Below are 57,443 nucleotides of genomic sequence, written 5' to 3'. Positions count from 1 at the left end.
CCCGAGTATCTCTGCGAACTCTGCCTGTGACCAATGCCGCGCCTCAAGCTCCTCCGCGAGGACTTCTCCGGGTGGAACCTGGCCGGCAAGGTGCTTGTCCATAGTGCTCCTCCTCAGTGCTGTTCGACGGCTTCGATGACGGCCGTGGGGGTACCGCCGGCATCCGGGTAGGAAACGCGCAGCTGATGCTCGTCGTCGATCCGCAGTGTCGCGCCGCGCACCCCTCGCGTTGTCGAAGGCCGCACCCGCAGGCTCATCAGTGCCTCCAGATCGCCCGGCCCGGTCGCGGCGCCGATCATCTGAAGGACTCGCCGGTAGCGGCGCAGGAGCGATGCGGACCAACCGCCCGCGGTGGACGCGGTCTCATACGCGAGGCGTTCCAACTCCCCGTCCCCGAACTGCAGTTGCAACGCGCATTCCGCTCTTCACCCCTGAACTGATACCGCAACGATAACCGACGTTCGTGTGGGTGGTGAAAACTCACCCCCGTGTCTCCATGTTACACTAGCTACATCACCCCAAGGGTGATTAGGTGATGACAAGATATGAATCTACAAACGAAGGAGTGTCGCATGACGACGCAGCCGAACCTCGCGGATGCGAGCAACAAGAAGGACCCGGTGATGACGATCACGATCGACTCGAAGCAGTACCAGGTGCAGGACGACGACTGGGAGGCGCGCGCCCTGCTCCTGCTGGCAGGCCTTGATCCGGCCGAGTATGACCTGGCTCAGATCAAGCGCAACGGCACGCTGAAGCGGTTCAAGGACCGGCAGATCGTCAAGGTCGAGGATGGCGACGAGTTCGAGTCCGTCAAGCAAGACGGACCCGTTGCCTGATGAGCACCGCGGGGCAGGGCGTGCAGGGGTTCATCGATGACCTCGCCGAGTGGGGCGCGCCGGCAAGAGTCGTGGAGTCCTGGGTTGTGTTCCCGGTGCGTGCGCCGAGTGGTGGACTGGAGGGCGAGGTGCTCGAGAGTGCAGTCGCCGCGAATGAGCTCGCATCCTGGCCGCTGATCCCTCCCCACTGGGTCCACTTCCCTTCGTCGGTGACGCTCCCGCAGGTGCACGCCGATCAGTCAGACACGCAGCCGGGGTGGACGCGACACTCGCGACAAATCGAGCGATGGGAGCAGGTGACCGAACCGGGCCGCGCCTGGCTCGGTCACGCCCGCGCCACCCTGGCCGGGGCATCATGACGGGCGAGCGGCGATACTCGGTCGCGATGCCGGCCGCGGTCGCCGAGATCCTCACGGCGCATCTGGACCGAGAGGACGGGCAGGAGGATGTGGTCCTCGCCACCTACGCTCCTTCGACGGGACGGGAACGAACCTCGGCGCTCCTGCGCCGCGTGTTTCTCCCGCACCCCGGCGAGCGGCACGTACACGGGAACGCATCCTTCACTGCCGACTACGTGATGCGCGTCACAGAGGAAGCTGCGGCTGCAGGGGAGGGCCTGGTTCTGCTGCACTCCCACCCTCGGGGGACGACGTGGCAGTCGATGAGCACGACGGACCGAGCGACTGAGTCGGGGTACGCCGGACTCGGAAGTGCGGCGACCCGGCTCCCAGTGATTGGGATGACCTGGGGAGGTGCTGGGCAGGTGTGGTCGGCACGGTTCTGGTTCTCGCGGACGAGCGTGGTTGACGCGGAATCGGTGCGAGTGGTTGGGGCGACGTTCGCTCCCTCGTTCAATCCGGTTCTTGTCCCAGCGCCGGAAGCAACGTCGGCGCAGATCCGGACGGTGAGCGCCTGGGGCTCGGCTGTACAGGAGGATCTCGCCCGGATCCGAGTGTTGGTGGTCGGGGCAGGCAGTGTTGGCCTGGACGTCGCACAGCGACTTGTGGCGTCCGGGATCCGCACCGTCGGCGTGATGGATTTCGATGCCGTGGAACACCGAAACCTCGACCGGATGATCGGGGCGCGCCGCCAGGACGCCCGAGATCAGGTCGCGAAGGTTGACATCGCGGCCCGGCTCCTCCGGGCACAGGCCACCGCAGCCCATCCGGACATCCGCCGGCACGAGATGTCGATCTGTGGCCCGGACGGACTGCGCGTCGCGCTGGACTACGACATCGTCTTCTCCTGCGTGGACAGACCGTGGCCGCGAGCGGTGCTCAACCAGATCGCCTACGCGGACCTCATCCCGGTCATCGACGGCGGTATCAACATCGAGGTCGCCGACGACGACACATTCAACCGGGCAACTGCTCGCGCGCACACGCTGGTTCCCGGCCAGCCATGCATGGCCTGCACGCGTCAGCTGAAACCAGCCAGAGTGGCGCTGGATCGTGAGGGGCTGCTCGACGACCCTGAGTACGTTCGCCGCTCTGAAATCGACCTGGAGCGCGCTGGCCAGAACGTCGCGACGCTCTCCGCGATGGTCAGCGCACTGCTTCTCGCTCAGTTCGTGAGTCTGACCGTCGCGCCTGGCGGGCGTGGCGTACCAGGTCCGGTGTGCTACCACTACCGCCCGCACGTCCTCGAAAAGCTCGAAGACGCTTCGGCACCATCCTGTCCGTGGGAGACGGCACTCGCCGTTGGCGACTCACGGATTCCGATTGCGACGGGGCACGCCCACGCCGAGGAGATCGTCCTGTCGCGGCACCGCGCCGCGCGGACACTCCGCGGGCGATTCCGCCGGCTGCGAGGGTGGCTCGCCGACAGCTACGGAAGCTGAGGCGTCCCGATCGCTGAAACTCGCTACCGGGCCGATGTCGACCGGGCATCGGACACTAGCCAGCTAGCCCATTCCACCAATCTGACCAACCACATCAACAAGGAGACACCGCTATGGCGATCCCCGTAGTCCTTCCATCATTCCGCTGGCCTTCCAAGAAGGCGGCATTCGACGACTTCAGACTCCTGCACACCGGCGGCCCCTACGCCCCCTACGACCGCATCACCAATCCGTCACACGACCTGATGCTTCGCGAAGTGCTGGATCTTCACCCCGACGCCTCCGAGAAGATCGGCGAAGGAGTCGACTACTTCTACGTCGGCCTGACTAGCGACGGCGACAAGTTCAACGTGCGGTCTGACGCAACGGGCATCTGGATCAAACGCGTGGACGGGTCGCAGGTGGACTTCAGCTACCGCACCTGCATCAGCAACCACACAGAAGAATCTGACGCGAAAGAGGGGCTGCGGCTCGCAGTAGAAGACCGCCGACTGTCCTACCGCGACGACCGCATCAAGGAGGGGACGTTCGCGAGCGATATCTCCGGGATCGTCTTCTCAGACCGCAACGAGGCACATGTCATCTACGACGAGCCCTCATGGGGACAGCTGACCTACCGGTTCGCCGAGGCGGAGGGCGGATGGGACCGAATCCTCGTCCACTCGGGGTACGGCGGCGTGCTCATTGGCAGCCACCTCATGGACACGGACGTACACACGAGATGGCTCGAGTTCTACGACCGACACGCAAACCGCCGGCTGGCGACCGCAAGCGAGGCCGCTGCCCGTCCGCGACCTCGACAAGACGCGTGGACACCCTGACAACTCCGCCAGGCCTCCCGGCCACGCAACGACGCCACCCGCTGGAGGGCAGTCGGGTGGGTGATCCCAGTGTCGGTGGCCCTGGGCATCATTACGAGCAGACACGTCAAGTACCGCCTGGGGGAGGTATGAGTGAGCAGTATCGTCGCGGAACACAGTCGCGTGATCGCGGCCTTCGGTGAGCCGACTCTGTCTCTGCTGCGGGGGAATCTCGCACCGGCGAACGTCGCGATTCTTCGCTCCGGATTCCCGCAGGATTCGAAGACCCAGCCGACTGCCCGTCTGCACCAGATGGTGGACGCAGCCCTCAGCGAACTTCGCGAGCGTGGGATCTCCCACGTCCCAGACGGGGATGGCAGAGAGGTGTGCATGGGGTGGGTGCGACGGCGGTGGCTGACCCGTGACGTCGACGGACAGAGCTACACGCTCACGTCCTACGCGATGCAAGCGCTCGGTCTGGTGCAATCCCTGACGCGCGACCGGGTGAATCTGTCCGAGCACCGCATCAAGAACATCGTGGAAACCGCGAACCGGCTGAACGCGGCTTCCAACCCTGACCGTGATGCCCGCATCGCCCGGCTCCGCGCGCAGATCGCCCAGCAGCAGGCGGAGTTGGAACGGCTCGAGGCAGGCGAGCCGATCGCCCCCGTCACCGCCGACTTCATCCTCGAGGGGCTTGTTGAGCTGCAGGATCTCGTTTCCGGTCTGCCCATTGAGTTCGCCCGTGTCGGTGAGGTCGTAGAGGCACTGCAGGACAGGTTGCGGGAGGACTTCCGGGCAGACGAGCGACCGCCCGGGGACATCGTCGCCGACTTCCTGATCCGCGCAGACGACCTGACGACCGCGACACCGGAAGGGCGCGCGTTCGAGGGGGCGTTCAACCTGCTGGATGACGATGCTCTCACCGATCAGCTGCGCTCAGACATCACCGCGCTGGTCGAGCATCCCGACATCTCTCCGGTTCTCACCACCGCGGAGAAGCAGACGATGATCGGGATCGTCCGCGTGGTGCGGGACGGAGCACGAGACACGATGGCGAAGATCGTCGACACCATCGAGACCCTCAACACCTACATCCGATCCCGGAACATCTCCGAGGATCGTGAACTGGACCGGGTGCTGATGCAGCTGGAAGCCGGCCTGAGCGCGTGGATGCAGACAGCGGGGCCACGAGAAACAGTTCCGGTTGAGATGCTGCCCGACGGGTTGGACATCCTGCACCTGAAGGAGAAGCTGTACGACCCCGCCTCGGATGTCCCTCTCGACCCGCTCGAGGACGGCGCCGAAGAGGATCGTCCGGAAGCCATGTCACTCGATGAGCTTCGCCGCTACGGGGGACCGCACCTGGACGCGCTCCGCGGTGCGCTCGACGAAGCTGCAGCATCGGACGGCGAGTGGACGATCGGTGCAGACGTCTTCCCCCGGCTCGCAGCTGACGAGCGGCGACCGGTGGACGCGTTGGGCCTCCTGCACCTCATCGCGGACCGTGACGACCTGGTGCGCACGGGCACGCACGAGGCATACGTCACCCGCCGGCCCGACGGTACCGAACAGGTCCTGCTGCTACCGCAGATCACCCCGACGCGGAGGCTCGACGATGACCAGTGACTTCCAGGAGCTCGACGACACGGTTGCCGAGCTGTCGGTCGATGATCTGACTGACCGCACGCCAGAGGACCTCTACGACGAGCCGGAGCAGGAAGTCGACGACGACTTGTCATCGGTGGAGTTCGACGGAGACACCGGGACGCTCACCGCCGAGGTCCGATCTGCGCTCGTCGCTATCCTCAACGAGCGCTTCATCACCAGCGACACCCACAAGAAGGAGTGGCAGACGCTCACCGTCGCCCACGCGCAGGTGAAGTCGAGACTCAACGACATGTATCTCGACCTCGAGTACGACGCCAAGTACGAGGTCGCGTTCAAGGTGCAGGTACGCAACGCCGACAGCACACGGGGTTTCCCTGCGCTGCTGCGGGCGATGACCTGGAATCGGGACCAGACTGCCGTGCTCGTCCACCTATGCCTCACCCACCGGGATCAGACTTCAAGCGGGGCAAGTCGCGCAGTCGTCTCGAGGAGCGACATTCACGCGTTCATCGGCGGCAACCGTCCGAAGACAGCGACCGATCAGTACATGGATGGCCGTCGAGTCAACAATGCGATCGACGCGGTCGCCGCCGCCGGACTTCTCGACAAGACAGCAGAGGACGGCGTGTACACGATCTCGCCGGCACTGCCCCGACTGCTGCCCCTCACGAGGCTGCGCGAACTGGTCACCTACTTCACGGAGGCAAGCAACGATGAGTGAAATCTCCGCAGGCATCCCGCTCCTGCCGAGCTCGCAGTGGCGGATCGAGCAGATTCAGCTCGTCAACTGGGGCGGTTTCCACCAGCGCACCGCAACGTTCGCGTTCCACCCCGAGACGACCATCGTCACCGGCGCATCCGGTGTGGGGAAGTCCACGGTCCTTGACGCCTACCTCGCGCTCATGATGCCCTCCGACGTCCCTTTCAACGGTGCTTCGAACGCAGCGACCGTGGGGCGTGCGAGGGGGGCAGAGCAGCGGAGTGTGCTGACCTACCTGCGCGGGAAGACCGATGACACCGTGGAGGACGGTGTCACCGTCGACAAGGTGCTCCGCGGCCAGGGCAAACCCACCTGGGGGGCGATCGCGGCGACCTTCATCGCCGAGACGGGGGACCGGTTCACAGCCATGCGCGCGTACTTCGTCCCGGTGGGCGCGGCCCGAGACGGCGACGTAGTCAAACGGATGATGACGATCCCCGGGTCGTTCGAGATCCGCCAGCTTGGCGATTTCGCCCGCGTGGGTTCCGAGTCGTACCCGGCGAAGGCGATGAAGCAGAAATGGTCGGAGCTGCGCCTCTATGGCTCGTACGGAGAGTTCTCGCAGGCGCTGTTCTCGAGGCTCGGGATCGGGCAGGGCGGCGACGGGGCGAACGCGCTAGCACTGCTCGCACGCATCCAAGCTGGAACGATGTCACCGACCGTCGACGACCTCTACAAACGGCTCGTCATCGAGATGCCGGAGACGTTCCGCGTCGCCGACGAAGCCATCACGACATTCGATGAACTCGACGAGATGTATCGGAAGATGGAGACCTCCCAACACCAGGCAGATCTCCTGGCACCGGTGCCCGGCCTCTACGAGGAGATGCTCGCCGCGCAGCGCGACATCGCGCAGGCGCGAGCACTCGGAGCTGTCGACGCCGACGACACCCCGGCGGGCCTCTGGCGTCTTCGCACCCACTCCGCCATCCTCGAGCGCGAAGACGGCCTGCTCCGCGAGCAGGCCGCCGCACTCCAGGAACAGCTCCGTACCGCGACAACTGCCACCCACGAGGCGGAGCGGTTACTCGACGTCGCGAAAGCCGACTACGACGCCGGCGGCGGGGACCGCGACAAGCAGCTCACGGATGAGATCACTCGGTACGAACAGGCGGCCGAAGGCCGCCGCGGGATGCGCGCGCGACTCAGTGACGCTCTGGCAGGTCTCGATCGCGTCGTGGACGGGGAGGGCGACCTTCTTACCATCCACTCCGAAGCCCGCGCATTCCCTGAGCGCGCCGCGGGGGTGAAGGCGGAGCTCGAGAGCAAGCGCGAGCAGATGATCCGCGACGAGCACCCGCTCGGCGAGGAGCTCAAGAGCGTCCGGGCGGAGCTTCGCTCGCTGGAAGGTCGCTCTGGTCGCGTGGACGCATCGATGGACGCTCGGCGCCGCGAGGCCGCCGACGCTGCCGGACTCGACGTGGCCGATCTCCCGTTCGTCGCCGAACTCATCGACGTTGCTGATGGCGAGGACCGGTGGCGGGGCGCAATCGAGACGGTCCTGTACGCGAGCGCGCGGATCCTGCTCGTGCCCGGTGAGCACCTTGAACGCTTTTCCCGGGCCATCGACCCGATCCGGTCGTCGCTGCGGCTGAACTTCGAAGGCGTTGACCGCAGTGTCGTCGCGCACACCGCGCCTATGGACCCGCAGCGGATTGCCGGCAAGTTGGACTACCAGGACTCTCCGTACCAGGCATGGGTCATCGAGCATCTCAGCTCACCGGCCAGGAACGCCCTGTGCGTGTCGAGCACGGATGGACTCGCTGGTGAGGGTCTCCGCGTGACGCCCTCGGGTCAGACACGACAACGACGGCGAGGGGCGCACGGAGGGAACACAGCGCGTCCGATCATCGGATTCGACAACGCTGGCCTGAAGGCGTCGCTCGAGGCGCAGCAGAAGGACCTTCGTGCGCAGCTAGCAGAGTCCGAGCGGGCGAGGGCGCGAGTCGCGGCGGAAATCCAGGCAGTCGACAAGCGGCACGCCGCCTACCTCCGCACCCTCGACTTCTCGTGGGTCGACGTTGATGTGGACACGCCGATTCGTCACATCGCCGAATTGCGTGCGCTGCAGGAGAAGCTGCTCGCCGACGACGGCGTCCTCGCCGTGCTGAAGAAGCAGGTCGAAACCCTGTCCGCGGTAGCCGACAGCGCCCGACGCCTACAGCACTCGCTCGAAGGCAAGCTCTCAGAAGTCGCAGAAAAACGAAGCGCCTTGGCGGACATGATTGACACCGTCAACGACGTCCTGTGGCCGCTCGAGGAGAACGGATCTTTGACGCTCGACGAGGCTCTGTCGAGGGCCCTCGACCAAGCATGGGAGCGCGCACTTGCGAGCGAGGTGCCGACGAGCGGGACCTGGAAGACAGATCTGCGACGGCTCGAACGAGCCCTCGCGGATGGGGTCTCACGTGCAGCCGAGAAGGAGGCGTCGAGCCGCAAGCAGATCGAGCGCGCCTTCGAACAGTTCCAAGAGCGATGGAACGATCCGACGCGTGGTCAGACGATCGACTCCTACCACGAATACATCGCGATCCTCGACGAGATCCAGCGCGTCGGGATCCACGAACAGCGGGAGCAATGGCGCAAGACTGCGCTGCAGTGGAGCGGAAGGAGTCTTCGACTGCTGGGCAGCGCGATGAGCTCCGCCGTCGACGACATCGAGGCCCGCCTCGACGCCGTCAATGCGATCCTCGAGCGCCTGCCCTTCGGGCCCACGGATGGACGCTTGAAGATCGACATGCGACGCCTCGCGCCGCAGACGGTCACCACGTTCCGTCGCGAGCTGGATGGGTTCAAGAAGCTCGCTACGCAGGGCGCGTCTGAGGAGCAGCTCGTTCAGCGGTTCACGCAGATGAGAGTGTTCGTCGCCAAGATCCGCAAGCGCGACGACCCCGCGCTCACTGCTGAGCTTCGAGCTCAAGTTGTCCGCGAGGAGATCCTCGACGTGCGACGACATGTAGAGATCACAGCGAAGCAGTACGCCGATGCGCTCGACACAGATCCAGTCGCCGAGTATTCCTCGCTCGCAGGCAAGAGTGGTGGAGAGATGCAGGAGCTCGTCGCGTTCATCGTCGGAGCTGCGCTTCGGTTCCAGCTCGGCGACGAGCTCGGGCACCTTCCGCGTTTCGCCCCGGTGTTCCTCGACGAAGGGTTCATCAAGGCGGACTCCGAGTACGCGGGCCGGGCCGTTGAGGCATGGAAGGGGCTCGGGTTTCAACTCGTTATTGGGGCGCCGTTCGACAAGTACACCGGGCTTGAACGCCACGTCGCCCAGACGATCCTTGTCTCGAAAAACCGCCAGTCCGGGCACTCGTTCGTCGACCACGCCTACCACCAGCGACAGGAGGGCGTCGCGTGAAGACGGTCTCGGAGGTCGAACGACGTATCCGACTGCACGTGGCTGAGCGTTGGGCCGACGAGGTCGCCTCGCAGAGCACGGGAGAGCCGAAATGGTGGCCGCGCGGATACTCACTTGGCCGCCCGGACGCCAACATGCTCGAGGCCGGGTTCGGCGAGCTCATCGAACTCGTGGACGTGTGGCGAACGCAGGCATCCGCGTGGGGTGCGGACATCAGAGAGAAGAACATCCGCGCTGATGGCACCGCCTATCCGATGCCGTCCCACATCATCATTCCCAGCATCGATGTGGCGTCCGCCATCGCCGGGCCCGAGTGGACGGCACGGTTGGCCCGCGGGCGTGAGTACGGCAGCATCATCGACGCCCACTTCCCTAATCGCCGAGACGTCCTGGCCCGCACGATTCTCGCGACGGCGGATTGGGCGCGCGTGGACGTCGAGCTCCTCGCCCAAGCGGCCTCATGGTTCGAGCGGCACCCCAACTCGGGCCTCAGCCCCAGAGAGGTTCCGCTCGAAGGGCTTCACACCAAGTGGCTCGAGTCCCGCACGCAGACCGTCGCGCGCCTCGCTGGCCTTCGCGACCTCGGGCTGCACCCGCCCCACCCCTCCCGCATCCACTTCACCTACCTCGACCCGGCGCATCTGTCGGCCGGCAACCGACGCCACGACTCGGCAACAGTCGGAGACGCATTCAGGCCGGCGTACCCGCCACAGATCGTCATCATCTGCGAGAACAAAGACACCGCGATCCATTTCCCAGAAGTCCGTGGAGCGATCGCCGTTGAAGGCGCCGGGTCGGGAGCTGGGGCATTTGCGGATACCGACTGGCTGCGCGAGGCGCCCTTGGTCATCTACTGGGGCGACATGGACGCCGACGGACTCCGCATTCTCGCCCAGTTCCGCGACGCCGGCATCCCCGCGCGATCGCTGTTCATGGACGTCCCCTCATATGAGCGGTGGGAGGTGTACGGGACGAACAGCGACAAGCGTGGGAATCTGATCGCCGCCGATAGCCGCCCCGCGCCCGCGAATCTCGAGGATGACGAGCGGGCGTTGTACGGGCTCCTCAACGACCCGACATCGGCGAGGTACCGACGGGTAGAGCAAGAGCGAATCCCGCTCGACGTTGCGTCCGGCACGGTGCGGCGGCTTCAGGCCCAGATCGATACCGAGGCGAGTGTCGCGAGGCAGCTATCTGACGCTCGGTGAACGCGTCCATTCCTCGCCCAGTGAGCAGGACCCTATGACACTGAGCGTCCCCCTCGCGCGGAGTTCGTTCTCAATGCGTGGCCGCCGCGGCGGATCGGGTCCGGTGTGTTGGAGCTTCCGCGCTGATCTTGAGTCGTGCTGGGATCACATTCGGCGAATGGTCGCGACGGCTTCGTCGAGTGTGTGGAGCGCGCGGAGGACTTGGATCGATCGGCTGAAGATCAGGCTGCTGAACATGGCGTCGTCTGTCTTGGGCATGACTGAGCGGGAGACAACCCAGGCGGCCGCTGACTCGATGCCGACGTCGTCGCTGAACATGTGTGCGGCGACCTCGTTGCGGATCTTGACGAGCGTTTCCTTGAAGGGGCGATCGTCCGCGATGTCCCGGACGCTTGTCTTGTAGTCGTTCTGGGCCGTGGTGAGCCCGTCGATGTCAATGAAGTTGGCGAATCGACCGGTCTGCGTGCGTGCGGTGCGTTGGAGTTCTCCCAGGACTCGGTAGACGCCTTCGATGCTCTCTCGGAGCACGAGGGCAAGCAGCTTCTCGGTCGTCACCCGCGCGGCGGGGTCTGCGGCCATGGCGCGGAGTAGAACGCGCATGTCGACGTCGGTCTGGACGATGAAGAATCGTGCGGCCGCATACGCCTTGACCACCGCAGCCTCGTCGCCGGCGCCGGCGACGCTCTCGACGTCTCGGGCTCGGCGTTCGAGCGCTTCGACTGCGAGCGGGATGGTGCGGTCGAATCCTGCGACACTGTCGGCGTTGGTTGGCCGCTGGCTCGGGGTGCTCATCGTCTCAGCGTGGCATCGATTCGGCGCCTGTGGACGTCGGGCGGCTCCCGTCTTAAAGTTAAGGCGTGAGTGGGCCGTTGGTGCATGGGCCGCGGATGATCGGTGCGCGGCGGCAGTTGTCGATCCCGCGACGGGTGCTGGTGTCGGTGGGTATCGATGTGCCGGGGCGGGTCCGGTTCGAGGTGGCCGAGGGGGTGGTGTGCGTGCGTCGCGCGGAGGAGGGTGAGGAGGGGGCTCAGATGGTGTCGAAGGTCGGCCAGCTTGTGACGCCGCCGTGGGTGATGCAGACTCTCGGGGTTGGTGTGGGCGGCGCGATTTACGCTCGGCCGCGGAATGACGCAGTTGTGGAAGTCCTAGCCGGGTCTCGTCTGCAACGTGAGCTGGAGGGGGCGGCATGAGCAACTCGAACGTGCTGCAGGCCCCTCGCCCGAACGCCGCCGATCGCGCGTGGGGTGAGCCAGGGATGCGGGATGCCGCGGCTGCTCACACGACGACGACACTGTTGCCGGGCGCGGCGGTGCTGCCGGTGACGACGTTCCTGGACGCGAAGGTGTATCCGGTGGTGGTCTGGGACCGGCGCGCGCTGTCAGCGCGGCTGAGCAGAATGGATGGCCCGGCGGTGGCGACGGATGCCGTGCGCGACCTGCTGGATGCGGGATGCCCGACCGTGCTGCGGGTCGCGGCGATGATCGGGGTGGGTGCGCCGACCCCGACGAGAAGGGCGTTGCGGCCGCTGCGGTCGCTGGCGAGGACGATGGGGATGTTCCCTGCGTTCCCGCGCCGCTCCCCGCTGGTCGCGGAGGAGTTCGACGCGCAGGGGACGGCGCTGGTGGTCTGCGACGGGACGAGCATCGAGGTGCAGGTCGGCGGCGATGCGGGCGTGCGTGCGGGCTCGGCGTTGAGCCCGTTGTGGCGTCGGGTGTATGAGGAGCGGTTGTTCGAGTGGGCGATCCGGTCGGATGCGCTGCCGTGCGCGTTACCGGCCGTCGAGGGCCTTCACCCAGGAGTCGAGTGAGCGGGCCGGTGCCCAGCGGACGTCTTCCATCTCGACCTGGATCTCGGAGTGCAGGGTCTGGGCGTTCATCGCCTTCTCTCGGAACGACCTGAGGTTCTCCTCGCGGGTTCCGGAGAGCAGGTTCGACGCGAATGTGGCGATTGAGCCGATGCTGTGCTCGGGTGCAGTGTGCTCGGTGACGTGGTCGAAGACCGCGCCGCCTTCGCAGATGTTGCAGTCGCACCAGAAGTAATCGGCGGGGACCTGCGCGGCGACCAGCGGGAGCCGCTCGAGCAGGTGGTAGGACATGAGCCGCGGGACCAGTACGGAGGTTCCGGGGCTACGGCCGCCGCCCTTGGAGGGCCAGATGTGGCGGAGGGTGCTACTGGTGCCGACCGCGCCGAACAGGGCGCCGGCGGCGACCGCGGCGACGGCGGAGAGGTCGGTGCGCAGGAGCGCGATGCTGACCCGTGAGCCGAGCACGTGCAGCAGGCCGCGGACGGTGTCGACGCCGCCGAACGGGTCGGTGCTGTGGCCGAGGGCGAGGGCGACGGGGACCCCGGCGCGGTCGATCGAGGTGCGCAGCTGGTCTGCGGAGTTCTTCAGGATGAGGGACTCGATGGGCAGCATCGTCATCACGGTCCCGGAGGCCTGGCTCGCGATGTCGGCGCCGCGGCCGAGCGCGACGTCGATCTGGGCGATGTTCTCGAGGCTGATGTACCCGGTGTCGGTGAGCGCGACCGGCGCGCCGTGGTCGAGCTGCCAGGTGACCCATTCGAGGCTGAGCGGTGCGTCACCGGTGGCGCGGTTCTTGCCGGAGTAGCGGTTCGCGTCGAACAGGATCCGCGATTCGGGACCGGCGATGGAGCGGTGAGTGGTGAGCAGCCTGTCGGCGGCGGCGGTCTTGTTGCCGCCGGCGACGGTGTAGAGGGCGGTGATGCCGGCGTTGCGGCTGAACGCGGCGACGCGGTCGACTTTGGACTGGGGGGCGTGGATGAGGATGGCGCTGTCGATGCCCGTCCCGGCGGGAGCCAGGGCGCGATGGTGACCGGAGGGCGGGACGAGATCGGTCATGTTGCGGCTCCCAACGTGATCGGAACGAGGTTCTCGGGTTCCGGGTTCTCCCCGAGGTAGTGACGGCGGAAGCCTTCTTCGGTCATGCCTGCCAGTCGTGCGATGTCGGCGACGCTTTGGTGGCGGATGTTCTTGTGGGCGTTGATGATCTGGGTGAGGGTGGACGGGGTCTCGAAGGCGACGTCGCCGGGTTCGCTGTTGCGCCAGCCCATCTGGCCGAGGCGCATGTTGAACTCGCGGTATTGCCGGTCGGTGATGATCTCCAGGTCGTAGGCGCGTCGGATCAGCGCGCCGATCGACATGCCCCACTTCTCCTTGAGGGTCAGCAGCCGTCGGAACTCTCCGGTGCGAAGCCCTGCCAGGTCAGGGCGGATGCTGTCGGCGGGCGCGAGCAGCTCGCCGGCAAACTTGTTGGACTGGTCCTCCTGCTCCGGGCCGGGGATGTCGTGCATCAGCAGATGTCCGAGCTCGTGCGCGACGGTGAAACGGAGCCGGTCGGGGGCGAGGCCCTTGGTGACCAGCATCATCGGGAACCGGGACCGGTCGCCGGGCCAGGTGGAGACGGCGTCTTGCCCCGGAGTAGAGAGCGGTCGTTCGATCACGATGATGCCCGCGGACTCGACCACGCCGACGAGGTTGCGGATCGGCCCGTCGCCGAGATCCCAACGCTCCCGGAGGCGGCGAGCGACCTCACGGGGATCGCCGTCCAGGTCGATCGGGTCACGGACCAAGGTGCGCTGCGGCTGCGGCGCGATCCCCGTGAGCAGGCCCTCCATCGTGAGCCGGGTCAGGTGGGTGAGCGCTTCGATGCGCCGCATGGTGCGGACCGTCATCGTGCTCGCGCGGCGACGGTGGTGCAGGCAGCTAATCGCCAGGCCCGGGACGGTGGGCTGCTCCTCGAGGATCTCTGGCGGGCAGTCCAGCGCCTTCACGAGCGCATCCCGGCGATCCGGGGTGAGTTCCAGCGCCCCGGTTTCCAGCCGGGAGACGACAGCCTGCGACACCCCTGCCTCACGTGCCAGCTCGGTCTGGTTCCAGCCCTTCGCCTCACGCAGCAGCGTGATCATCGAGATCGCCGCATCCGCCATAGCTCACCTCCGTCCACCAGGCTAGCATAAGAAGTGCATTGTTTGCCGGGCACTACTGCCGCTTGGTTTGACAGGGTCCTCTCAGGTGCAGGTTCTGGTGCGGTGGGGTTCCACGATGTTCGAGACGAGTTGTTGGCGATGCCCATGCTGAGGCGTTCCTCCGACATCATCGCGAGATCTGACTGCGCGATGGAGGCAGGTGCCTCCGGCTCATCCCGGAGGTGCTCAAGCAGGTCGCGGGGCTCTTGATGTCCGCCTAGTAGCTGTCCTTCTCCCAGAAGATGTACTCCTGGTCGTCATCGGTGAGGCCCCATTCGATGCCGATCGACCGCAGCCAGGCGTTCATCAGTCGACAGAGATCGGCCAGCACGGCGCCGAGCTCGTCGGTGGTCATGGGTTCGTCGACCGGCCGGAGCCGGTGGAAGGTCAGGCTCCAGGCGTCCCAGCTGTCTTCGACGTAATCGGTCCAGCCCGCAGGCAGCGGGTCGGGACGGCGGGGCTTGCCGCTCTCGTCGAGGCCGAGTTCGGGGGCGAGGTAAGCCAGGACGCGGACCAGGCCGTTCGCGGCGTTGAGGGTCCGGTAGGCGGCCTCGCCGATATCGGCGCGCCAGGTGCGTTTGGCCTCGTTGAGCTCTGAGCGCAGGTGCGCGATCGCGTCGGTGAGGTGGTCGACGTGGTGCAGCGGCGACGGCGCGTGGACGGCGGTGTATTGCTCGATGCGGTTGTCGTCGACGTGCGCGGCGAGCGGCTTGCGGCAGGCCGCGTCGCTCTTGCTCAGGCCCCCGACGTCCCCGTAGGCGTCCGCGTCCTCGCCACGCAGCCGCAGCGCGGCATGCCCAGCCTCGTGCCGGCTCAGGTGCGCGGCCGCGGCGATCACGTGGGCGATGAGCGCCTCGACGGACTCGACGTCTTCCCGGGTGGCGAACAGGACGTTCGCGGAGACCACGATGTCGAATGTGCCGTCCTCGTGCGGGAGCGTGATCGCCCCGGCATGCCCGGCGCCACGGTCCGTGGTGTAAGGGTTGTCGTCGGCGCGGTCGGTGACCCGATTCACCGTCGCAATCATGTCGCCGGTGAGTGTCAACCGCCAGAGCGACGTGTCCGGGAGCAGCTCGACGATCCCGGTCACCAGGGTCTGCAGCAGACCCTGCTGCTCGATCATGAACGACAGCGCGCCGGCCAGCTCTGGGTCTTCGTAGTCCTCGGAGAATCCGTCGAGCGAGATGCTGATTGGTGAAACGGGCGTGTCGGTCATCACCGTCACCATAGACGCCGCGGCTGACATCACTTCCTCGTCGTGAGGGGCGTGCCAGGAACAAGGAACCCAATTGGTCGGGGTGTCGCCCTCGCCAGCTTGGTCGCGGGACCGTCCGCCCGCATCGATAGTGTTTCCGCGTGGGCCACAAAGAACCAATGACGATCGCTACCGCGCTGAAGCTGATCCAGAAGAACGAGTTGATCCTCCCCGCGATCCAGCGTGAGTACGTGTGGAAGCCGTCGCAGGTCATCAAGATCTTCGACTCGGTTCTGCGCGGATACCCGGTCGGCAGCTTCCTGTCCTGGAAGGTCGCGCCGGAAACGGTAGGCGCATTCAAGTTCTACGGGTTCTTGAAGGACTACAGCGGCTACGACAAGAAGCACAACCCGGTGGTCGACATCCCGACCGACCGCGAGGTGATCGCTGTTCTCGACGGTCAGCAGAGGCTCACGTCGCTGAACATCGGACTGCGGGGCACCTACGCCTACCGCAATCCGCGCGCATGGGCGAACAAGGCGTGGTCATACCCCGAGCGACGGCTTTACCTGAACCTGCTCGGCGAGGCGCCCGAGAACGAGGCTGGCCTCAAGTACCACCTTGCGTTCCTCACGAAGGAGCAGATCACGCAAGCCGCTGAGGACGACACGAAGAAGTGGTTCCCCGTGAGCGACATCTTCGACGCCAGCGAGGCTTACCAGATGGCACAGATCCCCGTGAAGTACGGCGTCGGCAACGAGGCCAAGGCTGTGGAGATGATCAGCCTCCTCTGGCAGGAGGTCCACCACAACCAGAGCCTGCATTTCTACGAGGAGACCGACCAGGACATCGAGCGCGTTCTCGACATCTTCGTCCGTGTGAACTCGGGAGGCACCGTTCTCTCCTACAGCGATCTGCTCATGTCGATCGCAACTGCCCAATGGAAGGAGAAGGATGCTCGCGCGGCCGTCCACGACCTGGTGGATGCGCTGAACACCACCGGCCAGGGGTTCGACTTCTCACAGGACACGGTGCTGAAGTCTGGGCTCGTGCTGGCCGATGTCGGAGATGTCGGCTTCAAGGTGAAGAACTTCACGACCGCGAACATGGCTCGCCTTGAGTCGAGATGGGACGACATCAGCACCTCGCTGCGCATCGCGGCCGAGCTGCTCGCGGACTTCGGCTTGTCGGGCGGCACGTTGACGGCCGATAGCGTGCTCATCCCGGTCGCGTACTACGTGCATCGCCGAGGGCTCACGCCGTCATACCGCGTCTCCGACAAGAAGGATGACCGCGAGGATCGCGCCGCGTTGCGCTCGTGGGTGCTGCGTTCGCTGATTGTCCGCGGCGTGTGGGGATCAGGCCTTGACACGCTCTTGCGCGATCTCCGCGAAGTGCTGCGGAGCGACGGCGCGGAGGCATTCCCACTGGCCACAATCGAGCAAGTGATGGCGCGACGGGGAAAGTCGCTCGAAGTGACCGACGCCCTCATCGAAGACATTCTCGGGCTCGCCTACGGCGGTGGACGCACCTGGGCAGTGTTGGCAACTCTCTTCGATCACGTCGACACGCGAATGCAGTATCACGTCGATCACGTGTTCCCGCAGGCGCAACTTGATGCCCGTGCGCTGAAGACGGCGAAGTCTTCCGAAGGCGTTCGCCGCTACAGCGATGAGTTCGTGGAGGAGCTTGTCGGCAGACGAGACCTGCTGCCGAACTTGGAACTGCTGCCGGGCCCAGAGAACATCGGCAAGTCCGACACGGCGCCGGACTCCTGGGTGGTCGAGCACTACCCCGGAGCCGATGAGCACGCAGCATTCGTGAAGGCCAATGCTCTGCCGAGCGTTCTGCCGCACGACGCCGACAGCTTCCTAGACTTCTACGACGCGCGACGCGATCTGCTCATTGCGCGAATCAAGGACAAGCTGCAGACGCAGGTTCGCGCGGCGCCGACGTTCGAGTCGCGGCGCTCGACTGACATCGACGCAGAGCTTGGAGAGGGTGACCTCGACGATTGAGGGGCTGCGTTCAGTACGCGATCCCGTGCGACCGGAAGATGGCCTCAACGCTCTCGCCGGCATCGAGGGCAGCGCGGACGGTGCTGCGCGTCGCGGCGTCATGAACGGATAGCAGGAGCGTCTTCCCCTCGATCTGCGTGATAGGCCAAATCGCGCGGTACTCGGCAGCGTGGTCATCGGCATAGTCGAGATAACCCCGCAGCTTGTCGGCCGAGTCCCCGAAGTGAATGCCGTGCGGATCGATGATCGTCGGTTGGATGCCGCCACCGACCTCGTGGAACGTCACGAAATCGGGGAAGAGTCGGGCCCAGGACCCCGTTCCGCTGTCACGGTAGGGGATGCAGAGCGCACGGTCGCCGCCAGTCGGGTTGCGATACCAAGCCACGAGGGTGGGTTCCTCGAGTTCGGCTGTGAGCACCTTCCGCTCGAGCCCATCGGTCGCAGAGGGCTTCTTCCAGTAGCGCCCGTCGCCGTCCTGATAGAGGTGCTTCGGCCAACGGTTCACCTCATCGTCACGGATGTTGGCGCGGAGTTGCGTGTCTGACGAGTCGGGCTCCATCCGGATCGAGATCGCATCCTCGATCGTTCCATCGATGATGATGCCGGGGCGCCGTGCCGGCTCCTTCGCTTCCGCCTGGATCCGTGCATAACGTGACCGATCAGCCTCAGGCAGAAGGGAGATCGCCTTCGCATGCTGCTTGAACCAATCAGCAACGAGCGATGCCGCCGCGGTCTCGACATTGTCCACGACGTGTTCGGTGAGCGCGAGAGCTGCGACCGTGATCTTCGCTTCGATCGGGTCCTCGTCGGGATCCTTATCGACGAGGTAGGCCCAATACGCCTCGGCCGTGCCGTCCTTGAGCGCGCGGCTCGCGCGCTTGAAGACATCGTCGATGTTCTTGGCGTCGAGGCGGGTGCCGGTCACGAGTCGCTCGCCGTCGATGACCGACCCATCGATCGACGTCAGCAGCTCGAACACCGACGCGCTTGACACCGCCTCTCGCTTTGACTCCAGTTCGTCGGATGCGTCGAGCTTCCCTCGTTCATCGTCGAGCTTGCCATTGAGGAATGCTCGAGCGTGGGCGGCAGCATTCGGCCGGACCCCATCGTTCTCGAGAAGTGTCGCCAGCGCATGGAGGCGCCGCACATCCGGTGCGGATGACTGAGAGGGAACCACATAGGTCGGCAGCTCGGCGAGCACCTTCAACGCCGCCTCCATCCCGCTGGGCGCGTGATAGTCGAGGGTCAGGCGCACGACCTCTGCGGTCGCGCCCGCCTCCCCTCCGGCGAACTGGCCAACGACCTGCATGACCGTCTTTCGGTCGAACCGCGGGAGGTACGCTTGGACACGGTTCAGCGACTCATCTGACGCGATCCGCCTGGCGAGCGGCTGACGAACGATCCGGCCGATCAACTGGGCGATAGGCGTGTAGTCGACCGACGCGCGAAGCGAGACGAGCACCTCCGCGCGAGGACAGTCCCAACCGGTCGTGATCGCATTCTTCGCCAGCACGACGCGCACGTGAGTTGCATCCTGGATGTCCTGCGGCGGCATGTAGCGCACCGCCCGATGCGGTCCGAGGTCGATTGGGGCACGTTCGGCGAAGGTGTGCACGATGTTCGACGCGACGAGCCCGGGCCACTCCTGGGTGATGGCATCGATCACTGCTCGCACGAGTTCGAGGAACTCGCCATCGTCGGAACGCTGATCGGGGAGCTGGACGACGAGCGCCGGCTTCACCGCGGCTTCCCCCTGCTGCTCTGCGTAGGACGCCCAACGTTGCTCGAACTCGAGTGTTTTCTGCACCGCCAGACGAACGAATGTCGTGTCCGCGGTGACCTCTCCCTGCACGGCTGCCGGCGCGAGCACGATTCGGTCCTTGACGAGCCCGGAGTCGCGCACTTTCTCGATCGGGACGATGTAGTTCTTCCGGAACCGGTTTTGCTGCTCAAGTGCCTTGTTCAGCCTCTGTGCAGTGGCCGAGATCCCGACGAACACGGGGATCGGGACCTCGCCGTTGATGATCTTGTTCACGACGGTCGGAGAGCCGCCCGGCTTCTCCGTCACTCCGTAATGCGCCTCATCGACGACCACCAGGAAGCGGCTCCCGCGCAATCGCACGGTGTTGGCGATGGTCTCCCAGATCGTGTGTCGCTGATTGTCGGACCGTTTCGTGATGCGCGCAGACGCCGAGGCGGCCTGTGTGTTGAGGAAGTAGATGGCGCCTGCCTCGAAGTACTCCTCGTCAAACGAGGCGCCCTGCCCGATAAGGCGAATGTCGCTGATCTTCTCGCTGGCCTCCTGCATTTTGCGCGCCGTCTGGGCGTTGAGGCTCGGATCGTTCGTCACCCACAGGATGGTGGTTCCCTCGATGGGATCCGTGAAGTCAGACCCGAAGATCAGCTGCTCAATGACCGACGTGGCGATCACAGTCTTCCCGGCTCCCGTTGCCGCCTCCAACACGACCGCGCCGAGCAACTCCGAGTCGTTGTCGTAGCGCGCTTGCGCCTTCTTGATCTCCGTGATGAGCGCCTCTGATGCGGTGCGCTGAAAGTCGAGGAGGTGGAACTTCACGCCTCAGCCCTTCCCATTGATCTCGAAGGAGCGCAAGTAGTCGGCATACAGCCTCGTCGTCTCGAGCCGCAGGTCGGGCGGCAGGTAGGCCACGGCTTCCTGAAACTCACTCTCCGAGTCCGTAACCACGAACACGTGCCGCAGGTCGCGATCATGCACCGCAATCAGTTCAGCGAACGCCCGCGCGTGGGCAGGTGCGAACAACACTCCGTAGACCGCACCGCTCGGGAGCGCCCAGAGCGCGTCTCCCCTTCGCCGCACAACCGGTCCGAACCCGCCAGCCTTCAGCCACAACAGCGGTGCTACCGCGTCGAACCGGCGCCCGAGCGCAACGAGGTTCTCGTCCTCGTACGTGAGCTTGAAGAACGCGACGTTCTCGTCGTGTCCGTCTGAGAAGACTGAGCCGTCGGCTCGGACGCCCGATACAACAGTCTCGATGCGAGGTCGGGTGACCTTGGCCGAGACGCCCTGCGCCTCCCACTCGGGGTCACCGGGGTGGTGGCCGCCTGCTCGCAGACCAGCGGTTGCCTTCGAGGAGAGTTCATTGTTCGTGACGACAATTGCCTGCCGCCGGCCGCCATCCTGCGCATTCAGACGCATGACGGCTTCTACGGTCGAACCCGTGCCGGCGAAGAAGTCGAGCACCACAGCCTCGGTCGATCGCTGGGTGGTGATGGAGATCCACCGCGCGAGAACGTCTACATCCTTCGGAAAGGGGAACTCCTTCGAGCCGAGCACGGAGCTCAAGTGCTGACTTGCTGAGCGCCGATCTTTGTAGAAGCTCGGCATCACGCTCCGCATCGACATATCGCGGAGCGGTGTTTTCAGTCGAGGGCGCACTCCGAACAAGACGCGGTTTGTGGCGATCATCTCGTCCATCAACTCGCGCTTGAAGCGCCACCCGTTCTCTGGGGGCTCGTAGACGACGCCCGTCGCAGGATCCGTGATCGAGTAGCGAAGGTTGGGCCTTGGCAAGCTGTTGCTCAAGTCACCAACCTTGATGGCGGTTCCGTCGCTGTCGACCTTGACGTTGTCGCCCAGCCCGGGATCGTACTTTGACTTGTTCCTGTTCCACCACGACGACAGCAGGCGCGACGCAGCTTCGGAGTCGTGCTCGGACTTCTCCCACGCTTCAGCAGCGGCGTCGAGAACGTCCTGTAGGCCGTCCTTTTCCACTTTCCAGCGCACGCCGGAATCGGTGAGAGCCGACATGTCGCGCGCGTATACGAGCATGTAGTCGATTCCGCCCGCGTGGAACCGTGAAAGTGACGACCCTCCTCCTTGCCACACGATGTTCCCGACGAAGTTCTGCTCGCCAAATACCTGATCGAGGAGCATCCGCAGCCGATGGTGCTCGTCGTCTCCGATCGCGACGATGATCACCCCGGTGTCCGTCAATAGACGCTTTGCGTGAATGAGTCGCCGCTCCATGAACGACAGCCATTTCGAGTGCCTGTACGCGTCAGTGCTCGCAACGAACCGGTCGTTGTAGATCCAGTCATCCGCGCCGGTGTTGTAGGGCGGGTCAATGTAGATCAGATCGACCTTGCTCTCGTGGGTGTAGAGCAGCGTCTCCAGCGCATAGTAGTTCTCGCCCTCGATCACGACGTGTGTCGGCTTGTCGCCGCCCCGACTGATCTCGCCGAGCGCTTCCAGGCCGGGGTAGATCGGCACGCTGAAGTCCTTGACAACGACGAGTTCGTCGTGTGGGTGCGTTGCGGGTTCGCTTCCTTCGATCGTCTGCTTCGCCGCGTCCACTGCAATGACCGACGCGGCACCGCCCCGGGCTGAGAGCACGACGTAGTTCTGCTTGTCGGCATCGGAGCGGAGTCGTACGACATCGCCGCGCCGCGGCCGGGTTCCGGGAACCTCAAGGTCCTCCGGAAGGTGGCGCTGAAAGACGAGGCCGAAATCCTTATGCTCGACTAGCTTGGCCACCTCTTCGGCGATCTGCGCCCGTAGGTGGGGATCGGGGATTCGCTCGATGAGGTTGTCGACGTGGGCCACGAGTTACACCGTACCGGCGCCACTGGTGTGAGCCTGGAGAGCTACCGCAGCGTCAGGTCAGGCGCGCGCTGCGGAAGGAGATCGTTCAGCTCCACGTCGAGCACCTGTGCGATCGCGAGTAGCGTCATCAAACGAGGATTGGCGGCCGAATCCGGCCGGGATTCGCCCTTCTCGAGCTTCTGGAATGTATACCTACTGAGATTGGCTTCGTAGGCGACCCGGTCTTGGCTGAATCCACGCGCCACGCGGTGTCGTTGAATGTTGGTCCCGATCTCGCGGACGTACGCACTCCAATCCGAGGTCGAGGACGGGGCGCTGCGCACCCTTTCAGGCTGACCGCGAGGCCTCCCCAATAAGGCCTAATCGGTATGGCATTCTCTCGAACATGGGATTCGTCCACATCGATGTTCCGAGCTTTCAGATGGTCGTTCGTGATCCCTTCCTCGAGGCATTGATCAACATCGTCTCGGAGCCGAACGGCTCGGCGACGGCACGTCAGGCCTACGAGACGACCTGCGAATGGTGGGACGAGCACCTGCAGGGGCCCACGGCAGCGGAGCTGTTCGAGTCCATGTTCGAGCCGGCCGACTGGCTGACTGTGATTTCAGATCCCGGCCGGCCTCGCGCCAACCAGGAGGCACAACTGAAGTTGCTACGCGACTGGCTCTTGCTCTACTGGTGCCGGACGGGCGCGATCAGCCTGATCGCTGGTGCCGATCTTGTCGTCCGTCCAGGGAGCGCCGCCTTCTTCATGCGCGAACTGGCGACACGAGCTGAGCGTGCTGGCGAGGAAGGTCACTCTCTCCACACGCGAGTGCCAGCACAGTAGGGGCACCCGCGTCCCGTCGTCGCTCGTACTCTGATCGGCGCCGCCCACCGATGCCCGCTCCGACACCGCCAGTTGATGCGGCGGCCCGAATCAGCGCTGACATGGTCGGGGTCGCCGGCATTGCGGCCGCGCGTCTTGTCCCATTCCTTGGCGAGGTCGGGGTGCGTAGTTCCCAGATCGGTATGTCCGGGCCATGCTCGCTGGCCAGCGCAGTAGGGGCACCCGCTCTTGGCGAGGCCTCGCGTGGAGGGGCTCGTCTCCCAGAGGTGTCCCTTGCCGCAGATCCACCAGGCGTTCTTGGACATGTCCGGCGCGTCCCAGGGGTTGCGTGTGCGGTCGTTCAGACCCCAGGCCCATTCTGCGACGGCGTTCGGATTGCGCCGAATCCAGAGCGGGTAGGGGGCGGTGGCATCGATGATCGCGGCAACATTCACGACATCGAGCGATGGGTGCATCGTGGCGAAACGGGTGGGCCGCGTAGCGCGACGGATTGGTCGCATCCACAGCAAGATCCGCTCGACGAGAACCTCTGCCGGAACGCCAATGGGCGGTAGATCCTGGGCGATCGCGTCACGAACACGATCCGTTGGCATCGTCCGCCAGCGTTGGATCGTGCTCGTATTGGAGAGGACCTCCAGAACTGCGACGACGACGGGGTACTGCGCCGCGCGTCCGAGGATTTCGCGGTCGTCGGCGCTGGGGCGCGGCGCCTCTGTCGGGGCCTGTGAGGTGGTCAGCGCCGCGTTGTCGCGCACCATCTCCCATACCCTGGCGTGCAGCTCGGGATCGACGCGGTCCGCGGCAACTATCCGCCGGAACTTGCGTTCGGCGTGTGCTTGGGTTCGATCAAACGGAAGCACTGGTTGCGACTCAGGCATGGTGCCCGGTCCCACCCACACCATCTGGCCGGGATGCCGAAGGCACCAGTTCTCGCGGTCGTGAGGGATCTGCTCCACGCGCTCACCGGCGGCGCACAGCCGGCAGAGGAATCGCTTCGGATATCTTCCCTCGGGGTTCGGCTGGGCGAGTTCCATCAGCCTGGCGCAGTGCCCGGCGGGGCGCCCGGCTCCGGCCTCCACGATCGCTAGGGCCGCGTCGTCGCCGACCCAGACGCGGCCGACATTCGGCTGCGTCGAGGTGGTCAGCCCCCTTTCAGCGGCGGAGAACGGGATCCCCGCCGCTGCGCACTGGCGTCGCAAGTAGGAGCGGGGTGACTCAAGCCGGTGCCACTTCGGGCGGACCGGCCAGGCGAGATCACCAGTCATGCGGCTTCGTCGAGGTCGTCTCCGCGGAGATCGTCGAGAGTGATCTTGTGTCGGACCGGTGTCGTGTACCGCAGGTCATCGAGCACCGCGTACAGACGCTGCCGGGTGACTCGTTCGTTCCGGCGGGCGGTGTCGTTCAGGATCGCGGCTACGAGTCGCTCGACGATCATCGCCAGGACGGCGAGTTGACCATCCGCGGCCTTGTGCAGTACTTCCGCGTTACGGGTGAGGAGCCCGGGTACGTGACCGCACAGGGGGAGATTGCGGTCGAAGACGGCCACCCAGCGGTGCCACAGCACCCGGCCCTCCTCCTGCTTCTGATCAACCTTACGTAGCTCCACCATGTCACACCGCATTCTGACCTGTAGGCCTTCGCGGCTGCCGAAGGCCTTCCCACTGCCCAGGTCAATACCGACAAGAAGCACGGTGGCGGGCGCTTCGTTCTGCAGCGCCTTGATGATGCTGGAGGGTTCGCTTCCACCCAGGCGGTGGGCCTCGTCTACGACGACGAGCTTGGTGCGGTGGGCATGCAGCATGTCGACCGCCATCTTGCGCAGTCTGTCGGTATTCGACCGGGTGGGGATCGAGACGGTGGGGGCGAGGAACTCGATGATCTGGATGAGTAGTGCCTTGCCCGTGGAGTGGTCGGTCATCTCCGTCCACACCACCGGGACCTCGCCGCGGTCGACGTACTCAGGATGGCGGAAGGCGTGTGACTGCTCGGTTGAGCGAGCGAGCAGTAGTGCCAGTTCGGTCTTGCCGTAGAACATCGGCGCGGAGATCATCATGCCTCGGCGAGAGTTCTTCCGTCGCGGGTTCGACGCGATGAGATTCGCCAGAATTCGGGCGCCGATGTCCTGTTCTGGCGTCGGCACTCGCAGGGTGAGCTGGAGGAAGTCGTCGCGGGCCTGATCGTACGCCTCCTGCTCCGACAAAGGCAGGCTGGAGTAGTCGGCAAACGTCAGCGCCGGAGGCGGCGGCGGAAGCGCCGTGAACGCCTCACGCAGGCCCGGCAGCGTCGTCTTACGCGCCTGATGAAGCACAAGCGGTTCGATGATCACCTTCAGAACTCCTTCACCGTGACGATGTCGTAATCGGGCGAGTCCCAGTCGATGTCACCCACATCAGCAGGGTCAGACCATCTGTCCAGGTCGATCGGCTCCGGCTCTGTCGCGCCGGCATCGGAGGCGAACGGCGCTTCCGCCGCGGCGGCTCTGCCGCGGAGGTGGCGGTTGCGGGCGCGCTTGTCGGTGCGCTCCCGCCGCTCGATCTCGTCCAGGAGCTCCACTCTTCGCGGGGTCTCGCCAGACTCTCCCGTGCCGAACTGCTCGACCAGCTTTACGGCCGCCTCGGCAGCCATCCACGCCACCTTGTCGTCGAGCGCTGTGTCCCAGCACTCGATCCATTCGTCAGTCTCAGGGTGGCGCACCCAGACGGCGTTGGAGTTGTAGGGGTCATAGCTGATGTCGAACTTGCGCGCCCGGGTAGAACCAGCGGCTGCACCGGTGAGCGATCGGTCTCGCAGTTCCGCGAGCAGCGGCGAGTCGTACGTGCGGTTGTCGAGCTCGATGCCCTCGCTGCTGATCACGCGCGGCTTCGTTGGCAGCAGGGCGAAGAAGTCCTCTGCGCGGAACGGCAACTGCACGCCAGGGCCGACCTCGAACAGGGCTGCGTACATCTGGTTCGGCGTCCACTCCCGTCCCGGGAAGAGGGGCGACTTCAACCCGCCGTGCTGCGTGTTCAGGTACACCGTGGTGATCCACGTCTCGAAGGCGAGCCGCACCGAATCCAGTGTGAGCGTCGGCTTGTCCCGCTTGCCTCTGTTCGCGACCGAGCTGCCAGTGGCGCCGGCCAGCCAGGTCGCGAAGCTCGTGGAAGTGGTTCCGAAGTTTCGCTCGACGTGCGGCTTCACAGTGGGGGTGTTCGGCGGAGCAAGCACCAGCGTGATGCCGAAGGCGCGACAGGCGGCCTCGAACGTTGCAGAGCGGAAGTCGGCGCCGCCGTCGATGGTGATCGCGTGAGGGAAGATCCACGGCACTGCCAGCGAGTCGTCGTCGAGGTAGGGGTTGACCTGCTTCATCAGCGCGACCGGAAGCGTTGCCGATCCCGACAATACGGCCGCCGCCGATCCCGGGATGGCCTTGCGCCCGACGATCGCGCGAGCCAGCAGCAGCGCGTGGTCGAAGCCGTTCGGCGAGTTGGCATGAATCGCCCAGGCCAGAGGGACCCTACTTGCGACGTCGAACAGCACGGTGGCAGTGGGGCGATACGTGTTGCCCTTGTCATCCCACACCTGCACATCCAGCAACGTCGAGTCGATCTCACAGACCGCGCCAAGTCGGAAGGCGTTGCCGGAGAAGTGCTGACGATCCGGACTGTTCGCGGCGGTGCGCCTCGTGGTCGCTTTGTCGAAGCTGTATCGACCCGCGTCGCGCTCGTTGATGTACCCCTGCAGTGTCGTGTTCTTGATGTCGCAGACTGGGTCGTCCGGGTACATGCTCTCCAGTGTCCGACGTACCAGCAACGCGCAATGCCGGCGAGTGGTGGTCGGCATGTCCCGTCGGTCGTCGAGGGCTCGGTCGATAATGGCAATCAGTCGTGGGTCCGCCTTTGCGATCGTCAGCCGCTTCTTGGCCTTGCGGTGCATGCGCGCATCGAGCCCTGCAATTCCGTCCGAGAGGTACGCGTCCCACAGGTTGTAGAGCGTGCGACGTGACCGGGCCAAGGACGTGCCCGCAAGCTCGCCAACCTTTGATGCGATCCGCTGCTCTTGAGTCGTTGTCCCGGGATCGTACGGGGTGCGCGAGCCCGTTGCGGTCGGCTGCATCGGTATCCCGCGGAAGGTTTCGAGCAGGTGCTTCTCCATGTCAAGTACGTCGACCGGCCAGTCACCGCCGGTGGGCCTCAACGAGATATCCGACGCCCGACGAGCTGTGCCTGCATGCGCGAGCAACTCAGGAACTGACACGACCAGCCAGTCGTCGACGGTCCCCTCGCGGCGTAGCTTTGCTTCCGTGCCGCGACGCACCCCCTCCCACACCCATGGTTCCCCGTCGATCTCGACTGCGTCGCCGAGGCGCAGCCTGTACTCCTCACGCACCAACACTCGTTCCTTCCGGGATGTGTTCCGACGTCATGTACACGGTGTCGCTACTGAACACCGCCCCGAGATCGAGGCAAAGGCGACGGCGCCACGCGAGGTTGTCGACCCACGCCGCGGCGAGCGGCGGGCACTCCGGAGACGCGATCTCGCACAACTCCCGTCGCGTCCGCCCGTCGCGTGCGGCATCGAGGATCAGCGCCTCGACTCCCGGCGCTGGTGTGCAGCGTTCATGGCGTGACGCGGACAAGCAATCGAGGTTCCGCGTCGCAAGCGGGTCGTGACCGGTGAGCACGCGGTAGTGCCAGCCGAGCGTGTCGCAGACCTTCGCGGTCTCATCGAATTGGAGACGCGCTTTGAGCTTGAGCTGTTCCTCCGGACGGACGTCGAGCAGTCCGTAGCTTCCGTCTGTGAACTGGGCGAGGAAGTCGGGAACATGCGAATAGCCCGCAAGTCGTGAACCGCGCCCGAACGCGAGTGCCATCGGCTGCGACCACAGACGCTCCACCTGGCCGCCGTAGTCAAGCCACAGCACCTCCCAGCGTTCCTCCTGAGACTCGCACCAAACATGACTACGCGTCCGTTGCCAGAAGTACATCGAGTTCGTGAAGCGATGCCGCACACCCTTCGACGTGCGCACCCGCATCGGATCGATCGACGCCCAGTCTCGTTGGCCGACCTCTCGGCTGACAGGCGAATGGTCCTGGCGTACGCGGGAGCCGCCGGGGAGGGAGTCGATCGAGCGCGGCACCCAATGCAGTTCAGTGTGGGGAGAACGACGTCGCATAGTCAACTGCTTCGCTGCATCGACTGGCTGCACCTCGGATCCCCCTCCCTGCGAAGTGAGACGCTCCGCAGCATCTGCTCCAGATGATGCGCCGACTCGACCCGCCCGGGCCTCTTCGCTTCGGCGTGTCGTTGCATCTCGTGCAACGGGAAAATCCACGAGTGCAACGTAAAGCCCGAAAATGCAACGGCAACGCGTTCCCGACAGATCCGGCCATGATCGCTCGCGCTCGAGCTCTGCTGGCCCGCTACGAAGAGATGTGGCGTGCCCGCATCGACCGCCTCGACGCGCTCCTGGCCGAGCCCGAAACCCCGCCGTCATCCACACCCACGCCGCCACCGGCATCCACCATCTGAGGAGCACGTCATGCCCGTCACCGCCGTCACCAGCGATCCAGAAGCTCTCACCATGACCCTCGTGGGCGAGTTCGCCGCCCCCGTCGACAGGCTCTGGCGAGCGTTCACCGAACCTGCTCAGCTCGAGCGGTTCTGGGGCCCTCCGGGCTACCCCTCCACCTTCCGCGAATTCGACTTCGCGCCCGGCGGCCGTGCGTCGTACGTCATGACCTCCCCGAAGGGCGAGCGCTTCGGGGGCGTCTGGGAGTTCGTGCAGATCGACGACGGAACCTCGTTCACCGTGCTCGACTCCTTCGCCGACGAGCACGGCGTCGTGAACGCCGACATGCCCACCGGGCGGATGGTGTTCACCTTCGAGGCGACCGACGCCGGATCGCGCCTGACCAGTGTGAGCCACTATCCCTCGGTCGAGGCGCTCGAGCAGGTCGTCGCCATGGGCGCGGTCGAGGGCTCGACGCTCGCGATGAACCAGCTGGACACCGTGCTGCAGGGGCTGCGCGAGTACGCGCATGGCAAGGGGACCCGCACCGAGATCCTCACCGACACGCACGTGCGCATCACCCGCCTCATCGACGGCCCGCGCGAGCTGGTGTGGCGTGCGCACACCGAGCCCGAACTCATGAAGCAGTGGCTGCTGGGCCCGGACGGCTGGCGCATGTCGGTCTGCGAGATCGACCCGGCCGTCGGCGGACGCTACCGCTACGCGTGGGAGCCGCTGGAGGGCACCGAGGGTGAGCCGTTCGGCTTCGACGGTGAGACGCTCGTGAGCGAGGCCCCCCGCCGTTCGGTCACGACCGAGCACATGACAGGCACCGACTTCCCGTCGACGACGAACGACCTCTCCCTCTATGAGGAGGACGGCGCAACGCTCACCACCACGCTGATCGAGTACCCCGACAAGGAGACCCGTGACATGGTTCTCGCCACCGGAATGACCGACGGCATGGAGGCCAGCTACGCCCGCCTCGAACGCGAGCTCATCTCCGCCTGACCAGCGCGCAGGCAACGCGACGGGCTCCGGTCTTCCCCGGGGCTCGTCGCCTACGATGGCGGCGTGGACTTCTCGTTCGACTTCACCCCGGACCTCATCGCCGTCTTCCTGACGCTGTTCGTGCTCGAGGTCGTGCTCGGGGTCGACAACGTCATCTTCATCTCCATCCTCGCTTCGAAGCTCCCGCAGGAGCAGCAGGCCCGCGCACGCAACCTGGGCCTTACGCTGGCGATGCTGATCCGCGTGGTGCTGGTGCTCTTCGCGGGATGGATCATCACGTTGACCGAGGAGGTCTTCACCCTCTTCGGCATGGGCTTCTCGTGGAAGGACATCATCCTCATCGCCGGGGGTCTCTTCCTCGTCTACAAGGCCGTGACCGAGATCCACCACAAGCTCGAGGGGGCCGAAGACGAGCACGGTGCGGGCGGCAAGGTCGCCACCGTCACCTTCGGCTCCGTCATCGCGCAGATCCTGCTGCTGGACATCGTCTTCTCGCTCGACTCGGTGATCACCGCGGTCGGGATGACCGAGAACCTCGTGATCATCATCACGGTCGTGGTGCTCTCGTTCGGCATCATGCTCTTCGCCGCCCGGTTCATCTTCGCGTTCGTGAACAACCATCCGACGGTGAAGATGCTCGCCCTGTCATTCCTGCTGCTGATCGGTGCGTTCCTCGTCGCGGAAGGCTTCGGCTTCCACATCGACAAGGCCTTCATCTACGGCCCGATGGCGTTCGCGATCTTCGTCGAGGTGCTGAACCTGGCCTACAGCTCGCGCAAGGCCAAGCGCGAGCAGAAGACGCCGCACGCCGTGCAGCTGCGCCCCCGCTATGTCGACGTCGACGAATCGGTCGCCGTCGGAGCCGCGCTGTCGAAGAACCCGGCATCCGGATCGGTGGGTCTGTCGGGCAAGCCCGTCGCCGGCGCATCCGACCCCGAGGAGCACCGCACCGGCCTGGGCTGATCCCACCGCCGGCACGCGCCGAGGAGTAGGGTGCGGGCATGGCGGATGCGACGGCGATCCACACCCGCGGCCTGCGCAAGGCCTACGGTGCGCACATCGCGCTGCACGGCCTGGATCTGACCGTCGCGAGAGGATCGGTCTTCGGCCTCATCGGCCCCAACGGCGCGGGCAAGACGACGACCCTGCGGCTGCTGCTGGATGTGATCCGGCCCACCGACGGCGAGATCACTGTGCTCGGGCAGTCGCCGCGTGCCGGCGGCGCGGCGCTGCGACGACGCATCGGATTCGTGCCGGGAGAGCTGCGCCTGGAAGGACGCGTGAAGGGCGGCGCGCTCCTGCGCCACCTCGCCGAGATCAGCGGGCCGGTCGAACCGGGCATGATCGAATCCCTCGCGGAGCGCCTGGGTCTGGACCTCACCCGCCCGGTGCGCACCCTCTCCAAGGGCAACAAGCAGAAGCTCGGGCTCGTGCAGGCCTTCATGCACCGGCCCGAGCTCCTCGTGCTCGACGAGCCGACCAGCGGCCTCGACCCGCTCATCCAGCGCGAGTTCCTCGCCATGGTGCGCGAGGCGTGCGACGCGGGCCAGACGGTGCTCCTCAGCTCCCACGTGCTGAGCGAGATCCAGCAGGCCGCCGATGACGTCGCGGTGCTCGCCGACGGCCGGCTCGTCGCCGAAGGGGATGTCGCGTCGCTTCGCATCGCGAGTGTGCGGCGCATCCGAGCCACCGTCGAGGGCGCCGCGGAATCCGTGCGCGACGCGCTCGCGCCGACCGGCGTGGAGGCGATGGATGTGCGAGCGGTGGGGAGCGACATCCACCTCGCCGCCACGGCGCGCGGCGACATCGACCCCGTCGTCAAGGCGCTCGCGCGCTTCACGGTGCGCGAACTCACCGTCGAGGAACCGGACCTCGAGGAGTCCGTGCTCGACCTGTACGGACGGGCGGCGAACGGCGACGCCGCGAGCGGCGGCTCGGACGGTGCGGCATGATCCCGATCGTTCGCCGCTGGCTCGTCGACGGGTGGCGCGGAACCGCCGGGTGGTGCGCCGGGATGATCGTCGTGATGGCGGTGTACCTGCCCCTCTTTCCGTCGATGCAGACCCCCGAGCTCGCCGGAATGCTCGACAGCCTGCCGCCGGAGCTCGTCCGCACCCTCGGCTACGACGACATCACCTCCGGCGCCGGATACACCCAGGCGACCTTCTTCGGCCTCGTCGGCTTCGCGCTCATGGCCGTGGCCGCGGTGTCGTGGGGCGCATCCGTCATCGCCGGTGCGGAGGAGTCGGGTCGCCTCGAGCTCACCATCGCCCACGGCGTCGGTCGGGTGCAGTACGCGCTGGAGAGCGCCGCGGCCGTGCTGGTGCGCGTGCTCGTGGTCGGCGCCGTGGTGCTCGCGACGCTGCTGGTGCTGAACGAACCGTCGCAGCTCGATCTCGAGGTGGGACGGATCGTCGCCGAGGTGGCGGCGTGGACCGGGCTCGGCTTCCTCTTCGCCGCGGTCGCGCTCGCCGCCGGCGCGATCACCGGCGCGCGGTCGTGGGCGATCGGCGCCGGAGCGGGAGTGGCCGCGGCGTCGTTCGTCGTGCAGGCCGTCGCGAACAACAGCGAGGACCTCGCCGACCTCGAGCGCTTCTCGCCCTTCTTCTGGGCATACGGGCAGTCGCCGCTCGGGAACGGGTTCGATGCGCCCGGCCTTGCGCTCCTGTGGGGCTTCGCGCTGGCCTTCGTCGCCGTCGCGACGTTCGCGCTGCGACGGCGCGACATCCTCGGCTGACCCGGCGGGTGCGGTGCCGGCACGGCTCAGGCGCGGGCGAGGCTTCAGGCGCGGGTGAGGTTCAGGCGCGGGCGAGGGTGTCTTCGAGGGCGACCCACGCGAGCATCGCGCACTTGACGCGTGCGGTGTACTTCGATACCCCCGACAACGCCGCGGCGTCGCCGAAGGTCTCCTCGTCGAGCGGGATGGCGCCGCGCGAGCGCAGCGCCTCGCGGAACCTCTCGATGAGGGCGTGGGCGTCGCCGACCGGCATCGGGGCACCGTCGGCGAGGTCGCGCTCCTCGTCGACGAGCGCGACGAGCATCGACGCCGACGCCTGCGAGATGGAGCAGCCAGCGCCGTCCCAGGTGACGTCGCGGATTCCCGCGCCGTCGTCGGTGAGCCGCACCTGCAGCGTCACTTCGTCGCCGCAGATCGGGTTGCGCTGGTGCGAGATCGCCGACCGCTCGGTCGCCTCGGCGATCCCCTTGCCCTTCGGGCGCTTGGAGTGGTCCAGGATCAGCTCCTGGTAGAGGGATTCGAGACTCATCAGCTCTCCCCGAAGAACGGGCGGATGCCGGCGACGGCGTCGAGGAAGGCATCGATGTCGGCGTCGGTGGTGTACAGGGTGGCGCTCGCCCGCACCGATGCGGTCATGCCGAAGCGGCGGTGCAGGGGCGCGGCGCAGTGGTGTCCGACGCGCACGGCGATGCCGCGCGCATCCAGGAACTGCCCCGCGTCGTGTGCGTGCACGCCCTCGACGTCGAACGCGGCCAGCGCCACGCGCTCTGTGCCGTCGGCGTCGCCGAGCAGGCGGATGCCGGGGACCTCGCGGAGTCCGTCGCGCATCCGCCGCTCCAGGCGCGCTTCGTGCGCGTGGACTGCGGGCATGCCGACGTTCTCGAGATAGCGCACGGCGGCGGCGAGCCCCACGGCCTGCGACACCGGCTGCGTGCCCGCCTCGAAGCGCTGCGGCGCGGGCAGGTAGTCCGCCTCGTCGAGCGTGACGGTCGTGATCATGGAACCGCCGGTGAGGAAAGGCGGCAGCGCCTCGAGCACGTCCGCGCGGCCGTAGAGGCCGCCGATCGCGTTCGGGCCGAGCATCTTATGGCCCGAGAAGACGGCGAGGTCCACGCCAGACGCCGGCAGGTCGAGGGCGAGATGCGGCGCCGACTGGCAGGCATCCATCAGTGTCAGAGCGCCGACCTCTCGCGCCAGGGCGACGACCCGGTCGACCGGGTTGACGATGCCGAGCACGTTCGACACGTGCGGGAAGGCCACGACCCGCGTCCGTGCGCCGATGATCTCGGCAGCCGCGTCGAGGTCGAGCGTGCCGTCGTCGTGCACTCGGATGTGGCGCAGCAGCGCTCCGGTGCGGGCCGCGAGCTCCTGCCACGGAATGAGGTTCGCGTGGTGCTCGCTCTCGGTCACGACGATCTCGTCGCCGGGTCGCAGCGCGAACCGGGCGCTCGCGGGAGCGCCGCGGCCGGCGGTGGCATTGCCGATCGCGTACGCGACGAGGTTGATGCCGGCGGTCGCGCCGGAGGTCCAGACCAGCTGATCGGCGTCGGCGCCCACGAATCCGGCGACCGTGGCGCGCGCATCCTCGAACAGCTCCGTCGCGTCGGCGGCGAGCGTGTGCGCACCCCGGTGCACGGCCGCGTTCGCCCGCACGATGTAGTCGACCTCGGCGTCGATGACCGCCCGGGGTCGCTGCGCGGTCGCCGCCGAGTCGAGGTAGATCAGCGGTTCATCACTCGCGCGGTCCGCCAGCAGCGGGAAGTCGGCGCGGAGCGCGGCGGCGTCGAGCGCCCCGGCAGCCGCGGGTGCGCCGCCGGACGAGAGGGCGGGGGAGTTCACACCATCCAGGCTACGCCGCGCAGCATCCGTGGTCGCTGGGCGCCGGCCGCGTTCGTCGGAGAATCGCGTCGATGTCAGAGGATCGGCGTGAAATCCTCCGACATCGGCTTGATTCTCCGACCTTCGGGGATGCCGGGCTGGGCGCCGGGCCGGGGCTGAGCGGCGGGCCGGGGCTGAGCGGCGGGCCAGGCCGGGTCGGGCCGGGCCGGGGCGCGCGGGGCGCCGCGCCGGGCCGGGGCGGGTCAGCGGGCGGCCAGGAATTCGCGGGCGGCGACCACGATGTTCGCCACGCCGTTGTCGAGCGTCGGCTGCAGCACCGGGGCGAAGAACGGGGAGTGGTTCGTCGGGATGTCGCGCTCCACCGTGTCCGCCGCGACGGCGGCCGCATAGGCGTCGGCGTCGATGCCGCCCCAGAACCAGTAGACCAGGGGTGCGCCGGACTCGCGGGCGAACCACGACACGTCCTCGCTGCCGGTGAACATGCCCGGGTCGACGACCGTTCCCTCACCGAAGTGGCGGTCGAAAGCGGCGCTGAGGCGCTCCGTGGCGCCGGCGTCGTTCACGGTCGGCGGCAGCGTGTGGTCGATGACGATCGAGGGTGCCTGCTCGGCTCCGGATGCCGCCGCCTCGGCCCGCACGATGCGCTCCACCTTCTCCATCACGCGCTCCCGCGCTTCGTCGTCGGGGTAGCGCAGGCTGAGCTCGAGCACGGCCTCGGCCGGGATGATGTTGTTCTTCAGACCCGCGTGCAGCGCACCCACGGTGACGACCGCGACATCCCGCGGGTCGACCTCGCGCGAGACGATCGTCTGCAGCCGCATGACCGTGGCCGCGGCCATGACGATCGGGTCGACCGTGGCGTGCGGGCGCGATCCGTGCCCACCGCGCCCGAAGAGCGTCACGCGCAGGCCATCGGAGGCGGCCATCTGCGTGCCGCTGCGCACGCCGATCGTGCCGGCGGGCAACGGTGTGACGTGCTGGCCGAGCACCACATCCGGTCGCGGATACCGATCCAGCACGCCGTCGGCGATCATCGCCTTCGCGCCGGCGCCGTACTCCTCGGCGGGCTGGAAGACGACCACGACGGTGCCGACCCACTCGCTCCTGGTCGCGACGAGCCGGCGCAGGGCGCCGAGCATCGCGCTGACGTGCATGTCGTGGCCGCAGGCGTGCATGACCGGAACATCGGTGCCCTGCGGATCGGTGCCGCGCGCGGTGCTCGCGTAGTCGAGTCCCGTGCGCTCCTCCACCGGCAGGGCGTCGGTGTCGGCGCGCAGCCACACCGTGGGCCCGGCCTCACCCGTCTCGCCGGGATTTCGGATCACCCCGACGATGCCGGTCTTGCCGACGCCCTCCTCGTACTCGATCCCGAGCGCGTCGAGCTCGCGGGCGATGACCCCGGCGGTGCGCGTCTCCTGGAAGGACAGTTCCGGGTGGCGGTGCAGATCGATGTACAGGCGTTCGAGGTCGGTGCGGGTGTCGAGGTCGGAGGCCATGTCCCGAGCCTACGTCGTCACCTCACACCCGTCGCGGCTCGCTCCCTCGCCTCGAGCCACCCCCTTCGCGTCGAGCCGGCCGGTTCCTCCGGTGTGGATGGGGGTGGCTCGGCGAGAAAGGGGCGGGTCGGCGAAGCGCCCTACGCGTCGGCGAGCCACACGGCGGTGTCTGCGGGCAGGGTGTCGCCGGCGAGGGGGCCGCTCTGTGCCACCACGACACCCGACGGCAGGGTCACCGCATCCGTGCCCGTGTTCGCGACCACGGTCAGCCCGCCGTTCCGGAACGCCATGACGTCGTCGCCGAACCCGTCGAGCCACTCCAGCTCCCCGGCGCCGAGCGCACGCTCGCGCCGCTCGGCGAGAAGGGTGCGGTACAGCCACAGGGTCGAATCCGGATCGTCCTCCTGCACGTCGCGAGCGAAGCCGGCGAACTCCGCCGGCTGCGGCAGCCACGACGCGCCCTCGGGACTGAAACCGTAGGCGGGGGCATCCGAGACCCACGGGATGGGCACACGGCAGCCGTCGCGGCCGTAGCGCTCGCCGCCCGTGCGGAACCAGGTCGGATCCTGACGCGCCTCATCCGGCAGGTCGATGACCTCCGGCAGGCCCAGCTCCTCGCCCTGGTAGACGTAGGCGGAGCCCGGCAGCGCGAACATCAGGGTGGTGGCGGCCCGGGCACGGCGCAGGCCCACGACCGGGTCGGGCTTGCCCTTGCTCTTCGGCCCGATGCCGGCGCCCTGGGGGTTCTCGGCGGTGAGGGCGAGACGGGATGCGTGCCGCACGACGTCATGGTTCGACAGCACCCACGTGGCCGGCGCACCGACGCCGCCGAAGGCGCGGAGGGAGTCGGTGATGACCTCGCGCAGATCAGCGGCGCGCCACGCCGTCTCGAGGTACGGGAAGTTGAACGCCTGGTGCATCTCGTCCGAGCGCACCCACAGCGCGGTGATGTCGGGTCCGGGCATCCAGGCCTCAGCGCACAGGGCGCGGTCGCCGTCGTACTCCTCCATCACGCGGCGCCAGTCGCGCCAGATCTCGTGCACGCCCGGCTGACCCCAGTACGGCACGTCGGCCTCTTCGCCACCCATCGACGCGGCGTCCTCCGGCGGCGTGTAGTCGGGCAGGCCGTCCGCCTTGACCAGGCCGTGGGCCACATCCACCCGGAATCCGTCGACGCCGCGGTCGAGCCAGAACCGCAGCACCCCGCGGAACATCTCCTGCACCTCGGGGTTGGACCAGTCGAAGTCGGGCTGCGACGCGTCGAACAGGTGCAGGTACCACTGCCCGGCCGTGCCGTCGGCCTCGGTGATGCGCGACCATGCCGGGCCGCCGAAGACGGACTCCCAGTTGTTCGGCGGCACCGATCCGTCGTCGCCCCGGCCGTCGCGGAACATGTAGCGCGCGCGCTCGCGGCTTCCGGGAGCGGCGGCGAGAGCCTGCTGGAACCAGGCGTGCTGGTCGGAGGAGTGATTGGGAACCAGGTCGACGATGATGCGGATGCCGCGCGCGTGCGCGCCGGCGAGCATCTCGTCGAAATCGGCGAGCGTGCCGAAGATCGGATCCACATCGCAATAGTCGGCGACGTCGTAGCCGGCGTCCTTCTGCGGGGAGGTCTGGAACGGGCTCAGCCACAGCGCATCCACTCCGAGGGCGGCCAGGTCGTCGAGGTGCTCGGTGACGCCCCGCAGGTCGCCGATGCCGTCACCGGACGTGTCCGCGAACGAGCGCGGATAGATCTGGTAGATGACCGCCGTGCGCCACCATTCGGTGCCGGAGCGAGGGGATTCCGTCATGCGCGCCAGTGTAATGGCCGCGGTCATCCGCCGATCCGCTCCCGAAGCCCCCGTGTAACAGGCCCGTGACACGCGCCTCCTAATGTTCACCACATGAAGATCCTGATCATCGGCGCCGGAATCGGCGGCGCCAGCGCGGGCATCGCGCTGCAGCGCCTCGGGCACGACGTCGTCATCTACGACAAGATGCGCGAGAACAAGCCGGTGGGAGCGGCCCTGTCGCTGTGGTCGAACGGGGTCAAGGTGCTCAACTGGCTCGGCCTGGCCGAGGAGGTCGCCGCGCTCGGCGGCCGCATGGATGACATGGCGTACTACGAGGGCGTCTCCGGCGAGGTCATGTGCCGCTTCTCGCTCGAGCCGGTGACGACCCTCACGGGGCAGCGGCCGTACCCGGTCGCCCGAGCCGACCTGCAGGGACTGCTCATGGAGACGTTCGGGATGCACCGCATCCACCTCTCGAGCACGGCCACGGCCATCGAGGACGACGGCGAGATCGTGACGGTCACCTTCGCCGACGGGTCGACCGACACCGCCGACATGGTGATCGGCGCCGACGGCGCGCGCTCCTTCGTGCGCGACTACGTCACCGGCGGCGGCATCGAGCGGGAGTACTCCGGCTACACGAACTTCAACGGACTCGTGCCGGCGAACGAGGCGATCGGCCCGGTGAACCAGTGGACGACCTACGTCGCGGAGGGAAAGCGGTGCGCCGTCATGCCCGTCGCCGACGATCGCTTCTACTTCTTCGTCGACATCCCGCAGCCGGCGGGGCTTCCCTACGACCGCGCCGACGGGGTCGCGCCGCTGCGCGAGGCGTTCGGCTCGTGGGCGCCGGGCGTGCAGGCGCTGCTGGACTCGATCGATCCGGATGCTTCCCTCAACCGCGTCGAGATCTGGGACATCGCGCCGTTCCACACGTGGGTGAAGGGGCGCGTGGCGATCCTCGGCGACGCAGCCCACAACACCTCGCCCGACATCGGGCAGGGGGCGTGCTCGGCGCTGGAGGACTCGTTCGCCCTCGCGACCGCGGTCGCCACCAACACCATTTCGGTCGAAGACACCCTCAAGCGCTACGAGAAGTCCCGCGCGGCGCGCGCCGGCGAGCTGGTGGAACGCGCCCGCAAGCGCGCCCACGAGACCCACGCGTTCGATCCGGCGGCGACCGAGGCGTGGTACGAGAGCCTGCGCGGCGCCGACGGGGCGGGCATCATCCGCGGCATCGTCGGCAACATCGAGGACAGCCCTGTCAACCTCGGCGTCGGCACCCTCTGACCCGCCGCCGAAGGGGCGGTGCGGCGCGGCCGGCGGGCGGCACGGGTGTGGAGGCGGGCGTTCGGTTGCCGCGAGGTGTCGTCACGGGGCGGCTGTCCGACATCCGGTGACAAGTGAGCCGGGCGCGGGTGTGGATGCGGGCGTTCGGTTGCCGCGAGGTGTCGTCACGGGGCGGCTATCCGACATCCGGTGACAAGTGAGCCGGGCGCGGGTGTGGATGCGCGCGTTGGGCATCAGGGATGCACGGGAGCGTCACGGTAGGCGGCGACGGTCGCGAGGGACCCGGTGACGGCGAACCGGTCGGGCATGTCTTCCGGCACCGCGCGATCCCACGCGAAGAGTGCGATGTCGCCCAGGGTGGCCGTCACGACCGTCGCGGCAGGGTCTGCGGCAGCATCCGTCGTGCGCCGCACGGTCCAGTCCGGCGCGAGATGCCACGCCACGGCCGCGTCGACGGGCACGAGTTCGAGCGGGGTCGGCAGGGGCGCGAGACCGCCGCGAACGGCGCGTGCGAGGAAGACGGCGTAGAGCTCGTCGACGATGTCGGCGGCCATCTCGTGCCCGCCGGCGTCGGGCATCTCGGGCACGGCGACGGATGCGGTGCGGATGTCCCACAGGTGCTTGCGCGCTTCGTGCGCCTGCCGGCGCGCCCAGAAGCCGACCGTGCCGCTGGGAACGAAGGCCCAGCACTCGTCCGACGCGTCGCGCGACTCGAGCTCGGTGGCCAGCGCCGACGATCCCTCGACGAACCAGGCGATGCGCTCGCGGTCGGCAGGCCGCGCGAACGGGGCACGGTCGACGGATGCGCCGGTGCGCACGACCTCCGTCGCCCAGCGCTGGATCTGGCCGAGGTGATCGACCATCGCGCCGACGGTCGGCCATGCGTCGGAGTCGATCGGATGGTCCGGATCGAGCTGCGCGGTTTCGGCGGCGAACCGGTCGGACAGGCTGCGGATCGCGCCGGCGAACGCTCCTGAGGCGGGCGCCGTTCCGAGCGGCGCGCGCGTGTCGGAGGCGGTCATGCGTCCATCCTGGCAGGGCGTCCGCCCGGTAGTGTTGCCGGGTGCACGCAGACCTCGCCCGCGCCGAGCAGCTCATCGCCGTCGTCCCGGACTTCCCCGAACCCGGCGTCCTCTTCCGTGACATCGCTCCGCTGCTCGCCGACGCAGCGGCGTTCCGCGTCTGCGTCGAAGCGCTCGTCGAGCCCTTCCGCGGAGGCTTCGACGTCGTGGCCGGAATCGAAGCGCGCGGATTCCTGCTTGCCGGTGCCGCCGCCGTCGCGACCGGCACCGGGATGGTGCCGATCCGCAAGGCCGGCAAGCTGCCGCGGCCGGCCGCATCCGTCTCCTACGCCCTCGAATACGGCGAGGCGGCGGTCGAGGCGTCGGACGACATCCCCGCCGGATCGCGCGTGCTCGTGCTGGATGACGTGCTCGCCACCGGCGGCACGCTGCGCGCGAGCCATCGACTGCTCGCCGAGCTCGGCGCCGAGGTGATCGGCAGCGCCGTGCTGCTCGAGCTCGAGGCGCTCGGCGGGCGCGCGGTCGCCGGCGACGTGCACACCGTCTTCACGGCCTGATCGCCTCCGCGGCAGCGGTGGAGCGTGTGGGAGGTCGGCGCTACGGTGAGCGTCATGAGAGCCGATGAGCTGTTCCTCGCCTCCGATGCCGCTCTGCGCAGCGTCATCGACCGGATCGACGTCGCCGACCTCGATCGCCCCGCGCCGTCCGAGTGGACGAGCACACCCGACCCCACCTACCGCGACATCCTCTTCGCCCACGCCTACGACGAAGCGTGGATTCCCGGCGTGCTCGCCGGTCGGTCGATCGCCGAGGGCGACGAGTTCCGTGAGGCCGACCTGTTCGGTGGCGACCCGGTGGCCGCCTACGACGCGCTCAACGACACCGCCGGTGAGGCGGTGCGAGCCGGGGTAGCCGACGACGCCGTCTTCCGGTTCCAGTACGGGGACTATCCCGCCGCCGAGGGATTCGCTCACCTGGCCACCTATCGTGCGTTCCAGGCCTGGCTGATCGCGAAGAAGCTCGGGATCGACTTCCACCTCTCGCCGGAGCTGCTCGCCGGCCTGAACGAGCACGTCGTGGTGCATGCCGATGAATGGCGTCAGTGGGGTGTCTTCCCGCCCGCGATCGATCCGCCCGCCGATGCCGACGAAGAGACACGGGTTCTCTGCGCCGTGGGGTACTGGATCCCCTGAGCCGCCCGGCCGACGGCAGTCGCGGCTGCGTGCGAACAACACAGGAGATCTGCGGCGGCGAGCCGATCCAGATCGATGGATGCGGCACGAGCCCGCAGGATCTCCTGTGTTGGCGACGCTCGCGGCCGGCCTTTGTACTCGGCTCAGCTGCCGCGGTAGGTGGAGTAGGCGAATGGGCTGAGCAGCAGCGGCACGTGCAGGTGGGGCGTCTCGTCGTGGGCGGCGGGCGCGACGCTGAAGCTGACCGTCACGAGCGGGTAGAAGGTCTCCACCTGCTGCGCCGCGAAGTAGGCGCCGGTCGCGAAGGTCAGCAGGTAGGTGCCGGGATCGAGCAGCTCCGGCCCGAGAGCGAGGCGACCGTCGTCGTTCGTCAGACCGTCGGCCAGGTGCGAGACCTCGCCGGTGTCGTGCAGGCGGGCGAGGGCGATGCTCACCTCTCGGGCCGGGGCGCCGCGCGAAGCGTCGAGGACGTGCGTGGTCAGGTGCGTGCTCATGGGGATGATCCTGCCGTTCAGATGGGCTTGTGTCCGACCGCGCCGCGCAGGCGCAGCAGAGCGATCTCGGCCAGCTGCTCGCACGCCTCGCGCACTTCGGTGTCGTCGTCGTTCCCGAGTCGGCGCTGCAGCTCTCGCAGGATCTGCTCGGGCGTGCGACCGGCGGCGCGCACGAGGAAGACCCGGTCGAAGCGGGCCTCGTACTCCGCGTTGCCGGTTGCGATCGCCGCCGCCACGGCGGGATCCGCGTCGGTCATCGTCGACTGCTCGCGACGGGATGCGGCCGCCTCGGCGTTCGCCCCCTCCGGCTTCTCACCGATGCGCGGGTGCTGGGACAGCGCCTGCTCGAGCTCGGCGCGGCCCCAACCCTTCGCCAGATCGGCGGCGTGCGTCGTCAGGGTGTCGATGGAGGCGTACGGCCGCGCGGAGACGACGCCGTCGACCCAGCTCGGGACAGCTGCCCACACCCGCACGAGATCGCGGGCGGTGGCGTCGTCGAGGTCGTTGAAGTCGCTGAGGTGCACCCGCCGCACGTTACACCGACCAGGTTTCCCGGCCGTGACGGCGGTGTCGTCACAGGATTTACACCCGCGCAACCCACCCCCTCTCCCCGCGCAATAACCTCGGCGGATCGGAAGCGCCTTTCCATCGCCGGTCGCACCGTCCGCACCATCGCGGGCGACCTGCTTCACCGCATCGAGGGAGAACGACATGACGAGCACCGCCGCAGGTCCGCACGAGTCCGAGCCGTTCGACACCGATGCCGGTGCGCACCCGCATCCCTCGCTCTACAACGACGATCTCGCGCCGTTGCCGCGCGAGAAGCGGCGGTGGACGGCCTTCGAGATCTTCAACGTGTGGACCAACGACGTGCAGTCCCTCGCGGGCTACACCCTCGCCGCGGGCCTGTTCGTGACGGCCGGGATCAGCGGGTGGTGGGTGTTCGCCGCGATCGTCCTGGCCGGCCTGTTCGTGAACTGGCTGGTCAACCTGACCGGCAAGCCCAGCGTGAAGTACGGCATCCCCTACGCCGTCATGGCGCGGTCGAGCATGGGGGTTCGCGGCGCGCAGTTCCCCGCTCTGATCCGCGGCATCGTGGCGATCTTCTGGTTCGGCGCGCAGACCTACTTCGCCTCCACGGCAGTCTCCCTCGCGCTCGACGCGATCTTCGGCGACCCCGAGTTGCCCGCGGTGCTCGGCATGGATGCGATCGACTGGGTCTCGTACGCGATCGTCGCCGGTCTCCAGATCCTGCTCTTCACGCGCGGCATCGCGTGGATCGAACGGTTCCTCAACTTCGCAGGACCCGCGGTCTACGTCGTCATGGTCGTGCTGCTCGTCGCCATCTGGATCCAGGCGGGTGACGACCTCATCCCCGCCGTGGGCCAGATCTTCAACAGCTCCGAGGTCGAAGGATGGGCCGCCGTCGCGGCCTTCGTCGGGGTGATCGGCACGATGATCGCGTATTTCTCTGCAGTGATCATCAACTTCGGCGACTTCTCGCGGTTCGCCAAGAGCGAGAAGGCGATGAAGCGCGGCAACTTCCTCGGCCTGCCGGTGAGCCTGACCTTCTTCACCTTCCTCGCGCTGTTCATCACCGCCGGCGCCTACATCGTCTTCCAAGACGGTCAGGGCGAGCCGCTCACGAACCCCGCCGACATCGTCGGACAGGTCGGCAACGTCTTCCTCACCATCGTCGCCGCGATCACGTTCCTGCTCGCGACGGTCGGCATCAACCTCGTCGCGAACTTCATCCCGCCGGCGTACGACCTGTCGAACCTCGCTCCGCAGCGCATCAGCTTCAAGACCGGCGGCTACCTCACCGCCCTGTTCGGCTTCATCATCGGCGCCCTCTGGGTGGTGACGATCGGCGACAACCTCCCCGTCTTCGTCGACACCCTCGGCGCCGTCCTCGCCCCGCTCTACGGGGTGCTCGTCGCGGACTACTACATCGTGCAGCGACGCGCCCTGAAGATCGCCGACCTCTTCTCGATGGACCCCGCTGCGCGGTATCACTATCAGCGCGGGTGGAACGTCCGGGCGGTGATCGCCGTGGCCGTGGCGGCGGTCTTCTCCGTCGCAGCGGTGTGGGTTCCCGCGGTCGGCGCGCTGAGCGGTTTCGCGTGGGTCATCGGTGCCCTTCTCGGGGCGGCGCTGTATGTCGCTGTGATGTGGAATCACCGCGGGACGCCGGCATCCGCCCGCGCGTCGGCCGTTCCGGAATCGGCAGCCGGATAGCGCGTTCGCCGGTGTGCGGCGCCGGCACACGAAATGTTCATGCGGGTAACACTGCGGAAACGCGTCCCGCGTAACGTCGGCCGCGTGAAACCCGTGCGCACCGCGATCCGGGCTCGGCGAGCCTTCGTCGACGGATCCTTCCAGCCCGCGACCGTCGTGCTCGACGGCGGCTGCATCGTCGACATCCTGGGGGCACGCGAGCGGGTCGACACCGAATGGCGTGTGCTCGTGCCCGACGATGCCGTGCTGCTGCCGGGCCTGGTGGACTCGCACGTGCACGTGAACGAGCCGGGACGCACCGAGTGGGAGGGATTCCGCTCGGCCACCCTCGCGGCCGCCGCGGGCGGCATCACGACGATCGTCGACATGCCGCTGAATTCCGTTCCGCCCACGACCACGCCCGAGGCGCTGGAGATCAAGCGCGAAGCGGCCGCCGCATCCGCTTTCATCGATGTGGGCTTCTGGGGCGGAGCGGTTCCCGAGAACCTGGGCAGCCTCGCGCCGCTGCACGACGCCGGCGTCTACGGGTTCAAGTGCTTCCTCGCACCCTCGGGAGTCGACGAGTTCGGGCACCTCAGCACCACGCAGATGGAAGAGGCGATGACCGAGATCGCCGCGATCGGATCGCGGTTGATCGTGCACGCCGAGGATCCGACGTTCCTTGGCCCCGACGGGCCGCTCGGGCGCGACTACGACGGCTTCCTGCGCTCGCGCCCACCGGCGAGCGAGGCAGCGGCGATCACCACCGTGATCGACGCGATGCGACGCACCGGGGCCCGCGCCCACATCCTGCACCTGAGCGACGCGCACGCGCTGCCGGTCATCCGTCAGGCGAAGGCGGAGGGGCTCCCCCTCACGGTCGAGACGTGTCCGCACTACCTCACGCTGATCGCCGAGGAGATCGCCGACGGTGCCGGCGAATTCAAGTGCTGCCCGCCCATCCGCGAGGCGGCGAATCGCGATCTGCTGTGGGAGGGAGTGCTCGACGGCACCATCGACGGCATCGTCAGCGACCACTCGCCGTCGACGGTCGAGCGCAAGCGCGACGGCGACGGCGACTTCGGGCTCGCGTGGGGCGGGATCGCCGGCCTGCAGGTCGGGATGTCCGCGGTGTGGACCGAGGCGCACCAGCGCGGCATCGCGCTGGAGACGATCGTGCCGCTGTTCACCACCGGCCCGGCCGCGATCGCGGGCGTCGATGCCGGACGCATCGAGATCGGCGCGGCCGCCAACCTCACCGTCTTCGGGGCCGACGATCCGCTGCATGTCGACGCGCGGCGGCTGCTGCATCGCAATCCGATCTCGGCATACGACGGGCGCGACCTCACCGGCCGCACCCGCCGCACGTGGCTGCACGGGCGATCGGTGTTCGACGTGACCGAGGGCGGAGCGGGCGAGGCGCCGCAGTGGCGGGGCAACCCGTGCGGCCGCCTGCTGTCGCGCGACGGTGACGGAGCCTGACGTCATGCGTTTGGATGAGGGCATGATCGCGTCGTTCGAGATCCTGCAGCCGGGGCGGGGCGAGATCCCCGGCGACCACTACCTGCCCGCGCGACTGGACACCGTGTCATGGGGGCGGCTTCCCTGTGAGACGGATGCGGCCGTGCTGCGCATCGGTGCCGGCGAGACCGTCACGATCGACACCGTGAGCCACGAGGGAATCCTCGAGGATCAGGGCAAGGACCCGCACGCCTTCTTCGCCCGCCACGGTGTCTCGGCCGACGCCGTGCTCGAGGACGCGGCGGCGATCGCCGCCGACGGGATGCGGGACCCCGAGCGCGACGGCCCGCACGTGGTGACCGGCCCCATCCATGTGGAGGGTGCCGCCGTCGGCGACCTGCTCGCGATCACCGTCGAGCGCCTGGACCCGCGCGTTCCCTACGGCGTCATCTCGAACCGTCACGGCAAGGGCGCACTGGTGGGCGAGTTGCCGCGCGGTGAGTCCAACGTGAGTGTGTTCACGCCGGTCCACGAGCGGGCCGGCCGGCTGTTCGGAGCGTTGCCGCTGCGCGACACCCTCGGCGCCACCGCCGACGTCGAGCGCGAGGTGGAGTTCCCGCTGGCGCCGTTCCTCGGCACGATGGGGGTGGCGGTCGCCGGCGACCGGCATCCGCATTCGGTGCCGCCGGGAAGCCATGGCGGCAACATCGACATCAAGCTCCTCACCGTCGGCGCCACGCTCTACCTGCCCGTTCAGGTCGCCGGTGCGCTCGCCTACGTCGGCGACCCGCACTTCGCGCAGGGCGACGGCGAGGTCGCGCTGACCGCGCTGGAGGCGTCGCTGCGGGCGACGCTGAGGTTCGACGTCGTGCCCGCCGCCGAGGCTCGGGAGCGCTTCGGCGAGCTCGCCGGTCCGCTGGTCAAGACCCGCGAGTATCTCGTCCCCACCGGCATGCACGAAGACCTCGGCGAAGCCATGCGGCGATGCGTGCGCGCCTCGCTGTCGCTGCTCCATGCCCGATACGGCATGGATGAGCACCTCGCCTACGCCTATCTCTCGGCGGCGGTCGACTTCGACATCTCCCAGGTGGTCGACATCGTCTGCGGCGTGCACGCGCGCATTCGCGAAGCCGACTTCGACGGCCCGGCTGCGGTGGCCGCGGCCCACGCCACCACGACCGGATTCGACGCCGTCGGCGGCGCGTTCGACGGTTCGGTCTGGCGCACCGTGGGCGACCCGCTCTACCAGGGCGCGTGGGATGGTCCGCTCTCCGGTCTCACGGTCGCCGTCAAGGACGTCTTCGCGATCAAGGGCTACCGCGTCGGAGCCGGAAACCCGACGTTCCTCGACGGCGCCCGGCCCGAGACCCGCACGGCGCCGGCGGTCGGCGACCTGCTGCGCGGCGGCGCTTCGCTCCGGGGCATCGCGCGCACCGACGAGTTCGCGTACTCGATCGCCGGTGACAACGTGCACTACGGAACCCCGCCGAACCCCGCCGCGCCGTGGGCGCTGCCCGGCGGCTCGTCGAGCGGTCCCGCCGCGGCTGTCTCGCTCGGCCACGCCGACATCGGCCTCGCGACCGACACCGCCGGGTCCGTCCGCGTCCCCGCCTCGTATCAAGGGCTGTGGGGGCTGCGAACGACGCACGACTTCGTGCCGCGCCAGGGGATGCTGCCGCTCGCGCAGTCCTTCGATACCGTGGCGTGGCTCACCCGGGACGGCGATACGCTGCGCCGCGTCGCGGACTGGTGCCTCAGCTACGACGGATCGGAGTCGACCGAGAGCGTCTACGGTCCGTCGGCCGAAGACCTGCCGTGGCGCTTCCTCGTGCCGCGGGAGGCGCTGGCCGTGGTCGAACCCGAGACGCGCGCGGTGTTCGAGCGGATGCTCACCCTCCTCGCGGCCGCTGACGAACCGCCCGAGGTCGACAGCGTGTCGATCGGCGACCTCGACGACTACGCCGTGCCCTTCCGCACCGTGCAGGGTGCGGAGGCCTGGCGCAACAACGGCGACTGGCTGCGTGAGCACCCGGGCGCCGTCGGACCCGCCGTCGCCGAGCGCTTCCGCGCCGCGTCGCAGGTGACGTCGGCCGAGGAGCGCGAGGCGCGCGAGAAGGTCACGGCGATCGCCCGAGGCCTGGCGAGCATCGTCGCGGGCGGAGTTCTCCTCCTGCCGACCGCGCCCGGTCCGGCGCCGTCGCGCACCGCGGAGCCGGCCGACGTCGACGCGACCCGCTTGGCGAGCCTGCGCATGACCACCCCCGCCGCCGTGGCGGGGCTCCCCTCGATCTCCGTGCCGCTGCTGACGGTGGCCACACCCGACGGACCCGCACCGGTGGGTGTGTGCCTGGTCGCGCCCGCCGGCACCGACCTCGCCCTCGTGCGGCTGGCGCAGCGCCTGGCCGCCACGGTCACCCGCACGGTGTGACCGGCATCCCGACCACCGCATCCGAACCCCGAACGACATCGATCAGAGACACCATGAGCATCCCCGCCCCCATCGACCCGCCCGCCCGACTTCTCATGGGCCCCGGGCCCATCTCGGCCTACCCGAGCGTGCTGCGCGCGATGTCGGCGCCGCTGGTCGGGCAATACGACCCCTTCATGACCTCGACGATGACCGAGACGCAGGCGCTCTACCGCGACGTCTTCGCCACGACCAACGACGCCACCGTGCTCGTCGACGGCACCTCGCGCGCCGGCATCGAAGCGGCGATCACGTCCCTTGTTCGCCCGGGGGAGAAGGTGCTCGTGCCGGTGTTCGGACGCTTCGGGCACCTGCTGGCAGAGATCGCCGAGCGCGCGATGGCCGAGGTGCACACCATCGAGGTCGAGTGGGGTCAGGTGTTCACCCCATCCGCGATCGAAGAGGCGGTGCTGCGGGTGAAGCCGATGCTGCTCGCGCTCGTGCAGGGGGACACCTCCACCACCATGTGCCAGCCCCTCGATGAGATCGGCGAGATCTGCCGACGGCACGGCGTGCTGTTCTACACCGACGCGACGGCGTCGCTCGGCGGCAACGACTTCGAAGCGGATGCGTGGGGTCTGGATGCCGCGACCGCGGGCCTGCAGAAGTGCCTGGGCGGGCCGTCGGGTTCGGCGCCGCTGACGCTGAGCGACCGGGCCGTCGAGGTCGTGCGCTCCCGCAAGCGGGTCGAGGCCGGCATCCGCGAGGAGGGCGACGCGAGCGCGGACGACTTCGTGCGGTCGAACTACTTCGATCTCGGCATGATCCTCGACTACTGGGGCCCGAGGCGGCTGAACCATCACACCGAGGCGACCTCCATGCTCTACGGCGCCCGAGAGTGCGCGCGGGTGCTGCTGCTCGAGGGGCGGGATGCCGTCATCGCGCGGCACCGCCGCATCGGCGACGCGATGCTCGCCGGGGTTCGGGGGCTCGGCCTGACCGTGTTCGGCGACGTCGCGCACAAGATGACGAATGTCGTCGCCGTGGAGATCCCGGAGGGCGTGGCCGGCGACGCCGCGCGACAGGCGATGCTGGAGGACTTCGGCATCGAGATCGGAACGTCATTCGGCCCGCTGCACGGGCGGGTGTGGCGCATCGGCACCATGGGCTACAACGCTCGCCCCGACGCCGTTTTCACCACGCTCGTCGCGCTCGAGCACGTGCTGCGCCGCTTCGGTGCGCGCGTGCCGGTCGGCGGCGGCGTCGACGCGGCAGCCGAGGTGCTGCGGTGACGGCGGCTCTCCTCGACATCTCCCCCGACGCGATCGCCGCATCCGCTCGACGCGTGATGGCGCGCTGCGACGAGCTGGCCCGCGAGACCTCGATGGAGGGCGGCCTCGAGCGCGTGTATCTGTCGCCCGAGCACGCCCGCGTGAACCGTCTCGTCGCGGAGTGGATGCGCGAGATCGGCATGACCACCCGCCAGGATGCCGCCGGCAACCAGGTCGGCCGGCTCGGATCCGACCCGCGCGGCATGACGACCGGCGACGAACCGGCGCTCCTGCTCGGGTCGCACCTCGACACCGTTCCGGACGCTGGTCGCTTCGACGGCATGCTCGGCGTGCTCATGGCCCTGGAGGTCGTGCGCCTGCTGCGTGTGCGCACCGACGAGCAGTGGCGGTCGGCTCTCGGCTTCGCGCTGGAGATCATCGCCTTCTGGGACGAGGAGGGAACCCGGTTCGGCACGGCCCTGCTCGGATCCTCCGCGGTGGGAGGCGTCTGGCGCGACGAATGGTGGGGCCTCACCGACGCCGACGGCACGACGCTTCGTCAGGCGTTCCTGGAGTTCGGGCTCGACCCGGGCCGCATCGGCGAGGCGGCCCGCCGTCCCGACGAGCTCGTCGGATACCTCGAAGCGCATATCGAACAGGGCCCCGAGCTCGACCGTCGAGGCGAGTCGCTCGCCGTCGTCTCCTCGATCGCCAGTGCGCGCCGCTTTCTGCTCACGGTCGAAGGGGAGGCCCGGCACGCCGGCGGAACCCCCTACGACATGCGCCGCGACGCGCTCCTCGGGGCGAGCGAAGGTGCCCTCGCCGTCGAGCGGCTCTGCCGCGCCGAGCACCACATCATCGGCACGGTCGGCCGCTTCGAGGCCTTCCCCGGCGGCGTGAACGTCGTACCGGGCGAGGTGCAGTTCTCCCTCGACCTGCGCGGAGAGTTCGACGGTGAGCGCGATCGCGTGTGGCACACCCTGTCCGGTGAGCTCGACGAGATCATGGGGCGCCGAGGGCTGCGCTGGCGCGCCCGCGAGATCCACTCCGCGGCCGCCGTGTCGTGCGCACCGCTCCTCCAGGACGTCATCCGCGAGGGCATCGGTGCGACCACGTCGACGGCTCAGGATCCCGCGACCATCTTCAGCCGGGCCGGCCACGACGGCATGGCCATGGGCGGCATCACCGACATCGGCATGCTGTTCCTGCGCAACCCCGACGGCATCAGCCACCATCCGGCCGAGTCCGTCTCGACCGGCGACGTCGCCCACGGCATCCGCGCCCTCGCCGAAGCCGTGCTGCACCTCTCCCACTCCCGCTCCTCCTGATCCCTACCCCCCACACTCACCTCACCTCCCCTCCCACCAACCCATGTCCCAATTTCTGCTGTTCTCGGCCCCTGAGAGCGCAGAAAAGGGGACATGCACCACAGCTCCAGTCGACCCACAGACGGGATCCTCATGACCACCCTGCTCATCACGAACGCCCGACTGATCACCGTGCCCACCGGCACCGACGATCCCGGATACATCGACGGCGGGTGGATGCTCGTCGACGACGATCGCATCGCTGCGGTAGGCGAGGGGGAGCCGCCCGCCGGCACCACAGCCGATGAGACCCTCGATGTCGGGCGCAGCTTCGTCGCGCCGGGGTTCGTGTCCTCGCACAGCCATCTCTTCACGAGCGGACTGCGCGGTCTGGGCGTCGGCGAGACGCTGTACGGCTGGTGCGACTCGATGCTCGGGATGACCTCCGGAGCGACCGCCGATGACATCTACTGGTCCACGCTGCACGGTGCGCTGGACTTCCTCGGCAACGGCGTGACGACCGCCTACAACTTCACTGATCCGCTGCAGTCGTGGGAGCGGATGGTCGACGGCAAGCGTGTCGGCGATGCTCCCATGCGTGAACTGGAATATCACACGCGACAGGCGGATGCCTGCCTCGACGCCGGCATCCGCTTCGTCGACTCGATCGGCATGGACGCCACCGTCGGCACCGACGAGGAGATCCACGACCGCTTCGCGCAGAGCGTCGCCCACACGCGGTCGCTCGACGCGGACTACGCCCTGGGCGCCTCGATCATGGGGCAGGTGCAATGGTCGCCCCGCGAGGACGCCGCCGAGATCGAGGTCGAGGCGATGCGCCGCCTCGGCGTGACGAACCAGGCGCATTTCCTGGAGTCGCCGGAGGCGGTTCCCCTGCAGCAGTCGAAGTTCGCGATGTACCGCGACGCCGGAGCGCTCGGTCCCGACATGATGTTCGGCCACTTCATCCAGACCACCCCCGAGATCATCGCGGAGACGGCAGCGGGCGGTGCGAGCATGTCCTGGCAGCCCGCCTCGAACGGGCGTCTCGCCTCCGGTGTGGCGCTGGTGCCCGAGATGCTCGAGATGGGGATGAAGGTCGGCATGGGCCTCGACGACCAGGCCTGCACCGACGTGTCGGATCCGTGGCAGAACATGCGCATGGGGATGGCGATGCAGCGCGCGCGTACCAAGGACCCCCGGTCGATGATGCCGGAGACGCTGCTGCGCCTGCACACGCTCGGCGGGGCCGAGATCATGGGCGTCGCCGATCGGGTCGGAAGCCTCGAGGTCGGCAAATTCGCCGATTTCGTGGTCGTCGACCCCCGCCGCCCCGACGTCGGACCGCTGTGGCATCCGGTGCGCTCGTACGTGCTGTCGATGAGCTTGCGCAATCTCACCCGTGTGTACGTGGGCGGGCGCCTGGTGTCGCAGCACGGCCTGTCGACGAACCCGCTGTCGGCCGAAGCGAGCGTGCGTGTGCACGCCCAGCTGCCGCAGATCGCGGCGCGTCTCGGTCATCCCCACTGATTTGGGGGACTCTCCGCCGGGTGTAACGAGGTCGAAACACCCCGGCAAGTGTTCGTGAAATCTACATCCCGTAGCGTCCTCAGCACGCGAGACGGAATGCATTGCGAATCGCGCTCCCTTACCCGAGGCACCACCCGCACCAGAGGACATCTCACATGACCTTCCTTTCTTCCCGACGGGGCCGCATCTCCGCGGCACTGGCCGGCATCGCCGTGTCGGCTCTCGCCCTCACCGCCTGCGCCGGTTCGTCCGACTCGGAGCCGGCGGCCGACACGGACGACGCCGCATCCGAGGAGATGATCACCGACATCACGGTGCAGCTCAGCTGGATCAAGAACGAGGAGTTCGCCGGCGAGTTCTTCGCCGACAGCAACGGCTATTACACCGACGCCGGCTTCGACTCGGTCACCCTCGTCCCCGGACCCTCCACGAGCGCCACCGAGCTCATCTCGGGCACCGCCGACTTCGGCATGAGTGACGCGGTCTCGATCGGATCGGTCGTCGCCTCCGAGGGCGCGCCGCTGAAGATCATCGGCACGACCTACCAGAAGAACCCGTTCACCGTTCTCTCTCTCGCCGACGGCGGCAACATCGCGACCGTGGACGACCTGGTCGGCAAGAAGATCGGCGTGCAGGACTCCAACACTGCGCTCTTCAACGCCTTTCTGTCGGCCAACGGCCTGACCTCGGACGACGTCGAGATCGTCCCCGTGCAGTACGACCCGGCGCCGCTCACCAACGGCGAGGTCGACGGATTCATCTCGTACCTGACCAACGAGTCGATCATCGTCGCGGAGGAGGGCTACGACACCGTCAACCTCCCCTTCGCCGACAACGGCCTGCCCTTCGTCGCCGAGACGCTCGTCACCACCGACGACATGATCGCGAACAACCCCGCCACGGTGAAGGCCTTCCTGAAGGCCGAGATCATGGGCTGGACCGACCTCGTCAACGACCCCGAAGAGGGTGCTCGCCTCGCCTACGAGGAGTACGGCGCCGACCTCGGTCTCGACCCCGAGACCTCGACCCTCGGATCGATCGCCCAGGTCGACCTCGTCGTCACCGACGAGACCGAGGCGAACGGCCTGTTCACGATCAGCGACGAGCTTCAGGCCGCAACGATCGAGAGCCTCGCGGGTGCCGGCATCGAGCTGACCGCCGAGGACCTCTTCGACCTCTCCCTCCTCACCGAGGTGTACGAGGAGAACCCCGAGCTCGTCGACTACATGGGCTGATTGAGAGAGTTCCACTGTGACGATTCCCGTCGCCCAGACCGGTGCCCAGGGGACGACCCTGGGCACCGGCCTGCAGATCACCGACCTGAACAAAGTCTTCACGAGCGGCCGCAAGTCGGTCGCTGCGCTGCAGGACGCCAATCTCCACACCGACCAGGGCACGTTCCTGTCGCTGCTCGGACCGTCGGGATGCGGCAAGTCCACCATTCTGCGCATCCTCGCCGGGCTGGAGCAGCCCACGAGCGGAACGACCCGCGTGGACGGGAAGAGCCCGAAGGAGCTCCGCAAGGAGAACAAGCTCGGCATCGCGTTCCAGGACTCCGCGCTGCTTCCCTGGCGCAGCGTGGTGTCGAACATCCGCCTGCCGTTCGAGATCGCCGGGCAGCAGGTCGACAAGGCCTACGTCGACGAGATGATCGCCCTCGTCGGACTGAAGGGCTTCGAGAAGGCCAAGCCGGCGCAGCTGTCCGGCGGGATGCGCCAGCGCGTGTCGATCGCGCGGTCCCTCATCATGCGGCCCGAGGTGCTGCTGTTCGACGAGCCCTTCGGTGCGCTCGACGACATGACCCGCCAGAAGCTCAACCTCGAACTGCTGCGCATCTGGACCGAGAAGCCCGCGACCACACTTCTGGTCACCCACGGCATCTCGGAGGCCATCTTCCTCTCCGATCAGGTCGCGGTCATGAGCCCGCGTCCCGGGAGGGTCAAGGAGGTCATGACCATCGACCTGCCTCGTCCGCGCCTGCCCGAGATGATGCGCAGTCCCGAGTTCCACTCCTACGTCGACCAGGCTTCCGAGCTGCTGTTCGGCGAGGGAGGCGCAGCGGCCGATGACCACTGAGGCCCCCACCAAGTCCCGCACGATCGAGTGGGAGGACGTGCGCCTGCCGCCGTGGCTCATCGGAACGATCGGCGGTGTCGGCCTCATCGCGTTCTGGTGGATCGTCTCGGCCGTCTGGGTCAGCTCGACGGGCGCGCGTCCGATCCCGAGCCCCCCCGAAGTGATCGGCGCCTACATCGCCGCCGGGTGGGACTACTTCGCCCGCAACTTCGCGGTGACCCTCACCGAGGCCGGCATCGGCTACCTGTGGGGCAACGGCCTCGCCCTGCTCATGTCGGGTCTCGTGCTCATCGTTCCGCGCCTGGAGGGCGTGGCGATGCAGGTCGCGATCCTCACGTACTGCGTCCCGATCGTCGCGATCGGCATGCTCGCCGTCGTCCTCATCCCGCCGCCGGCCGTCGGCGAGCCCGCGGGAACCGCCATCCTGCTGGCCGCTCTGTCGTGCTTCTTCACGACCGTCGTCGGCGCCCTGCTCGGATTGAAGTCCGCCGACAAGACCAGCCTCGACCTCATCACCGTCTACGGCGGATCGAAGTTCACGCAGCTGTTCAAGGTGCGTCTGGTCGCCGCCGTGCCGGCGATCCTCAACGCCCTGAAGATCGCCGTGCCCGCCGCGTTCCTCGGCGCCGTCCTCGGCGAGTTCTTCGGAAAGATCGAGGTCGGTGTGGGCCTGGCCATGGTGCTCGCACAGCAGGCCTCGGATGCGCCGCTCGTCTGGGCGCTCGCGCTCGCATCCGGAGCCGTGTCACTCGCCGGGTTCGGCATCGTCGGCATCATCGCGCGCGTCGCGGCGCCGTGGTCGAAGGGAAGTGCGTCATGACATCCGTCACGAGTCCGCCCGTCGCATCGCCGCCCGACCCCGCGGGGCCGCCGGCGACATCCGAGCGGCTGCAGAACACGATGCGCAAACAGGCCGCCACGGGGGCGCTGCGTGCGTTCCTCTGGGGCATGGCGACCTTCCTCGGCACGATCGTCGCCGTGATCGTCATCTGGGTCGGTGTGCTGTGGGTCTTCCAGATCTCCCCGCTGATCGCCAAGGGCCCGATCGACGTGTGGAACTACCTCTTCGAGGTGCCCGCGGCCGAAGCCAATCGCGAGATGATCTTCGCCAACCTCATGGTCACCCTCGGCGATGCGGCGATCGGCTTCATCGCCGGGCTCGTCGTGGCGACGCTCGGTGCCACGGTGTTCCAGCTCAACAAGGGGATCGAGCACGCCCTCATGCCCGTCGCGATGCTGCTGCGCTCGGTGCCGCTCGTCGCGATGGCGCCGGTGATCATCCTGATCTTCGGTCGCGACTTCTGGACCCTCGCGGTCATCGGCGGCATCGTGGTGCTCTTCCCCGCACTGGTGAACATCTCCTTCGGCCTCCGTTCGGCGTCACCCCAGATGAACGATCTCGTCGATGTCTACGGCGGCGGCGCGTGGACGAAACTGCAGAAGGTCGCGATGCCGACCTCGCTTCCGGCCTTCTTCGCGGCCGTGCGCATCTCGGTGCCCGGCGCGATCACCGGGGCGCTGCTGGCGGAGTGGCTCGCGGTCGGCGGCGGCATCGGCGGTTCGATCGCCGGCTATGTGCCGCAGGCCCAGTTCAGTGCGCTCTGGACCTCCGTCGTCGCGGTCACCGCCGTGTCCCTCATCCTCTACAACGTCGTCCAGATCGTCGAGGACGTCGTGCTGGCCCGTATGGGCATGCATCCCCAGAAGGGCGTTTGACTCCTTGAGCACCATCGATCTCGCCGCCTTCGCCCACGGGCTCCCGAAGGCGGAACTGCACCTGCACCTCGAAGGAACACTCGAGCCCGAGCTGAAGTTCGCCCTCGCGGCGAAGAACGGCATCGAGCTCGACCAGAAGACCGTCGAGGATGTGAAGGCCAGCTACGACTTCACCGACCTGACGAGCTTCCTCGCGGTGTACTACCCGGCGATGCAGGTGCTGCAGACCGCTGACGACTTCCACGATCTCGCCTGGGCGTACCTGCAGCGCGCGAAGGCGCAGGGTGTCGTGCATGTCGAGATGTTCTTCGACCCGCAGGCCCACACGAGTCGTGGCGTGCCCTTCGCCGAGGTCATCACCGGCTATCGCCGGGCGGCCGTGCGTGCGCAGGACGAGCTGGGGATCTCGGCCGAGCTCATCCTCTGCTTCCTGCGCGACTTCTCCGCCGAGTACGCCATGGCCACCCTCATGGAGGCGCTGCCCTACAAGGCGTGGATCGTGGGAGTCGGGCTCGACTCCGACGAACGGGGCAATCCGCCCGAGAAGTTCGCGACGGTGTTCGCCCGGGCCCGGGCGGAGGGCTTCTTCCTGACGATGCACTGCGATATCGACCAGGTCGGGTCGATCGACAACATCCGCACGGTGCTCGAAGACATCCAGGTCGATCGCATCGACCACGGCACGAACATCGTCGAAGATCCGGCGCTCGTCGACGCGGCGATCGCGAAGGGCATCGGCTTCACCACGTGCCCGGTGTCGAACTCGTTCGTGACCGATCAGATGAAGAGCGACGAGATCGTCTCGCTGCTGCGCAAGGGCGCCCGCGTCATGGTCAACTCCGATGACCCCGCCTACTTCGGCGGCTATGTCGGCGACAACTACGTGGCCCTCGCTGAGCAGGCGGGACTGACCGCGGCCGATCTGGTGCAGCTGGCGGTCAACTCGTTCGAGGCGTCGTGGCTCACGGCACGCCGTCGAGAGGCGTTCGTGCAGGATGTGCGGGAGTACGCGCTCGCCGCCGGCGTCGAGCTGCCCGCCTGAGGTCGGGCCGTGACGAGCACGCTTCCGACCGGCGCCCTGCCGGCCGGAGTCGCCGCGGCCGACGGCGAGGCGTCGGGCCTGCGCCTCGGGGCGCACATCCGGCGCCTGAGGAAAGGGCACGGGCTGACGCTCGTGCAGGTCGCCGAGGCGACGGGACTGTCGCATCCCTTCCTCAGCCAACTCGAGCGTGGGCTCGCACAGCCGAGCCTCGGGTCGCTGCGACGCATCGCCGTCGCGCTGCAGACGAGTCCCATCGAGCTCGTCGCCGCCGCCGATGAGCCCGTGGCCGACCTGCCGCCGGTCGAGATCCAGCGTCGAGACGACCCGCGCGGCACGACGGTTCCCGACGGCTTCGCCAGCGGCACCGCGCGTCTGCTGGCGGCGGCGTCGCGTCCACTGCATCCGGTGGAGATCAGCGCCGCGGCGACCTCACCTGGAGAGGCGTTCCAGCATCCGGAAGACGAGTTCGTCTACGTCGTCGAAGGCACGGTCTTCCTCGATCTCGACGGCGAGACGCGCACGCTGTCGGTCGGCGACTCCGCCTACTACGCCGGCGGTGTGGCCCACCGGTGGTGGTCGGCCGACGGCGCCCCCTACCGCCTGGTCGTGGTGAAGCAGGGCTCCCGCCGCGCCTGACCCGGTCCGCCGCGATCGCCGGAGCCACCGGCCTCCGTGCGAATGCGGCGCCGTCCACCGTGCACGTGCGGCGCCGGTCACCGTGCGCGGATGTTGCGCCGGCCACCGTGCACGGATGTCGCGCCGGCCACCGTGCACGGATGTCGCGCCGGCCACCGTGCACGGATGTTGCGCCGGCCACCGTGCACGAATTCAGGCTGGTTCCGTTCGGGAGCGCGGTTCTAGGTGTACTGACCTCGACCGTTGTTGATTCGGTCGATGGGGGACTTGCCTCCGATGCCGAGGTGTCGCCTCTCCAGGTTGTAGTGGTCGATCCAGGCCGTCAAGGCGGCGGCTCGGTCCTCGTTGGAGGTCCAGGGTTGGGCGTATGCCCATTCGGCGGCGAGGGTGCGGTTCAGTCGTTCGACT

52 protein-coding genes and 1 pseudogene (1 of these 53 running past the window's edge) are annotated in these 57,443 nt (G+C 67.7%); 32 read left to right on the top strand and 21 right to left on the bottom strand.

Annotation, left to right across the window (positions count from 1 at the left end):
* Positions 1–102 carry the 5' end (the start) of a HigA family addiction module antitoxin gene (locus tag ACGG9C_RS12090; protein ID WP_194384230.1) on the bottom strand. The gene continues 990 nt to the left of window position 1, outside the view, so the window shows 102 of its 1,092 coding nt (coding positions 1–102); its start codon is at positions 100–102; its stop codon lies off the left edge, out of view.
* A gap of 11 nt (positions 103–113) precedes the next feature.
* Positions 114–299, bottom strand: a complete 186-nt coding sequence (locus tag ACGG9C_RS12085; RefSeq protein WP_390178686.1) for a hypothetical protein — start codon at positions 297–299, stop codon at positions 114–116.
* Positions 300–572: 273 nt separating this feature from the next.
* On the opposite strand from ACGG9C_RS12085, the gene ACGG9C_RS12080 reads away from it, so the two are divergent.
* From ACGG9C_RS12080 to ACGG9C_RS12045, 8 genes are all read left to right on the top strand, one after another.
* Entirely contained in the window at positions 573–839 is a 267-nt protein-coding gene (locus ACGG9C_RS12080; protein WP_194384232.1) for a hypothetical protein, read from the top strand.
* A complete protein-coding gene (locus tag ACGG9C_RS12075) occupies positions 839–1,198 on the top strand; it encodes a hypothetical protein (protein WP_194384233.1) in 360 nt (119 codons plus the stop codon). Before ACGG9C_RS12080 ends, ACGG9C_RS12075 begins: the two co-directional genes overlap by 1 nt.
* 26 nt (positions 1,199–1,224) lie before the next feature.
* The gene (locus tag ACGG9C_RS12070) at positions 1,225–2,679 is read left to right on the top strand and encodes a ThiF family adenylyltransferase (protein ID WP_194384234.1); all 1,455 of its coding nucleotides are present in this window, start codon (positions 1,225–1,227) and stop codon (positions 2,677–2,679) included.
* Positions 2,680–2,792: 113 nt separating this feature from the next.
* Complete coding sequence (locus ACGG9C_RS12065) at positions 2,793–3,500, top strand: DCL family protein (RefSeq protein ID WP_194384235.1); 708 nt, start codon at positions 2,793–2,795, stop codon at positions 3,498–3,500.
* Positions 3,501–3,632: 132 nt separating this feature from the next.
* Positions 3,633–5,108: a DUF3375 family protein gene (locus tag ACGG9C_RS12060; RefSeq protein WP_194384236.1), complete on the top strand. Its 1,476-nt coding sequence runs from the start codon at positions 3,633–3,635 to the stop codon at positions 5,106–5,108.
* Positions 5,098–5,811 carry a DUF4194 domain-containing protein gene (locus ACGG9C_RS12055; protein ID WP_194384237.1) on the top strand — a complete coding sequence of 238 codons (714 nt, stop codon included), beginning with the start codon at positions 5,098–5,100 and terminating at the stop codon, positions 5,809–5,811. The genes ACGG9C_RS12060 and ACGG9C_RS12055 overlap by 11 nt, the downstream gene beginning before the upstream one ends.
* Positions 5,804–9,208 (top strand): ATP-binding protein, encoded by a 3,405-nt coding sequence (locus tag ACGG9C_RS12050; protein WP_194384238.1) that lies wholly within the window; start codon positions 5,804–5,806, stop codon positions 9,206–9,208. Before ACGG9C_RS12055 ends, ACGG9C_RS12050 begins: the two co-directional genes overlap by 8 nt.
* Entirely contained in the window at positions 9,205–10,416 is a 1,212-nt protein-coding gene (locus ACGG9C_RS12045) for a Wadjet anti-phage system protein JetD domain-containing protein (protein WP_194384239.1), read from the top strand. Before ACGG9C_RS12050 ends, ACGG9C_RS12045 begins: the two co-directional genes overlap by 4 nt.
* A 144-nt stretch (positions 10,417–10,560) precedes the next feature.
* Here the strand turns inward: ACGG9C_RS12045 and ACGG9C_RS12040 are convergent, their stop codons facing one another.
* Complete coding sequence (locus ACGG9C_RS12040; RefSeq protein ID WP_390178685.1) at positions 10,561–11,208, bottom strand: hypothetical protein; 648 nt, start codon at positions 11,206–11,208, stop codon at positions 10,561–10,563.
* Positions 11,209–11,273: 65 nt separating this feature from the next.
* Between ACGG9C_RS12040 and ACGG9C_RS12035 the strand changes: the two genes are divergently transcribed.
* Positions 11,274–11,606, top strand: coding sequence for a hypothetical protein (locus tag ACGG9C_RS12035; RefSeq protein WP_194384241.1), 333 nt, complete (start codon positions 11,274–11,276; stop codon positions 11,604–11,606).
* Complete coding sequence (locus ACGG9C_RS12030) at positions 11,603–12,223, top strand: hypothetical protein (protein ID WP_194384242.1); 621 nt, start codon at positions 11,603–11,605, stop codon at positions 12,221–12,223. The genes ACGG9C_RS12035 and ACGG9C_RS12030 overlap by 4 nt, the downstream gene beginning before the upstream one ends.
* On the opposite strand, the gene ACGG9C_RS12025 is transcribed toward ACGG9C_RS12030, so the two are convergent.
* The 3 genes from ACGG9C_RS12025 to ACGG9C_RS12015 all read right to left on the bottom strand — a co-directional run bounded on the left by ACGG9C_RS12025 (position 12,185) and on the right by ACGG9C_RS12015 (position 15,619).
* The gene (locus ACGG9C_RS12025; RefSeq protein WP_194384243.1) at positions 12,185–13,276 is read right to left on the bottom strand and encodes a hypothetical protein; all 1,092 of its coding nucleotides are present in this window, start codon (positions 13,274–13,276) and stop codon (positions 12,185–12,187) included. The genes ACGG9C_RS12030 and ACGG9C_RS12025 overlap by 39 nt on opposite strands.
* Positions 13,273–14,364, bottom strand: coding sequence for an XRE family transcriptional regulator (locus ACGG9C_RS12020; RefSeq protein ID WP_194384244.1), 1,092 nt, complete (start codon positions 14,362–14,364; stop codon positions 13,273–13,275). The genes ACGG9C_RS12025 and ACGG9C_RS12020 overlap by 4 nt, the downstream gene beginning before the upstream one ends.
* Before the next feature lie 256 nt (positions 14,365–14,620).
* A complete protein-coding gene (locus ACGG9C_RS12015) occupies positions 14,621–15,619 on the bottom strand; it encodes a hypothetical protein (RefSeq protein WP_194384245.1) in 999 nt (332 codons plus the stop codon).
* 158 nt (positions 15,620–15,777) lie between these two features.
* On the opposite strand from ACGG9C_RS12015, the gene ACGG9C_RS12010 reads away from it, so the two are divergent.
* Positions 15,778–17,616, top strand: a complete 1,839-nt coding sequence (locus ACGG9C_RS12010) for a DUF262 domain-containing protein (RefSeq protein ID WP_390178684.1) — start codon at positions 15,778–15,780, stop codon at positions 17,614–17,616.
* 10 nt (positions 17,617–17,626) lie between these two features.
* On the opposite strand, the gene ACGG9C_RS12005 is transcribed toward ACGG9C_RS12010, so the two are convergent.
* From ACGG9C_RS12005 to ACGG9C_RS11995, 3 genes are read right to left on the bottom strand one after another with little or no spacing between them, the layout of a single operon-like run.
* Positions 17,627–20,191, bottom strand: coding sequence for a DEAD/DEAH box helicase (locus tag ACGG9C_RS12005; protein WP_194384247.1), 2,565 nt, complete (start codon positions 20,189–20,191; stop codon positions 17,627–17,629).
* 3 nt (positions 20,192–20,194) lie between these two features.
* Positions 20,195–22,198, bottom strand: a complete 2,004-nt coding sequence (locus tag ACGG9C_RS12000) for a site-specific DNA-methyltransferase (protein WP_194384248.1) — start codon at positions 22,196–22,198, stop codon at positions 20,195–20,197.
* Positions 22,199–22,239: 41 nt separating this feature from the next.
* Positions 22,240–22,521 (bottom strand): helix-turn-helix domain-containing protein, encoded by a 282-nt coding sequence (locus ACGG9C_RS11995; protein ID WP_194384249.1) that lies wholly within the window; start codon positions 22,519–22,521, stop codon positions 22,240–22,242.
* A gap of 62 nt (positions 22,522–22,583) precedes the next feature.
* Between ACGG9C_RS11995 and ACGG9C_RS11990 the strand changes: the two genes are divergently transcribed.
* The gene (locus tag ACGG9C_RS11990; RefSeq protein ID WP_194384250.1) at positions 22,584–23,027 is read left to right on the top strand and encodes a hypothetical protein; all 444 of its coding nucleotides are present in this window, start codon (positions 22,584–22,586) and stop codon (positions 23,025–23,027) included.
* On the opposite strand, the gene ACGG9C_RS11985 is transcribed toward ACGG9C_RS11990, so the two are convergent.
* The 4 genes from ACGG9C_RS11985 to ACGG9C_RS11970 are packed head-to-tail and all read right to left on the bottom strand — an operon-like array spanning position 22,994 to position 28,179.
* A complete protein-coding gene (locus tag ACGG9C_RS11985) occupies positions 22,994–24,292 on the bottom strand; it encodes a zinc-ribbon domain-containing protein (protein WP_194384251.1) in 1,299 nt (432 codons plus the stop codon). The genes ACGG9C_RS11990 and ACGG9C_RS11985 overlap by 34 nt on opposite strands.
* Entirely contained in the window at positions 24,289–25,353 is a 1,065-nt protein-coding gene (locus ACGG9C_RS11980; RefSeq protein WP_194384252.1) for a TniB family NTP-binding protein, read from the bottom strand. Before ACGG9C_RS11980 ends, ACGG9C_RS11985 begins: the two co-directional genes overlap by 4 nt.
* A 2-nt stretch (positions 25,354–25,355) precedes the next feature.
* Entirely contained in the window at positions 25,356–27,392 is a 2,037-nt protein-coding gene (locus ACGG9C_RS11975; RefSeq protein WP_194384253.1) for a Mu transposase C-terminal domain-containing protein, read from the bottom strand.
* Entirely contained in the window at positions 27,385–28,179 is a 795-nt protein-coding gene (locus ACGG9C_RS11970; protein WP_390178683.1) for a TnsA-like heteromeric transposase endonuclease subunit, read from the bottom strand. The genes ACGG9C_RS11975 and ACGG9C_RS11970 overlap by 8 nt, the downstream gene beginning before the upstream one ends.
* 206 nt (positions 28,180–28,385) lie before the next feature.
* Between ACGG9C_RS11970 and ACGG9C_RS11965 the strand changes: the two are divergent.
* The 5 genes and pseudogenes from ACGG9C_RS11965 to ACGG9C_RS11945 all read left to right on the top strand — a co-directional run.
* Positions 28,386–28,535 (top strand): annotated as a pseudogene (locus ACGG9C_RS11965) (transcriptional regulator); the annotation flags it as partial.
* A 10-nt stretch (positions 28,536–28,545) separates the two neighbouring features.
* Entirely contained in the window at positions 28,546–29,526 is a 981-nt protein-coding gene (locus tag ACGG9C_RS11960; RefSeq protein WP_194384255.1) for an SRPBCC family protein, read from the top strand.
* A 63-nt stretch (positions 29,527–29,589) separates the two neighbouring features.
* A complete protein-coding gene (locus ACGG9C_RS11955; RefSeq protein ID WP_194384256.1) occupies positions 29,590–30,489 on the top strand; it encodes a TerC family protein in 900 nt (299 codons plus the stop codon).
* A gap of 38 nt (positions 30,490–30,527) precedes the next feature.
* Entirely contained in the window at positions 30,528–31,478 is a 951-nt protein-coding gene (locus tag ACGG9C_RS11950; protein WP_194384257.1) for an ABC transporter ATP-binding protein, read from the top strand.
* On the top strand, positions 31,475–32,263 hold the full coding sequence (locus tag ACGG9C_RS11945) for an ABC transporter permease subunit (protein ID WP_194384258.1): 789 nt from the start codon (positions 31,475–31,477) through the stop codon (positions 32,261–32,263). Before ACGG9C_RS11950 ends, ACGG9C_RS11945 begins: the two co-directional genes overlap by 4 nt.
* A 61-nt stretch (positions 32,264–32,324) precedes the next feature.
* Here the strand turns inward: ACGG9C_RS11945 and sufU are convergent, their stop codons facing one another.
* The 4 genes from sufU to ACGG9C_RS11925 form a co-directional block, all read right to left on the bottom strand.
* Positions 32,325–32,792: a Fe-S cluster assembly sulfur transfer protein SufU gene (gene sufU / locus ACGG9C_RS11940; protein WP_194384259.1), complete on the bottom strand. Its 468-nt coding sequence runs from the start codon at positions 32,790–32,792 to the stop codon at positions 32,325–32,327.
* On the bottom strand, positions 32,792–34,102 hold the full coding sequence (locus ACGG9C_RS11935) for a SufS family cysteine desulfurase (RefSeq protein ID WP_194384260.1): 1,311 nt from the start codon (positions 34,100–34,102) through the stop codon (positions 32,792–32,794). Before ACGG9C_RS11935 ends, sufU begins: the two co-directional genes overlap by 1 nt.
* Before the next feature lie 242 nt (positions 34,103–34,344).
* Entirely contained in the window at positions 34,345–35,598 is a 1,254-nt protein-coding gene (locus ACGG9C_RS11930; RefSeq protein WP_194384261.1) for an amidohydrolase, read from the bottom strand.
* A 140-nt stretch (positions 35,599–35,738) separates the two neighbouring features.
* Positions 35,739–37,391 carry a glycoside hydrolase family 13 protein gene (locus ACGG9C_RS11925; protein ID WP_228480883.1) on the bottom strand — a complete coding sequence of 551 codons (1,653 nt, stop codon included), beginning with the start codon at positions 37,389–37,391 and terminating at the stop codon, positions 35,739–35,741.
* 93 nt (positions 37,392–37,484) lie between these two features.
* Between ACGG9C_RS11925 and hpxO the strand changes: the two genes are divergently transcribed.
* Positions 37,485–38,663 carry an FAD-dependent urate hydroxylase HpxO gene (gene hpxO, locus ACGG9C_RS11920; protein WP_194384263.1) on the top strand — a complete coding sequence of 393 codons (1,179 nt, stop codon included), beginning with the start codon at positions 37,485–37,487 and terminating at the stop codon, positions 38,661–38,663.
* Positions 38,664–38,896: 233 nt separating this feature from the next.
* Here hpxO and ACGG9C_RS11915 read toward each other — a convergent pair whose 3' ends face one another.
* A complete protein-coding gene (locus tag ACGG9C_RS11915) occupies positions 38,897–39,685 on the bottom strand; it encodes a maleylpyruvate isomerase N-terminal domain-containing protein (RefSeq protein WP_194384264.1) in 789 nt (262 codons plus the stop codon).
* A 41-nt stretch (positions 39,686–39,726) separates the two neighbouring features.
* Between ACGG9C_RS11915 and ACGG9C_RS11910 the strand changes: the two genes are divergently transcribed.
* Entirely contained in the window at positions 39,727–40,242 is a 516-nt protein-coding gene (locus tag ACGG9C_RS11910; protein WP_071044278.1) for an adenine phosphoribosyltransferase, read from the top strand.
* Between the two features lie 54 nt (positions 40,243–40,296).
* Positions 40,297–40,878, top strand: a complete 582-nt coding sequence (locus tag ACGG9C_RS11905; RefSeq protein ID WP_194384265.1) for a hypothetical protein — start codon at positions 40,297–40,299, stop codon at positions 40,876–40,878.
* A 143-nt stretch (positions 40,879–41,021) separates the two neighbouring features.
* Here the strand turns inward: ACGG9C_RS11905 and uraH are convergent, their stop codons facing one another.
* Positions 41,022–41,372, bottom strand: coding sequence for a hydroxyisourate hydrolase (gene uraH / locus ACGG9C_RS11900; protein WP_194384266.1), 351 nt, complete (start codon positions 41,370–41,372; stop codon positions 41,022–41,024).
* A 17-nt stretch (positions 41,373–41,389) separates the two neighbouring features.
* Complete coding sequence (gene uraD, locus ACGG9C_RS11895) at positions 41,390–41,896, bottom strand: 2-oxo-4-hydroxy-4-carboxy-5-ureidoimidazoline decarboxylase (protein ID WP_071044280.1); 507 nt, start codon at positions 41,894–41,896, stop codon at positions 41,390–41,392.
* A 187-nt stretch (positions 41,897–42,083) separates the two neighbouring features.
* On the opposite strand from uraD, the gene ACGG9C_RS11890 reads away from it, so the two are divergent.
* The 12 genes from ACGG9C_RS11890 (at position 42,084) to ACGG9C_RS11835 (ending at position 57,035) form a co-directional block, all read left to right on the top strand.
* Entirely contained in the window at positions 42,084–43,610 is a 1,527-nt protein-coding gene (locus tag ACGG9C_RS11890; protein WP_194384268.1) for an NCS1 family nucleobase:cation symporter-1, read from the top strand.
* 84 nt (positions 43,611–43,694) lie between these two features.
* Positions 43,695–45,071, top strand: coding sequence for an allantoinase AllB (allB, locus tag ACGG9C_RS11885; protein ID WP_228480884.1), 1,377 nt, complete (start codon positions 43,695–43,697; stop codon positions 45,069–45,071).
* Positions 45,072–45,075: 4 nt separating this feature from the next.
* Entirely contained in the window at positions 45,076–47,478 is a 2,403-nt protein-coding gene (locus ACGG9C_RS11880) for an amidase family protein (protein ID WP_336510681.1), read from the top strand.
* Between the two features lie 53 nt (positions 47,479–47,531).
* On the top strand, positions 47,532–48,749 hold the full coding sequence (locus ACGG9C_RS11875; protein WP_194384270.1) for an alanine--glyoxylate aminotransferase family protein: 1,218 nt from the start codon (positions 47,532–47,534) through the stop codon (positions 48,747–48,749).
* Positions 48,746–50,056: a Zn-dependent hydrolase gene (locus tag ACGG9C_RS11870; protein ID WP_228480885.1), complete on the top strand. Its 1,311-nt coding sequence runs from the start codon at positions 48,746–48,748 to the stop codon at positions 50,054–50,056. The genes ACGG9C_RS11875 and ACGG9C_RS11870 overlap by 4 nt, the downstream gene beginning before the upstream one ends.
* Before the next feature lie 132 nt (positions 50,057–50,188).
* Positions 50,189–51,565 carry an amidohydrolase family protein gene (locus ACGG9C_RS11865; protein ID WP_194384271.1) on the top strand — a complete coding sequence of 459 codons (1,377 nt, stop codon included), beginning with the start codon at positions 50,189–50,191 and terminating at the stop codon, positions 51,563–51,565.
* A gap of 155 nt (positions 51,566–51,720) precedes the next feature.
* Positions 51,721–52,800, top strand: a complete 1,080-nt coding sequence (locus tag ACGG9C_RS11860; RefSeq protein WP_194384272.1) for an ABC transporter substrate-binding protein — start codon at positions 51,721–51,723, stop codon at positions 52,798–52,800.
* A gap of 22 nt (positions 52,801–52,822) precedes the next feature.
* On the top strand, positions 52,823–53,641 hold the full coding sequence (locus ACGG9C_RS11855; protein WP_071044355.1) for an ABC transporter ATP-binding protein: 819 nt from the start codon (positions 52,823–52,825) through the stop codon (positions 53,639–53,641).
* Positions 53,631–54,461, top strand: a complete 831-nt coding sequence (locus tag ACGG9C_RS11850; protein ID WP_071044285.1) for an ABC transporter permease — start codon at positions 53,631–53,633, stop codon at positions 54,459–54,461. The genes ACGG9C_RS11855 and ACGG9C_RS11850 overlap by 11 nt, the downstream gene beginning before the upstream one ends.
* Positions 54,458–55,357, top strand: a complete 900-nt coding sequence (locus tag ACGG9C_RS11845; RefSeq protein ID WP_194384273.1) for an ABC transporter permease — start codon at positions 54,458–54,460, stop codon at positions 55,355–55,357. The genes ACGG9C_RS11850 and ACGG9C_RS11845 overlap by 4 nt, the downstream gene beginning before the upstream one ends.
* A 4-nt stretch (positions 55,358–55,361) precedes the next feature.
* The gene (add, locus tag ACGG9C_RS11840) at positions 55,362–56,399 is read left to right on the top strand and encodes an adenosine deaminase (protein WP_228480887.1); all 1,038 of its coding nucleotides are present in this window, start codon (positions 55,362–55,364) and stop codon (positions 56,397–56,399) included.
* 9 nt (positions 56,400–56,408) lie between these two features.
* A complete protein-coding gene (locus ACGG9C_RS11835; protein ID WP_228480888.1) occupies positions 56,409–57,035 on the top strand; it encodes a helix-turn-helix domain-containing protein in 627 nt (208 codons plus the stop codon).
* A gap of 221 nt (positions 57,036–57,256) precedes the next feature.
* Here ACGG9C_RS11835 and ACGG9C_RS11830 read toward each other — a convergent pair.
* The coding region (locus tag ACGG9C_RS11830) for an integrase core domain-containing protein (protein WP_390178682.1) at positions 57,257–57,443 on the bottom strand (187 nt) is incomplete at its 5' end.

The organism is Microbacterium sp. MTN4-26, assembly GCF_042846595.1.
Taxonomy (GTDB): Bacteria; Actinomycetota; Actinomycetes; order Actinomycetales; family Microbacteriaceae; genus Microbacterium; species Microbacterium luteum.
This window is presented reverse-complemented; position numbering and strand designations above follow the sequence as displayed.

Excerpts from the sequence above, each read along its gene's own strand:
- ACGG9C_RS12085 (WP_390178686.1), bottom strand. The coding sequence starts at position 299 with ATGATCGGCGCCGCGACCGGGCCGGGCGATCTGGAGGCACTGATGAGC.
- ACGG9C_RS12080 (WP_194384232.1), top strand. The coding sequence starts at position 573 with ATGACGACGCAGCCGAACCTCGCGGATGCGAGCAACAAGAAGGACCCG.
- ACGG9C_RS12075 (WP_194384233.1), top strand. The coding sequence starts at position 839 with ATGAGCACCGCGGGGCAGGGCGTGCAGGGGTTCATCGATGACCTCGCC.
- ACGG9C_RS12070 (WP_194384234.1), top strand. The coding sequence starts at position 1,225 with ATGCCGGCCGCGGTCGCCGAGATCCTCACGGCGCATCTGGACCGAGAG.
- ACGG9C_RS12065 (WP_194384235.1), top strand. The coding sequence starts at position 2,793 with ATGGCGATCCCCGTAGTCCTTCCATCATTCCGCTGGCCTTCCAAGAAG.
- ACGG9C_RS12055 (WP_194384237.1), top strand. The coding sequence starts at position 5,098 with ATGACCAGTGACTTCCAGGAGCTCGACGACACGGTTGCCGAGCTGTCG.
- ACGG9C_RS12050 (WP_194384238.1), top strand. The coding sequence starts at position 5,804 with ATGAGTGAAATCTCCGCAGGCATCCCGCTCCTGCCGAGCTCGCAGTGG.
- ACGG9C_RS12040 (WP_390178685.1), bottom strand. The coding sequence starts at position 11,208 with ATGAGCACCCCGAGCCAGCGGCCAACCAACGCCGACAGTGTCGCAGGA.
- ACGG9C_RS12030 (WP_194384242.1), top strand. The coding sequence starts at position 11,603 with ATGAGCAACTCGAACGTGCTGCAGGCCCCTCGCCCGAACGCCGCCGAT.
- ACGG9C_RS12025 (WP_194384243.1), bottom strand. The coding sequence starts at position 13,276 with ATGACCGATCTCGTCCCGCCCTCCGGTCACCATCGCGCCCTGGCTCCC.
- ACGG9C_RS12020 (WP_194384244.1), bottom strand. The coding sequence starts at position 14,364 with ATGGCGGATGCGGCGATCTCGATGATCACGCTGCTGCGTGAGGCGAAG.
- ACGG9C_RS12015 (WP_194384245.1), bottom strand. The coding sequence starts at position 15,619 with ATGACCGACACGCCCGTTTCACCAATCAGCATCTCGCTCGACGGATTC.
- ACGG9C_RS12010 (WP_390178684.1), top strand. The coding sequence starts at position 15,778 with ATGACGATCGCTACCGCGCTGAAGCTGATCCAGAAGAACGAGTTGATC.
- ACGG9C_RS11990 (WP_194384250.1), top strand. The coding sequence starts at position 22,584 with ATGGGATTCGTCCACATCGATGTTCCGAGCTTTCAGATGGTCGTTCGT.
- ACGG9C_RS11985 (WP_194384251.1), bottom strand. The coding sequence starts at position 24,292 with ATGACTGGTGATCTCGCCTGGCCGGTCCGCCCGAAGTGGCACCGGCTT.
- ACGG9C_RS11970 (WP_390178683.1), bottom strand. The coding sequence starts at position 28,179 with ATGCGACGTCGTTCTCCCCACACTGAACTGCATTGGGTGCCGCGCTCG.
- ACGG9C_RS11960 (WP_194384255.1), top strand. The coding sequence starts at position 28,546 with ATGCCCGTCACCGCCGTCACCAGCGATCCAGAAGCTCTCACCATGACC.
- ACGG9C_RS11950 (WP_194384257.1), top strand. The coding sequence starts at position 30,528 with ATGGCGGATGCGACGGCGATCCACACCCGCGGCCTGCGCAAGGCCTAC.
- ACGG9C_RS11945 (WP_194384258.1), top strand. The coding sequence starts at position 31,475 with ATGATCCCGATCGTTCGCCGCTGGCTCGTCGACGGGTGGCGCGGAACC.
- sufU (WP_194384259.1), bottom strand. The coding sequence starts at position 32,792 with ATGAGTCTCGAATCCCTCTACCAGGAGCTGATCCTGGACCACTCCAAG.
- ACGG9C_RS11930 (WP_194384261.1), bottom strand. The coding sequence starts at position 35,598 with ATGGCCTCCGACCTCGACACCCGCACCGACCTCGAACGCCTGTACATC.
- ACGG9C_RS11925 (WP_228480883.1), bottom strand. The coding sequence starts at position 37,391 with ATGACGGAATCCCCTCGCTCCGGCACCGAATGGTGGCGCACGGCGGTC.
- hpxO (WP_194384263.1), top strand. The coding sequence starts at position 37,485 with ATGAAGATCCTGATCATCGGCGCCGGAATCGGCGGCGCCAGCGCGGGC.
- ACGG9C_RS11915 (WP_194384264.1), bottom strand. The coding sequence starts at position 39,685 with ATGACCGCCTCCGACACGCGCGCGCCGCTCGGAACGGCGCCCGCCTCA.
- ACGG9C_RS11905 (WP_194384265.1), top strand. The coding sequence starts at position 40,297 with ATGAGAGCCGATGAGCTGTTCCTCGCCTCCGATGCCGCTCTGCGCAGC.
- uraH (WP_194384266.1), bottom strand. The coding sequence starts at position 41,372 with ATGAGCACGCACCTGACCACGCACGTCCTCGACGCTTCGCGCGGCGCC.
- ACGG9C_RS11890 (WP_194384268.1), top strand. The coding sequence starts at position 42,084 with ATGACGAGCACCGCCGCAGGTCCGCACGAGTCCGAGCCGTTCGACACC.
- ACGG9C_RS11880 (WP_336510681.1), top strand. The coding sequence starts at position 45,076 with ATGCGTTTGGATGAGGGCATGATCGCGTCGTTCGAGATCCTGCAGCCG.
- ACGG9C_RS11875 (WP_194384270.1), top strand. The coding sequence starts at position 47,532 with ATGAGCATCCCCGCCCCCATCGACCCGCCCGCCCGACTTCTCATGGGC.
- ACGG9C_RS11865 (WP_194384271.1), top strand. The coding sequence starts at position 50,189 with ATGACCACCCTGCTCATCACGAACGCCCGACTGATCACCGTGCCCACC.
- ACGG9C_RS11860 (WP_194384272.1), top strand. The coding sequence starts at position 51,721 with ATGACCTTCCTTTCTTCCCGACGGGGCCGCATCTCCGCGGCACTGGCC.
- ACGG9C_RS11850 (WP_071044285.1), top strand. The coding sequence starts at position 53,631 with ATGACCACTGAGGCCCCCACCAAGTCCCGCACGATCGAGTGGGAGGAC.
- ACGG9C_RS11845 (WP_194384273.1), top strand. The coding sequence starts at position 54,458 with ATGACATCCGTCACGAGTCCGCCCGTCGCATCGCCGCCCGACCCCGCG.